Source organism: Micromonospora sp. DT233 (assembly GCF_049841815.1).
In the GTDB taxonomy this organism is placed as follows: domain Bacteria; phylum Actinomycetota; class Actinomycetes; order Mycobacteriales; family Micromonosporaceae; genus Micromonospora.
The window spans coordinates 378479-435554 of sequence record NZ_JBNCLB010000003.1 but is presented as its reverse complement, the minus strand read 5'-3'; the positions used below and the strand labels follow the sequence as shown (position 1 = coordinate 435554).

Below are 57076 nucleotides of genomic sequence, written 5' to 3'. Positions count from 1 at the left end.
TCGTCATCATCGCGTCCGGTGCCTGCCTCTTCGCGCTGAGTTGGTGGATCACCCAGACCCCCGGTGGGGGCGCCAACCTTGGTTTGATCATCGGCCTGTCCAGCGTCTTCTCGCTGTCGACCGTGGTGGCGTTCTCCGGGGCCATCGACCGGGCGGACCGGGCAAAGACGATCACGAAGCTCCTCCTGGTGCTGCTCCTTCCGATCGGCGCGCTCGTCGCGGTCCTCGGCTCTCGTACGGATCTCCTCTTCGTCGTGGCGGCGGGCCTGTGCTACACGGTGATCAGCACGAGCGAGTCGCTCTATCTGGCGGCCAACGAGACGGCCTGCGTGGATCTGGCGCCGACCACCTGGGCGTCCACCCGCACCGCGCTGCTCACCCAGATGCACTCCCAGGTGGAGCGGGTCGCGGCCCCGATGCTGACCGCCACGCTCCTGACGAGTGGCCGGGTGCAACTCGTGCCGGCCGCCGCGCTGGTGATCGTCGTCGCCATGCTGCTCACGATCCGGTTCCGTCGGCGGGACCTGGACGCGGTGACGGCCCGGGCAGTCGACCCGAGCGAGGCTGCGGCACCACCGGCCGGCGGCGCGCTGCGCGCGCTGGTGCGCGACGGCAGGGCGGCCGTACGGCTGGTCCGGGACCGCCGCGACCTGGTCTTCCTCGTGCAACTCGGCATTCTCGGCAACCTGGTGGTGTTCCCGTTCTACGCCGTCCTTCCGGCCTACCTCACGGAGTACACGGACACTCCGCAGAGCCTCGCGCTGTGGTACGGACGAGCCGCCACGGCGTACGGCGTCGGCATGCTGGTCGCCACCCTGCTCCTGCTCAGGTACCGCAGGTCGGCCGAGGGACGCCAACCGCTACTGATGGCAACCGGCTCGCTCGGGCTCATCTGCCTGCTGCTGCTGACCGCGACGACGACCGGTCATCCGCTGGCCGTGGTGGCTGCCATGTTCCTCACCGGCGCGTTGTTCGCGGTCCTCGTCGCGGTGGGCGGCGCGGTCTGGCTCAACCGCACCCCGGCGGCGCTGCGCGTCCGAGTGTTCAGCCTGCGGCGGCTGACCGTCTTCTCCAGCATTCCGATCGGCACGATGCTCATGGGCATCGGTGGCTCGCAGTTCGGCTACCGCAGCTTCCTACGGCTGCTACTCGTGTTCGTCCTGGTCGCGCTGGTCGTCATCTGGTTCCGCTACCTGCGGCCCGGTGCGGACCGCACCGAACCGTCCGCCGGTGCTCCGGCAACGCTCTGAAGCACAGCCTGTCCGTCCGCCTTCTCGTCACGAGGTGCTCCGGTGAAGAAGATCCTGTTCGTACATGCCAAGGGCGGCGTGCCGCTGGAACACGCCATCCCCCGCCTTGGTGCCTGCGGTGAGCTGCACGTCCTCGCGCTGGTGCCGCTGCCGAACGACGCCGAGGTCGGTTGGCGTGCACACTGCCGCGACGTCGTCGACTGCGAGGGCCGGCGGATCCGGGGGGAGGAACTGGTCGAACTGATCGTCGCGCGGGCCAAGGCCATCGGCGCGGACGCGGTCGTCGGCTTCTCCGAGTACGTGCTGCTCGCCGTCGCCCATGCCTGCGAGCGGCTGGGGCTCCCGGGGCCGGGCCGCAACGCCGTGCTGTCGCGGGACAAGCGGCTCATGCGGGAGCGGTGGGCCGAGCGGGGCGTCCCCGTCCCGGCCTTCCGCAGGGTGGGCTCCGAGGCCGACCTGCTCGACGCGTACCGTGCGCTCACCCCGCCGCTGCTGCTCAAGCCCGCCTGGGGCGCCGGTTCCGTCGGCCAGGCCGTGATCGAACACGAGGACGACGTGGCCCCCGCCTGGGCGGCCGTGCGCGGCGCGCTGCAGCAGCTCGACGGCTACGGGCTGGGCGAGTGCTACGAGACGGAAGCCCCCCGGCAGTTGCTCGCCGAGGAGATCATCAAGGGCACGGTCGACGGCTGGTACGACCGACCGGGCTACGGGGACTACCTGAGCGTCGAAGGCCTCGTCGTCCGGGGCACCTTCCACCCGGTCGCCATCACCGGCCGGATTCCCACCATCCCGCCGTTCACCGAGCTGAGCAGCCACGCGCCGTGTGCACTGAGCGAGCCGTTGCAGCGGCGCGTCGAGGACGTGGCCCGCCGGGCGGTGGACGCCCTCTCCCTGGACACGTGCGGGACGCACACCGAGATCAAGCTGTGCGCCGACGGAGAGCTGGTCGTCATCGAGTCCGCCGCCAGATTCGGTGGCTCGGCCATCACCGAGGTGGTGGAGACCGTCTTCGGGGTCGACATGGTGACGATGCTGATCCGCGAGCTGCTCGGCGAGGCCGCGGATCCGCCCTCGGCCATGCTCGTGGAGGGCACCGGAGCGGCTGCGGAGATGTCCCTGATCGGCACGGACACGGCCGGTCGGCCGTGGCGCACGTCCCCGGTGTGGGACTCCCGGACGGCGGAGCTGAACCGGCTGGTGTCTCCGGGCTCGCACGTCCGGCACGTGCCCGGCCTGACCGTCGCCGACGGCACGGCCATCCCGGCCTACGAGCCGGCGCGCGGCATCACGAACTGCGCCGGCATGCTCTTCCTCACCGCGCCGACCGTCGACCAACTGGTCACCGACACCTACGCGATCCTCGACGGGCTGGAGGCCCGGCTGGTCGCGGCCGCCTCGGTGGACGCTCGACCGGACGGCGGGGTCGGTCCGGCCGACGCCCAGGAGCGATCATGTTGACGGTCTCCTCCGAGCAGACATCGCCGCCGGTGCTGACGGAGGCGCACCGGATCCGGGACGTCGACCAAGCCGCCTGGGACGGGCTGGCTCGGGGGGCCTCCGTCTACTCCAGTCACGCCTGGTTGTCGTACACGGAGCAGTACGGCGACTGCGAGCCCCGCTACCTGCTGATCCATGCGCGGGGGCGGCTGGTCGCCGCGCTGCCGACGTTCACCTTCGCCGCCGAGGTGCCCCGCTACTACGACCCCGCCTTCCTGTTCCCGCCCGGCGAGGGCGACCCGGCGGGCACCACCCGCCCGCTCCTGCTCGGCGGCACGCGGCAGGGCTACACCAGCGAACTCCTGATGGCTCCCGGCCTGCCCGCCGACCTCGCCGAGACGTCCGCCCGGATGCTGATCGAGGCGCTACGGGAGCGTCCGGGGGTGGGCATGCGCGCCCTGCTCTACCTGACGGACGCGGCGCTGCGGCATGTCCTGCCGGTGACGACCGACGACGACGCCGTGGTCCTGCTGGACGCCCGGGCGCGGCTCACGATCGACCCTGACGGCCTCGCCGGTTTTCGACGCCGCGTCAGCGACAACACCGCGGCCCGGATGCGCAAGGAGATGCGCAACTTCCGCGACGCCGGGTGCCAGGTGGAGGTCAGCCGCGTCTCGGAGTGCCACCAGCACCTCGGGCGGCTCTCCGCACAGGTCCTGCAGCGCTACGGCCACCCCAACACCGCCGAGGAGGAGTCCGAACGCTTCGCCCGCCAGGCCGAGCAGCTCGACGACCTCGGCGTCGTCCTGCTCGCGCGGCACGAGGGCAGCATCGTCGGATTCACCCAGTTCTTCGTCTGGGGCGACGTCATGTACGGCCGGGTGCATGGGGTGGACGACCGGATCGCCCGACAGGCGGCGCTCTACTACAACCTGACCTACTACCACGCCATCGAGTACGCCGCCGAGCACGGCCTCACGCTGCTCGACCTCGGGTGCGACTCGTACGAGGCGAAGGTGCGGCGGGCCGCACGCCTCGAGCCGCTCTGGGGAGTCGTGCTCGGGGCGAACTGGTCGGCGCAGTTGCGCGACCGATTCCACCAGCAGCAGCGAAAGCGGCTCGACGAGTTCGCCGAATGGGATCCCACCATCCGCGACGAGCTGGTCCGCGAGCTCGTCGACCGTTGACGCCCCAGACCAGGCCGGAGGCCACCATGCAACCGATCACCATAAGTTCGGAGCGACCCGCGTTCGACGGGGACGGCAGTGGTTCGGCGTACCCACGCGCCACCGAGTCCGGCACCGTGCGTCGACTCGTCGAGCGCACGAGGGCCCTTTCGTCGCTGCGGGCGAAGTACGCCGACCTCCCCACGGACCTGGACGGGATCGAGCTCGGCGACCTGCCCATCCTGTCCAAGGACGACTTCCGACTGGCGATCCACGACGTGCTGGGCCAGGCCCGTCAGGCACCGGGTGGCGCGCTCGTCTTCGGCAGTGGCGGCACGACCGCGGCACCGAAGCTGAGCCTCATCCCGAGTGCGATGTACGTCTCCGACATCCTGCGCTTCTGGAATCCGCTGACCAGCTCCGACGTCCTGGTCAACCTCAACAACGCGGGCGAACTGGGCTCGATGTACCCGTTCTACAACATGCTGGGACACGAGTCGGGGGCGGTGGTCGTCCCGCTGGGCGCACTCGACGGCGAGCAGTTCGGGGTCTGGCTGGACTTCATGGACCGGCACGGGACGACGGCCGCCGGGGCGACGCCGAGCCAGCTCGTCCGGCTGCTGGAGTACTGCGAGGCGGCAGGCCGGCCCGCACCGGCGCTGCGCAAGGTGGTCTGGACGGGCGAGGCGTTCCCCGAGCGCGCCGCGGCGCTCACCCGCCGCATGCTGCCCGACGCCCAACTCTCCGGCGTGTACGGCTCGACCGAGACCTGGGTGATCGGCCACAACGGCCCCGCCTGCTCGCTGGATGCCTTCCATGTGCTGCCCTACCAGCACATCGAGCTCGTCGACGGCGCCGTCGTGGTGACCAACACCCACCCGGACACCATCAACCCGATCCTGCGCTACCGGATCGGAGATCGCGGCCAGTTCGTGTCCTGCCGGTGCGGCCGGCCGGATCCGGTCTTGCGGATCCTCGGCCGGGTCGACCAGCAGGTGAAGTTCCGGACCATCCTCGTGGTGCCCGAGGAGATCATCGACGTCGCCGTCGCCCACCCGGACGTACGCGCCGCGCAGCTGGTGTTGCTGCGCCACGGTGATCCCACCGAACAACTCGAACTGCGGTTGGCGTTGGCACCCGGAACGGACCCCGCCGAGGCCGAGGGTCGGGTGCGGCGGGATGTCCTGGCGCAGCTCTACCGCATCGGCTTCGAACTCGGTGGCATGTCGGACGCGTTCGTCGTCCGAGCGGTCGACCTGCTGACCGTCAATCCCCGCACCAACAAGACGCCGCTACTGGTGCACGAGCCGGGCTGACCGACGCCGGCCGGTCCCAGGGGCGACCAGGACCGCCTTGCAGCACCCAACGGAACCACGAAATGAGGAATTCATGGATCGCGTCGTAGTAGTCAGTGGCGGTGGGACCGGCATCGGTCGCGCCACCGCGGAAGCCTTCGCCCGGCAGGGTGAGGAGGTCGTCCTCGTGGGCCGCCGCGCCGAGGTCCTGGCCAAGACCGCCGCCGAGATCGGTGGTGCCGGCGGGCGGGTGGTGGCCCTGCCCGCGGACGTGGCCGACCCGGCGCAGGTGCGGCAACTGACCGACGAGATCGTCGGTCGCTGGCAGCGCGTCGACGTGCTGGTGAACGCCGCCGGCGGGAACGCCCTGTTCGGCCCGGAGCCGGAGCCGCCGCTGGAAGGGCTCGCCGACACCGCATGGCACTGGACGGAGAACTTCCGGCTCAACACGCTGACGGCGGTACTGCTCACGGAGGCACTGAAGCCGCACCTGTCGTCACCCGGTGGCCGGGTGCTGCTGCTCAGCTCGATCGCGGCCTATCGCGGGTCGGGATCGGGCTCGTACGCCGGCTCGAAGGCCGCGCTGCATCCCTACGCCTACGACCTGGCCGGCGAGCTGGGCCGGCGGCAGATCACGGTGAACGTCGTCGCGCCCGGCTATGTCCGGGCCACGGAGTTCTTCGCCGGTCAACTGTCCGACGAGCGGGAGCGGATGTTGATCGGCCAGGCGCTGAACGAACGCGCGGGCACCCCCGAGGACGTGGCCGAGACGGTGCGCTGGCTGGCATCGCCTGAGGCGGGGCACGTCACCGCCCAGATCATCCAGGTCAACGGCGGCGCCGAGCGAGGACGGTGAGATCGCCGCGTCCATGAGCGCGGTGCGGACGTGTCCGACCCCTATCGACAAGGACGTGTCATGTGGCTTGCTGATGCCGCAACGATGAAGGCTTTCGACGAAGCACACCAGGAACGTCTCGAACTCGCGGCGGCCGGTTTCGCCGCCGATCTGGTCCGCGAGCGGCAGCGGGAGAAGCTCGACCGGTTGTGGGACCGGCTGGCCGACGTGCCCTACTACCGGCACCGGTCCTGGGCTCAGGAACGCAGCCTGGACGGGGCACCCGTCACGCCGAAGGCCGCGCTCAAGAACGCCCCCGAGGAGTTCCTCCGATCGGGCGTCGGGCCTTACTACCGTTACTACGAGACCTCGGGTTCCACCGGCGTACCCACGCCCACTCCCCGCCTGGCGATGGACATGGTGTGGAACACCGCGTCGGTCTCGGCCCTGTGGGCGCTGTCGATGCGGCCCGGTGACCGGGTGGCTTCGCTGCTGCCCTCCGACGTGGTTCCGGTCGGCGACCTGGTCGCCACGGCGAGCGAGTACCTGGGCTGCACGCTCCTGCGCTGCTATCCGTTCAGCCAGGGCATCACCGACTGGGACCGGTTGGAGGCGTTGTTCGACAGGTTCCGTCCGGAGCACGTCTTCGCGGCACCCGGGGTGCTGCTGCAGTGGACCCGGATCCTCAAGAAGCGTGGCCGCCTCGACGACGTACGTAGCAGCGTCCGGTCGCTGATGCTACTCGGCGAGGTGAGTACGTCCGCGCTCCGCGCCCGGCTGGCAGAGCAATGGCAGGCCGAGGCGTTGGACGTCTCCTACGGCAGCACCGAGACCGGCACCATCGCCGCCAGTTGCCCCCTCGACCGGCTGCACCTGCTGGCGCACGGCTTCGCGGCGGAGATCCTGGAGGACGGCCGGTTGTGGGCGGCCGAGCCGGGGCGAAGCGGTGAGCTCGTCGTCACCACCCTGAACAACTACGCCCGCCCGCTGGTGCGGTACTCCACGGGAGACCTGGTCTCGGTCGGCGACTGCCCGTGCGGCCTCGGCCTGCCGGTGCTCACCGTGCACGGCCGGGCGGCGGACCAGATCGTCGTCGCGGGCGTCGAGATCAGTGCCGGCCAGGTGGAGGACGTCGTCTACGGCACGGCCGGCGTCACCGGCTACCTCGTGCAGTTGAAGCGCAGCGATCCGACGGCCGCGCGGCTGGTGCTGGAGCGCGACGTCGACTTCAGCCAGAGCACCGATGCCGTGTGCGCGTCGGTCAGCGAGCGGTTCGCGGCGGGGCTGGGGGTGCAGCTCACCCAGGTGGTGATGGTCGATCAGCTTCCGCAGACGACCAAGGCCGGGGGAAGTCAGAAGAACTGGAAGCGGACCAACGTGCAGTGGGTGGACTGATGGCTGACCTTGCCGGCATACCGACCTCCGACGGTGGATCGCGCCAGGGTCCGGCCGACCTCTGGTGCACCTATGCGGCCGTACGAACGCTGACCTGGCTCGGGCTCCGTCCCCAGGACCCGCAGTCCACGATCGACGTCCTGCTGCGGTGTCAGAACGCCGACGGCGGCTTCGCGTGGCAACGGGGCCTCACCTCGGACGTGTGGGCGACCTACTACTGCACCCAGGCGATGCATGACCTGGGCGCCACGCCTCCGCTGACCGCCCAGTTGACCGACTGGTTGCGGCAGACCCAGGAACGCAGCGGCGGCTTCGCCATGACACCGGGCCAGAGTCCCGACGTCTGGGCGACCTACTACGCCGCGCGCACCTGGCGCGAGGTGATCCGGGAACCGGTGCCGGCCGTCGACGCGGTGCGCGACTGGCTCGCCGCGCTGCAGGGCCCCGACGGGGGCCTCGGTTGGTACCCGGGCGCCACCGAGGCGGACGTGCGCGCCTGCTACTACGCGGCCGTCGCCTGGCGCGCCGTCTTCGGGGACGAACCAGCTCCCTGGCGGCGGGACGCGTTGATCGACTGGTTGTGCGCCCGGCAGGGCGAGGACGGCGGATTCGCCTTCGCGGAAGGGCAGGCTCCCTGTCTGTGGGCGACCTTCCGGGCGGTGCGTGCTCTCGACGCGCTGGGCGCGCGGCCGGCCCGCGCGGACGACTGCGTGCGGTGGATCGTCGAGCGCCAGGCGCCCGACGGGGCGTTCACCCGCTGGACGGACTATGCGTCCCCCGACGTGTGGGCCTGCTTCAGCGCGGTCGGCGCGCTGACCACTCTCGGTGCCGAAGTGCCCGACGTCCCTGGTGTGGCGCGGTTCCTCCACTCCTGCGCGCTGCCGTCCGGTGGCTTCACCTACCGCGATCCCGCGCTGGCCGGCGACAGCCTGGCGACGGCCTCGCTGCTGCTTCGCGCCTCGGCCGACGAGCAACTGCACGGTGACGTCATCGCGACCACCGCCGGCTGGCTTTCCGCCGCTCACCTGCCCTACGAGGGTGGCGTGATGTATATGCCGGGTCGGGGCGCGGAGATGCGGTGCACCCTGTGGGCCGTCTCCGCGCTGCGGGCTGCCGGCCAGCCTCAGCTCGACGCCGACCGACTGGTCGGGTGGTTGCGGCATCTGCAGAACAGCGACGGCGGCTTCGGCTACTGGCACGGCAGGGCCTCCGACATGGTCTCCACCGTGTCGGCGGTCGACATCCTCGACCAACTCGGCCGCCCGGTCGACGAGATCGACACGGTCGGGCTCGCGAAGTTCCTCGAATCGTGCGGATCGGTGGACGGGTACCGCCCGGTTCCGGGAGCGGCGCCGAGTTGCGCCGCCACCGCGCAGGCGGCGCGGGCCTGGCACGCACTGGGTGCGACGAATCAGGCCAGCCGGGATGTGAGCACGGTGGAGACGTACGCGTCCCGGCTGGGCGGATACGCCAGCGGCCAACGCGGCGTACCTGACCTGCTCAGCACCTACCAGGCGGTGCTGACCCGCCGCCGGATGGACCTACCGGTCGATCACGCGAGCCTGCGCCGGTTCGTCGACAAGATCCGCCTGGCCGACGGCGAGTACGCCTGGAGCCCGCTGAGTCGCACCGGCGGTGGTCCGCTCGCTGCGGCGCTGGGCAACCTCCTCGATCGCGGGGTGCTCCCTCCGCTCAACCTCTGAAGGGCAGGTCATGCCGACGATAACCGTGGAGAGCACCGTGGCGGACGTGCGGACCCAACGGGCATTCGCCCGCGCCGTCAGCACCTCTCTACGCCGTGAGGGCATCGACATCAACCACGTCATCACGAAGTTCCTGCTGGCCGACGGCCAACGCGTCTTCAGCGGGCCGTTCCCGCTCGGCGGCGTCGACGGCACCTCATCCGGATTCGCGTTCGTCACCTGCGTCGTCGGGCAGCATCGCGATTCCCAGTTCCGCTCCCGGTTGGCCGCCACCATCGTGGCGGCGCTGGACCCGGCGGTTCCGCCCGACCGGATCTTTATCCGATTCGATCTGACGGACCCCGCACTGCACCTCATCGGCACTGACGTCAAGGAGACCACCAATGTCAGTTGACCCCATCGCATCGCTCCGGGCCGAGGTCCGTTCGGTCCTGGGCGGCCTGCTCGACAGCGACCTGGACCCGACGCACGACGAGTTGACGCTGAGCGACCTGAACCCCCGTTACGACAGCCTGATGGTGCTCGACGCGGTGGGCACGATCGAGCAGACGTTCGACGTGTCGATCGACCTGGTCGAGGACGACCTGCGCAACACCTTCGCGAGTGTCGCCGGCATCGCGGCCCTCGTGGCCGGCAAGCGGGCGGACGCGTCCGTCTTGGCGGGCGACTTCTGATGGTCGCGCCGGTGATGCCTGCGGCGGCGCTCGGCCGACCGACCACACCGTTCATCGGGGCGGACGCCCGGGCGCTCGGCCGGCTGACGGACTGGTCGGTCCTTCCGGCCGGCGATCCGCAGGGGCTCCGCGCAGCGCTGCCGCCGCTGACCAGGTTCACCACGTCGGGCACGACCGGTCGTCCGGTCGGCTGGTGGCGGACCCGCGAGCAGCTGGTTGCCGAGGCGACCTACCTCTGCGAGTTGCTCGACGTCGACCAGGTCGACATGATCATTACTCAGGCGCCCGTTCACCATCTCTACGGGTTCCTGACCGGTTGCCTGGTGCCGGCGCTCGGGGGCCTGCCCGTCACCCATTGGCGGACCGGCGAGCCGTTTCCCGTCACCGCCGGCAGCCCACTCGTGGTAACCGTTCCCGCCTCGTGGTGGGCGATGTCTCGCTGCCTGCCGGCGCTCGCCGGCCTGGACCGGCTGACCATGGTGCACAGCACCGCGTACCTGCCGCCGGCGGCGGCGCAGGTGTGCCAGGCATTGCCCGAGGCGACCCTGACCGAACTGCACGGGTCGACGGAGGCCGGCCTGGTCGGCGTGCGGCGCGCCCGTGGCGCCCGGGCAACGGATCCGCAGGTGCCGTTCGCTCTCGCCCCCGACGTGTCGTTCGCGCCCGGGATGCCGCGCGACAGGCAGGCTCCACTGGCGGTGGCGAGCCCACGGCTGGCGGCCGACGAGTCCGGCGCGGCACCCGCCCACCACGTGCTGGACGACCTCGTCGAGGTGACCGGGTCCCGCTCGTACCGGATGACCGGCCGCCGGACCCGGCTCGTCAAGGTCAACGGACGGCGGGTCGATCTCGACGCGGTGGAGTCCGCGCTGCGCGCGGCCGTGCCGGGAACCGCGCTGACGTGCGTCGTGGTCCGGGAGGACGTCCGAGGCGAGTGGTACGACGTCGTCGTGGCGGACGAGGCGCAACGCCGACGGGTCGCGATGGCCGTCGGCCGGGTGCTGACCGCCGCGGACGCCCCGCGCCGGGTCCGCGTCGACGTCACCCGCGAGCCGGCCGGGCACCGCGACGTGCCGCTGGACGGAGGGACGGCGTGACCACCCGGTACGAGGACACCAGGACCGAGCGGGACCGTCCCCCGACCGACCGGCCGGCCGACCGATGGGCCAGCATGGCGGAGCTCGTCGGCACGGCACTGGCCGGCGAGGAGCTGGACCTCACCGGAGCAGACGTCGGGCGCATGGAAGACGCGGTCGAGCAGTTGTCCCGGCACCGGTCGGCCGGCGGCCAGGTGTACGGGTTGACCCGCGGCTTCGGGCCCCTCGTCCGGTATCCGGCCGGCGACGACGAGAACGTCCAGGGCATCGGCCTGGTCCACCATCTCTGCACCGGCCAGGGCGTGCCCGTCAGCGCCTCAGCCAGCGCGCTGTCGGTCTGGCTGCGCCTGCAGAGCATGCGGCTGGGCTACTCCGCCGTGCCCGTGCCCCTCTGGCGGCAGATCGCCGAACTGCACCGACGCGGCTTCGTCCCGGTCATGCCGAGCGAGGGCAGCCTCAGCGCCAGTGGCGACCTCGTTCCTCTCGCGCACGCGGCGCTGGCCCTCGGCGGAGCCGGGCACGCCTGGCACGAGGGTGCCGTCGTCGCCGCGGGGCAACGGCTGGCGGGGCTCGCCGCGGCCCCGGTGCACTGGCCCGCCCGCACGGCGCTGGCGTTCGTCAACGGCAGCAGCGTCTCGCTGGCCGTCGCCGCGCTGAACCACCTGGAGATCGACGCGCAGGCCCGCGCGCTCTGCGCGATCACCGGCCGGTTGGCGGCGCTGCTGGGCTGCAATCCGCAGGCGTACGCCGATGGGCTCCAGCGGGCCCGCGGGCATCCCGGTGCTCGACGTGCCGCCGGCTGGATCCGGCAGGAGATGCCGGACGGCGGCGCACCCTCGACGGACCGGCCCCTGCAGGAGCCGTACTCGCTGCGCTGCGTGCCCCAGGTGGTCGGCGCCGTGGTGGACCAGCTCGCCGCGCAGGAGAGGATCCTGCTGGTCGAGGCTGCCGGATGCACAGACAACCCGGTGGTCGTCGACGGCGACGTCCTGCACGGCGGCAACTTCCACGCGCTGCCTGTCGCCTTCGCCGCGGATCAGCACACCGTCCTTGCACATCAGCTCGCCTACCTCGCGGAGCGGCAACTGGCCCTACTCGTCGACCCGGCCACCAACGGAGGCAGGCCGCCCTTCCTGTGCCCGCTGCCCGGCCAGTTCAGCGGGCTGGCCGGAGTGCAGATCGCCGCCTCGTCGATGGTCGCCAAGTGCCGCCAGCACGCGCTTCCCGCCACGGTGACCGCCATCCCGTCGAACCTCAACAACCAGGACCACGTGCCGATGGCGCTCAACGCCGCCACGGCGGCGGCGGAGGCCGTCCGCCTCACCTGGCTGGTCATCGGGTCCCTCATGGTCGCGGTGGCGCAGTTGCACTGGCTGGCAGGGACGGAGTTGCCCCGACGGCCAGGTTGGCAGGGCCTGGCGACCCGGTTCACGCCCCTGCGCGAGGATCGCCCGCTGGCGAACGAGGTGCGTGCGGCGGCCACTGCCGCCCGCGCGGGCTGGGGCACGCCCCTGCTCGGATCGTCCATGACCGGTTTGCCACGGGGGGAATTCTGGTGACCGCACTGAACACCGCCAACACCGGTGACAATCCCGAGACGACGAAGGCCATCGACGCCATCGACGACCAGATCATCCTGCTCGTACGCGCGCGTCACGACCTCGCGCTGGCCCAACGTCGGGCCCGGATGGAGCGTGGCGCCCCCACCCTCCAACTCGCTCAGGAGGTGAGCGTCGCGCAGCGTTACTCGGCTGGCCTGGGGCGGACGGGCACCACCCTCGCCGCCCTGCTGCTACAGGCCTGCCGGCACGAGGACGCCCTGCCGCCGGCCACCCTCACCGCCGTCGAACCGCTGCTGCCGCGCGGCAACCCGGGCGGGAAGCTCGCCCGGTCGGGGCCGCGCCAGCTGGCCTCCTGAGCGCCACCCGACCGAGGAGCACCGGAGTGCTCGCGGCCGGCAACTCAGCTCGTCCGCGTCGTCGAGGCGCCGGGCCGGCTCCCATCCCCGCCGGGGGCGGGTACCGGCCCGCCTCGGTGCCTACCGGCCGCCGTGGCCCGCCTGTCGCCCCCGCCCCGCCGTCAGCCGGCCGTCGCCTGCGCCGACAGCCCACGGCCAGGACGAGATCGTACGGCCGAGGTGCGAGATCGTGATGCGTAACCGGACTCCGGGCGGGGAAATGCCTGGCGGTGGGAGACCGATGGCAGCAGACCAGGCGCATCACCCGAGCCGCGTTCCGGCCGATACGCAGCCGGGACCTGTCGCTGCACGCCGCCGCCATCACCTTCTACGGGGCGATCGCCGTGGTCCCGGTGGCGCTGCTGGCGATCTGGCTGACCGGGCTGCTGGCCGGCGGGGACCGGGTCCGCCGGCTCACCTCGTACGCCGTCGAGACCCTGCCGACCGAGATCGGGGCGCACCGGGCGATGGCCGCGCTGATCGAGGCGGGCCTCGGCCTGACCCCGGTGCTGGCGCTGGCCTCGCTGCTGCCGGCGTCGCTCTACGGCGAAGGGCTGCGCCGGGCGTTCGTCTCGGTCGCCGCCCCGCACGAGGAGGGCGGGTCACTGGTCGGCTGGCGGGGTCGGCTGCTGCTGCTGCCCCTGTTGGCCCCGGCCCCGGCGCTGCTGTTGTCGATCCTGCTGGCGCTGCCCTACACCACCCGCCTGGTCCGCGAGGGAGGGTGGTCCGGCGTGTTCGGGGTGGTGCTGTCGTTCCTCGGCGTGTGGCTGGTGCTCACTCCGGTGCTGTTCTGGGTGTTCCGGGTCGTCGGTCCGGCCGCCCCGGACTGGCTGTCGGCGCTGGGCATAGGTTCGTTCACGGCGGCGAACCTGTCGGGGTTCCTGCACGGCTTCCTGCTGTTCGCCTCACTCCCGCTCGACCTGGGCGTCCCCTTCGGCGGGTTCGACGCCATCGGCGGCGGCGTCGCCGTGCTGCTCTGGCTCTACCTGTTCCACGTGATCGTGCTGGCCGGCTACTCGGCCACCCTCGCCCTGTCCCGCTGGCGGGCCCAACGCGCCTAGCGCGCCCCGGGCAGCCCAGCGCGGTGCGCTCGGCGTGCCCCGGCGGGATAGGGGCTCGCCGATCGACCGTTGGCCGGCGGGCCGGCGGGCGCTAGGCTCCCCCGGCATGGGTGACGAGCTGCCGACCCGGGCCGACGTGGTGATCGTCGGGGCCGGGCACAACGGTCTGGTGTCCGCGATCCTGCTCGCCCGCGCCGGGCTCGACGTGCTGGTGCTGGAGGCCGCCGACGTCATCGGCGGGGCGGCCCGCACCGAGAACCCGTTCCCCCGGGTGCCGGGGCTGCGGCACTCCACCGGGTCGTACCTGCTCGGGCTGATGCCGCCGGAGCTGCTCGCCGCGCTCGACGTGCGGATTCCGGTGCTGCGCCGCGACCCGCACTACTTCCTGCCCACCCCGGGCGGCCCCGGCTCGCCGTACCTGCTGATGGGCAGCGACCACGCGGCGACCCGGCGGCAGCTCGCGGAGTTCTTCTCCCCCGCCGACGTGGCCGCCGACGACGCCATGCAGGCCGAGCTGGCGGCCCTGCGCGACGACCTGGCCCCGGCCTGGCTGGCCGAGCCGCTGCCGGTGGAGGAGACCGCGCAGCGCCACGTGCGGCCCGCGCTGCGGCAGGTCTTCGTCGACCTGGTACGCGGCTCCGTCGCCGATTACCTGGCCCGCTTCGACTTCCGCTCCGAGCTGCTGGTCAGCATGTACGCGGTCACCGACGGGCTCTCCGGGCTCAACGCCGGCCCCGACGACCCCGGCACGGGCCACAACTTCCTCGTGCACAACATGTGCCGGCTGCCCGGCTCCGACGGCACCTGGATGATCGCCGAGGGTGGAATGGGCACCGTCTCGCGCACCTTCGCCGAGGCCGCCCGCGCCGCCGGGGCGGGCATCCTGACCGGTACGCCGATCACCGCGATCACGCTCGACGGCGGTGCGGCCAGCGGGGTGCTCCTCGCCGACGGGCGGGAGGTCGCCGCCCGGGTGGTGCTGGGGGCGTGCGACCCGTACCGGCTGATCGACCTGCTCCCCGACGGCGCGCTGCCCGACCCGCTGACGCAGCGGATGGCGGCGGTGCGCCGCCCCGGCACCACGCTGAAGGTCAACCTGGCGCTGACCGGGCTGCCCCGCTTCTCCTGCCTGCCGCCCGGCGCCCCGAGCCCGTTCGGCTCCACCATCCACCTGCTGCCCGGCTCATCGTCCCTGGTCTCGTCATCCTTGCCCGGCTCGTCATCCTTGCCCGGCTCGTCGTCCCTGGTCGGCTCTGCGCCGCTGGGCGGGGGTCGGGGCGGTGCGGGCGGCGAGTCGCCGATGGCGGCGCTGCGGGGCATGTGGGCCGACGTCCAGGCCGGTCGGCTGCCCGACGAGCCGACGATCGAGTGGTACCTGCACACCACCGTCGACCCGTCGCTGTCCGACGCCGCCGGGCACCACTCCTCGGCGCTCTTCGTCCAGTCGGTGCCGTACTCCCCGGCCGGCACCACCTGGGACGCCGCCCTGCCCGGGTACGTCGCGCGCCTGGTCGAGATCTGCGAGCGGTACGCCCCGGGCACCGGGGACCTGATCGCCGACGCCGTCGCGCTGCCCCCGCCGGGCATCGAGGCCCACTTCGGCATCACCGGCGGGCACATCCACCACGTCGACAACACGGTCTCGTTCACCGACCGCATGCCGTACGCCACGGGCATCGACGGCATCTACGCCGGCAGCGCCGGCTGCCACCCGGCGGGCAGCGTGATCGGCGCAGCGGGCCACAACGCGGCCCACCGCATCCTCAAGGACCTGACCCCCTAACCCACCCCCCACCCCCTCCCACCCCCTAAGCGCGTTGATCAAGAGGTTTGCGTCAAATATCGCCGGCTTTTTGACGCAAACCTCTTGATCAACGGAGCGGGGGTGGGGGTGGGGTGGGGTGGGAGCGGGGTGGGGTGGGGTGGGAGCGGGGTGGGGTGGGAGTGGGGGTGGGTGGGGTTAGGGGGTGGGGGTTTCGGGGGTGGCGCGGTGGGCGCGGACCTTGTGGCCGACGCTGGTGAGGCAGCGGCCGCTGGGCAGGTCGAAGCGCCAGCCGTGCAACTGGCAGGTGAGCTGGTCGCCCTCGACGATGCCGAAGCGGGTCAGGTCGGCCTTCAGGTGCGGGCAGCGCCGCTGCAACACCCAGTCGCCCAGGGTGATGTCCTCGGCGTCGGTGGAGCGCTCGTGCTCGTCGTACCAGCCCTCGGCGTACTGGAGGCGCTCGGTGGAGAGGCACTTGAAGAAGGCGTAGACGAACTCGTTGTACTGGCCGATCCGGGCGGCGGAGAAGCGGCACGACAGGAAGAGCGAGTTGACCCAGTCCACCTCGCCGATGTGCAGCAGGTGCTCGATCAGCGCCCGCTCGGTGCGGAACCGGTACCGGACCTTCTCCTCCGCGTACGGGCGCACCTGCTTGCCCGGGAAGTCCACCACGATCGACTCGACGGTCTCCCCGTCGTAGCCCACCAGGTCGAAGCGGACCGGGCCGCCGACGCCCTTGGCCAGGTAGACCGACTCCTCCAGCAGCGGCTCGATGCGGCGCTTCATGCCGGCCAGCACGTCGATCTCGGGATGCCGCCAGGACGCCTTCTCCGCCTCGATGACCGGGGCCTTGCGCTCCCGCATCTCCTCCAGGTGGGCGACCTTGTTCGCGAAGAACTCCTCGATCGGCTGCGGGTGGGTGGTGCTCGCCCCGGAGGTGGTGACCTCGGCGACGCTGCCCGGCAGCAGCACGATCCCGTTGGTGCCGCCGACCTTCGCGTATTCGGCGAGGAAGACCGACTGGTCGGGGAAGATGTTGCCCTCGTCGCCGTGGATGTCGTTGAACTGCCACAGCGCGTCATCGAGGAAGCACGGCGGCCCGGCGATCGGGAAGACGTGGTCGGCCTTCAGGTCGTCGATGTAGCGCCACGTGCGGTCGAACTGCCGGTCCCGCTTCTGCTTGCCGAACGCGGTCTTCGCCGCCTGCGGCAGCTCGTAGACCATCGGGTACCAGATCGCGCCGGAGAACTGGAGCATGTGCGCGTGCACGTGGCCCAGCTCGGCGAAGACGCTCAGGTCGGTCGGGCGGGCGTCGTTCTGGTTGAGCAGCCGCACCCCGTCGTACTCGACCCAGAGCGACGAGTCGCCGATCGGGCCGTCGGTCGGGCTGGTCAGCGCCTGGATCATGATCTTCAGGCCGCCGTCGAGCTCCACGACCCGCTCGTTGGGCGCCTTCAGGAACTTCGTGAAGCCCAGCGCCCGCAGCTCGTCCTCCATCTCCGAGGTCGGAAACTCGGGGAGCAGGACGGTGGCGTCCTTGGAGACGAAGTCGCGCAGGTGCGCCGCGTCGAAGTGGTCCCGGTGCAGGTGCGACACGTACAGGTAGTCGACCTGGCCCAGGGTTTCCCAGTCGAGCAGCGAATTGTCGGGAAATGGGAACCAGGAGGCGAAGTAGGCCGGATTGACCCACGGGTCGCACAGGATGCTGCCCGCGGCCGTGTCGATCCGCATGCTGGCATGCCCCGTACCGGTCACTCGCACCGCAGTCCCCCTCAAAAAGGCAATCAAGGTGTACGTCAGAAACGCTACCGGAGGCAGTCTGACCGCCGACCCGCGACGCCGGTAGTGCCCTGCGGCCCGGGTCCTCCGCCCCTGGCCCGGGGGTGCCCCTGCCCTACGGCGTGGCCGCCCTGCTCCACCACGGCCGGCCTCCCGGCCCGGCACCGGCGCTCGCGCTCGCGGCCCCGGGGGGCGAGAAACACCCAGCGGGCGAGGCCAGGCGCGCGGCGTGCCAGACTAACCGGAGATCCGATCGCGAGGGAAGGACCGACAGTGGCAGGAAGCGAGCCGGTGACGTCGCCAGATCAGCACAAGCCCGGGCACCGGAAGGCGGGGCGGATCGGCGCGGTGCTCTCCGCGCTGGCCTTGCTCGCGATGCTCTGCGGCAACCACGAGGGCAGGGTCGAGGACATCTGGCTGGTCGGCCTGGCCGTGCTGCTGCTGGGCGTCGTCATCGCCGACGCGGTGCTGCGGCGCAACGGCCTGCGTTCCTGACCGGAGACCGGCGGCCCCCGCCGGCCCAGCACGCACCGAGGGCCCGTCCCCCTGCTGAGCAGGGGACGGGCCCTCGTCGTACGCGCGGGCCGCGGCAGCGGGCCCGGTGGGCCCGTCGCAGGCGCGTCAGCGGCGGAAGAGGATGTCCTGGACGTCCTTGAGCGCGGCGTCGACCTCCGCCTCGAAGTAGCCCCCGGGCACCAACCCGAATCGCAGGGTGTCCAACTCCTGCGGGTTCACCGGCATCGGGCCGCGACCGGTCATGCCGCTGAGAATGCCGTCGAAGAGCTGATCGACCTGGTCCGGGTCGTACCCGCTGCCGAACCGGCGCACCTGGAAGCTGCGGCGGATCTGGTCCACCCGGTGCAGGTCACTGCCGGGCGGGCCGGCCATCGGCGGCCCGGCCATCGGCGGCGGGCCGCCCACCGGCGGGCCACCAATCGGGGGGCCACCCACTGGCGGCGGGCCACCCATCGGGGGGCCGGCGACCGGCGGCGGGCCACCCATCGGCGGACCACTGTGCGGCTGCTGCGGCAGGGCCGGCGGTCCGCCGGGGCCGCGACCGCGTAGCTCGCGCAGGTCCCGCTCCGGCATCCGGATCTCGGCGGTCATGTCGGCTCGGCCGTGCCGCCCGGCCTCGAACGCGTCGAACCGGTCGTCCGGGCCGAAGCCTCCCGGCCCGGCGGGCAGCCCACGCGGCGCAGGGCCGCCGGGCCGACCGCCGACACCCGGACCCACCCCGGGGCCGGGCCCCGTCCCGGGGCCGCCGCCCGGACCCATGCCAGGACCGGCACCGGGGGCGCGGCCCATGCCCGGACCGGGGCCACCCGGACCCATCGGGCCGCCGGGTCCACGCGGGCCGTCGTGCCCGCCACGCGGGCCGTCGTAGCCGCCGACGGGGAAGGCGCCACTCGGCTCGTCGTAGCGGCCGAAGCGCTCGCCGGGCGGACCTGCCTGCGCGGGCAGCGCGCGCGGTCCCAGCGGGGCGGGCCCTCGTTCGTCCCGCATCGGGGCAGGACCACGATCGTCACGAACGGGCGGACCCATCCGGTCGGGCGGACCCATCCGGTCCGGCGGGCCCATGCGGTCCGGCGGACCCAGGCGATCGGGCGGGCCCATCCGGTCGGGCGGGCCCATGCGATCCGACGGGCCAGGTCGCTCGGCCGCGCCCATCCGATTCATCGGACCCATGCGGTCGGGCGGGCCCGATCGGTCGGGCGGGCCCATCCGGTCCGGCGGGCCCATCCGGTCGGGCGGGCCCATCCGATCCGGCGGACCCATCCGGACCGGCGGGGTTATCCGGGTCGGCGCGCCGAGTCGGTCCGACATCCCGGAGTCGCTGCCGCGGCTGACGACGCCGCCGCGCTCCTCCAGCTCGGCCAACTGCCGCTCGACGCGGTCGAGGTGCAGGTCGACCTGCCACTCGTCGTAGCCGTTGAAGCGGACCCGGAAGACGACGTCGTGGACCTCCTGGGAGGCCACGGGCGCGCCGACCGGCTGGCCGTCGAGCGTCGCCTCGACCCGGTCCAGGAAGGCGTCCACCTCGTCGACCTTGTAGCCCCGGCGGAGCGCCTTACGCCGGAAACGCTGACCCTGACTCGCCACTATGTCTCCTGGTCTCGTTCGCCACGCCCGGTCACGCCGTCGCCTCCTGCGGCGCGTCGGTGTCCCTGTCCTCGGAGGCGGCGAGCTGCCCGCAGGCGCCGTCGATCTCGCGCCCCCGGGTGTCCCGCACCGTCGTGGACACCCCGGCCTCGCGCAGGCGGCGGACGAACTCCCGCTCGACCGGCTTGGAGCTCGCGTCCCACCGGCTGCCCGGGGTCGGGTTGAGCGGGATGAGGTTGACGTGGGCCAGCTTGCCCGCCAGCAGCCGGCCGAGGAGGTCGGCCCGCCACGGCTGGTCGTTCACGTCCTTGATCATTGCGTATTCGATGGAGACCCGGCGGCCGGTGCGGGCCACGTAGTCCCACGCCGCGTCCAGCACCTCGGCCACCTTCCAACGCTGGTTGACCGGCACGAGTTCGTCGCGCAGCTCATCATCGGGCGCGTGCAGGGACAACGCAAGGGTCACCGAGAGGTCTTCGTCGGCCAACCGGCGGATCGCCGGGACCAGCCCGACCGTCGAGACGGTGATGTGCCGCTGGGAGAGGCCGAGCCCCTCGGGGGCGGGGGCGACCAGCCGGCGGATCGCCGCGATCACCCGCGAGTAGTTGGCCAGCGGCTCGCCCATCCCCATGAACACGACGTGGGACAGCCGGGGCGGGGAGCCGGCGACCGCGCCGGAGGCGGCCACCCCGGCCAGGTAGACCGCCTGGTCGACGATCTCGGCCGTGGAGAGGTTGCGGGTCAGCCCGGCCTGGCCGGTCGCGCAGAACGGGCACGCCATGCCGCAGCCGGCCTGGCTGGAGATGCAGACGGTGACCCGGTCCGGGTAGCCCATCAGCACGCTCTCCACGAGCGAACCGTCGTGCAGCCGCCAGAGCGCCTTGCGGGTGGCGCCGTCGTCGCAGGCCAGCTCGCGGACCGGGGTGAGCAGGGTCGGCAGCAGCTGCCCCGCCAGCTTCTCCCGGCTCGCGGCGGGCAGGTCGGTCATGGCGGCGGGGTCGCGGACCAGCCGGCCGAAGTAGTGGGTGGAGATCTGCTTCGCGCGGAACGCGGGCTCACCCAGCTCGGTGACCAGGGCCTGCCGGCCGGGCAGGTCGAGGTCGGCGAGGTGGCGGGGCGGCATCGCCGCCCGGCGTGGGGCGGGGGCGTCCGGGGCGGCGGGGATCAGCGGAAGACTCGTCATGACGTACCCAGTCTCCCACGCCGAACGGGCGACGCGCCTGGCCGGAGGTGCCGAATCCCCCCCAACCGGGCGGCCGGCGCGGGATGATCGGCATGATTCATGCCTCAGCCCACCACCGGGACGAAGACCGCCAGCAGCAGGTACGCGGTGGGCACGGCGAAGAGGATCGAGTCGAGGCGGTCCATCAGGCCGCCGTGGCCGGGCAGGAGGTTGCTCATGTCCTTCACGCCCAGGTCGCGCTTGATCAGGGACTCGGCCAGGTCACCCAGGACCGCCGTGCAGGCGATGGCCACCCCGAACAGCGCGCCCCACCAGGGGGCCACGTCGAACAGCGTCCAGATCAGCACGGCGCTGCCGAGAGCCGACGCGGCCACCGAGCCGGCGAAGCCCTCCCAGGACTTCTTCGGGCTGATCGAGGGGGCCATCGGGCGCTTGCCGAAGTTGGCGCCCGCCGCGTACCCGCCGGTGTCGGAGAGCACGACCGCGACCAGCGTGACCAGCACCCGCAGGTGCCCGTCGCCCGGTGCCGCGGCCAGCAGCGCCGCGAAGCCGGCGAGGAAGGGCACGTACACGGCGATCAGGGTGGCCGCCGTCAGGTCGCGCCGGTAGTCGCCCGGCCCGTCGCCCAGTCGCCAGACCGCCATGCCCGCCACGGTGACCAGCAGGCCGAGGGTGAGCGCGTCCGGCCCCGCGTACCAGGCCAACCCGATCGTGAGCACGCCGCCGGCGATCAGCGGCACCAGCGGCGGGTGGGCCCCGCTGCGGCGCACCGCACGGGCCATCTCCCAGCTGCCGATGGCCACCGCGGCGGCGAGCACGAAGAGGAAGGCTGGCAGGTAAAAGAAGAGCGGCACCAGGACGGTCGCGCCGAGGACGGCGCCGACGCCGATCGCGGCGGGCAGGTTGCGCCCGGCGCGGCTGGGCTTGACCTCCTGGCTGGGGAGGCGGTCCCCGCCGGCCCGCCGCCGCCCGGGCCGCCGCCGGCCCCGGGGCGGCTCCGGCTCCGCGGCTCCGTCGCTCACCGCCGCCGCCGGCCCCTCAAGCCGGTACGGCTCGGCGGTGCCGGGCAGCGGGCGGGTGCCGTACGGGTCGGTGCCGTCCGGGTCGAACGAGTCCGGCCGCTGTCCCGGCCGGAGCGGCCCGGTCCGGGAGTCGGGGGCGGGCGCGTACGTGTCGGGTGGGGCGCTGTGGGCCGACTGCCCCGGCTCGAGGTCACGCTCGGGCCAGGGAAGCCCGACCGGGGCCTCGGGGGCGTCCCAGCCTCGGGGCTCCGCGCTGCGGTAGGGGTCGAGGTGAGACATCACGCACCGAGCGGACGCGGTACGGGGCTCACCACATGACGTACGACCAAGACCATCCCCTACGACAACTGTTCCGTCCGGTTGACCGACCCGACCCGCCGGGCGGCTGATTCCGCCCGATCACCGCGTGACGGCCGGAATCGTGCCGAGCCTACTGCACCGGCCGCCCCGGCAGGGCGGACGAGGGTCCTGCGGTGCCCGCCGGCGGCGGTGCCTGCGCCGAACCGCCTGCCGCCGCCCGCGAACGACAACGGCACCGGCGGTCCGCCGCCATCCGGCGAAGACGCACCGGTGCCGTGGCCGATCGCCAGTCCGGCCCGGATCCGGGGAGCGGCTCAGACCTCCAGGAGCTCGCTCTCCTTGTGCTTGATCATCTCGTCGACGCCCGCGACGAACTTCTGGGTCAGGTCGTCGAGGTCCTTCTCGGCGCGGCGGCCGTCGTCCTCGCCGACCTCGCCGTCCTTGACGAGCCGGTCCAGCTCTTCCTTGCCCTTACGGCGGATGTTGCGGATGGCCACCTTGGCCTCCTCACCCTTGTGCCGCGCCACCTTGATCATCTCGCGGCGGCGTTCCTCGGTCATCTGCGGCAGCAGGATGCGCAGCTGGGTGCCCTCGTTGTTCGGGTTGACCCCGAGGTCGGAGTCGCGGATCGCCCGCTCCATGGCACCGATCTGCGAGTTGTCGTACGGCTTGATGATCACCATGCGTGGCTCGGGCACCCCGATGGACGCCATCTGGGGCAGCGGCGTCGGGGTGCCGTAGTAGTCGATGATGACCTTGGAGAACATGGTGGCGTTGGCGCGACCGGTGCGGATGGCGCCGAACTCCTCCTTGGCGTGCTCGATCGCACGTTCCATCTTGTCCTCGGCCTCGAGGAGGGTGTCGTCGATCACCGGTCTCCTCGCCTCCTTCTTGTGCTCGTCGTGGGCTCTGCTGTCGTGTCGGAGGATCGTCGCTGGTCGGCCGGCGGCCGCTCAGGCGGTGATCAAGGTGCCGATCTTGTCGCCACCCACCGCACGGATGATCGTGTCTTCACCCTGCGCGCCGAAGACCAGCATCGGCAGGCCGTTCTCCATGCAGAGGCTGAACGCGGCGGCGTCGGCCACCCGCAGATTGCGGCGCAGCACCTCGGAGAAGGTGATCGAGTCGAACTTGCTGGCGGTCGGGTCGATCCGGGGGTCGGCGGAGTAGACGCCGTCCACGCCGTTCTTGCTCATCAGCACCACGTCGGCGCGGATCTCCAGGGCCCGCTGGGCGGCCACGGTGTCGGTGGAGAAGTACGGCATCCCCGCGCCGGCGCCGAAGATGACCACCCGCCCCTTCTCCAGGTGCCGGATGGCGCGCAGCGGGATGTAGGGCTCGGCGACCTGGGCCATCGTGATGGCGCTCTGCACCCGGGTCTCGATGCCCTCCTTCTCCAGGAAGTCCTGCAGGGCGAGGCAGTTCATCACGGTGCCCAGCATGCCCATGTAGTCGGCGCGGGCCCGGTCCATGCCCCGCTTCTGCAACTCGGCGCCGCGGAAGAAGTTGCCGCCGCCGACCACCACCGAGACCTGGACGCCGCGCCGGACCACGGTGGCGATCTGCCGGGCGATGGCCTGCACGACGTCCGGGTCGACACCGATCGCCCCGCCGCCGAAGACCTCACCGGAGAGCTTCAGCACCACCCGGCGCGCCCGGCCCGGTGGTGGGGCGGTCGGGTCCTCCGCCGCCAGGCTCCGGTCGCTCACAACCTGCGTCATCCGCCCCGTCCCTCCCAGGCGCACCCCAGATGCGCCGTTACCGCTTACCTGCCGTCGCTGACCCTATGCGACGAGGAGGCCGCGGTGCCTGTCACGTACACCAGCGGCCTCCTCGTCGATGTTCCTGCCCATCGGGCGCGCGCCGCGCGCCCGTCCGGCGGCTCAGGCCTGGCCGACCTCGAACCGCAGGAAGCGGGTGACCTCGATGCCGGCGGCGGCCAGCACCTGCTTGACGGTCTTCTTGTTGTCGGCGACCGACGCCTGCTCGACCAGGACGAAGTCCTTGAAGAAGGCGTTGACCCGGCCATCGACGATCTTCGGCAGGGCCGCCTCGGGCTTGTTCTCCTCGCGGGCGGTCTGCTCGGCGATACGCCGCTCGGACTCGACGACCTCGGCCGGCACCTCGTCACGGGTGAGGTACTTCGGGCGCATCGCGGCGATCTGCATGGCCACGGCGCGGGCGTCGGCGTCGGCGGCCTCGTCGCTCTTGCCGGCGTACTCCACCAGCACGCCCACGGCCGGCGGCAGGTCCTGGCTCTTGCGGTGCAGGTAGACCGCGACCGTGCCGTCAAGCTTGGCGAAGCGGTTGAGCACCAGCTTCTCGCCGATCTTGGCGGACTGCTCCTGGATCAGGTCGGCGACCGGCTTGCCGTCGATGCTGCTGGCCAGCAGCTCCTCGGCGGAGCCCACACCGCTGGCCTCGCCGTGCTCGACGAGCTGCTGGGCCAGCGCGATGAAGGCGTCGTTCTTCGCGACGAAGTCGGTCTCGCAGTTGAGCTCCAGCAGCGCCTTGCCCGAGTGCGCGACCAGGCCGTTGGCGGCCGTGCGGCCGGCGCGCTTGCCGACGTCCTTGGCGCCCTTGACGCGCAGGATCTCGATGGCCTTGTCGAAGTCGCCCTCGGCCTCGGTCAGCGCCTTCTTGGAGTCCATCATGCCGGCGCCGGTGAGGTCGCGGAGCTTCTTGACGTCCGCGGCGGTGAAGTTGGACATGACTCTCTCTTCGGTGTTGAGACTCGGTGGGATGTTCTGGGTGCCGGTTACCCGGATCCGGGCCGCGATGCGCCCGGCGTGCCCGCCGCGTCCGCCGCCCGGATCACCGGGCGGCGGACGGCGGCGATGCGGTCACTCAGCGGCGACGGCCGTCGGCTGCGCGGCGGGCTGCTCAGCGGGCTGCTCGGTCGGCTGGGCCGCCTGCACCGGCTGCTCGTCGGCCTTCTTGGGCTGCTCGTCGGCCTTCTTCGTCGGGTCCTCGAGCAGCTCACGCTCCCACTCGGCCAGCGGCTCGTCGGCGCCCACCTGGCCCGGCTCCGGCTTGTCGTCGCTACCCCGGCGACGACCGGAACGGGCGATCAGGCCGTCGGCGACGGCGGCGGCCACGACCCGGGTCAGCAGCTCGGCCGAGCGGATGGCGTCGTCGTTGCCCGGGATCGGGAAGTCGACCTCGTCCGGGTCGCAGTTGGTGTCGAGCACCGCGATCACCGGGATGCCCAGCTTGCGGGCCTCGTCGACGGCGATGTGCTCCTTCTTGGTGTCGACCACCCAGATCGCGGCCGGGAGCTTGGACATGTCCCGCAGACCACCGAGGGTCTTGGTGAGCTTGGTCTTCTCGCGGAACAGCTGAAGGGTCTCCTTCTTGGTGTAACCGGCGGCGGTGCCGCTCAGGTCACCCAGGGCCTCCAGCTCCTTCATCCGCTGCAGGCGCTTGTACACCGTCTGGAAGTTGGTCAGCATGCCACCGAGCCAGCGGTGGTTGACGTACGGCTGACCGACCCGGGTCGCCTGCTCGGCGATGGCCTCCTGGGCCTGCTTCTTGGTGCCGACGAAGAGGATGCTGCCGCCCTCGGCGACGGTGTTGCGGACGAACTCGAACGCCTTCTCGATGTAGTCGAGGGTCTGGCGCAGGTCGATGATGTAGATGCCGTTGCGCTCGGTGAAGATGAAACGCTTCATCTTCGGGTTCCAGCGCCGGGTCTGGTGCCCGAAGTGGACACCGCTCTCCAGCAGCTGACGCATGGTCACGACCGCCATGGGTGGGTACTCCTTGTGATCCCTGGTTGTGTCGCCCGGCCGGCGGCCGGGCGTCCTGGCGCCCGGTCGCCGGCCATGGCGGACCCGACCAAGATCGGGACCAGGGAGGCCGCCGCCCCACGACGAGGTGAGGAGGGCGCGCGAGGTCGACCGCGGGTAGGCGGTCGCCAAGTGGCCAGTGTACGCCCCTGCCCCGCCCGCCGGTCAGCGGGCGGCGAGACCCGCCGCGAGCCCGCCCGGTCAGCGGGCGGCAAGAGCCGCCGCGACGAAGAGCACCAGCCCGACGGTCAGGTACGCCGTCGGCGGGCGCAGCCACCCCCGACCGCCCTCGGCGAGCGCGAGCCCGCCGGTGCGCAGCCCGTAGAGCCCGACGCCGAAGATCGGCAGGCCGCCGACCAGGAAGATGCCCACCAGGACGTCGGACGTCGACAGCGGGTCACCGAGCGCCCCGTGCCGCAGCACCCGCAGCGCCGGGACCTCGAAGAGCAGCACCAGCAGCGCGATCAGCACGGCCAACGCCGGGCGGCGGGTGCGGTAGACGCCGTCCGAGGGCGGCGGGCCCGGCCGCCGCAGCCCCTCCTGGGCGTACGCCGGGTCGAAGCCGGGCGAGGACTGCTCCGGGCGGACGGCCATCGCGGGCATCGGCCCGGTCGGCAGGTCCAGTGGGTGCGGCCCGGCAGTCGCCCCCGGGTCGGCACCTCGCCTCGCGTCGGCGCCCGGGTCCGGCTCGCCCGGTCGACCGCGGTCCTCAGCACGCCTGGGGTCACCCACACCGCTGAGGTCGTGGTGGCCGCTGCGGTCGTGGTGGCCGCCGAGGCTCGGATCCCTGAGGTCCCGCAGGTCGTCGAAGCCACCCGCGTCGCTCGGGTCCTTCGGGGCGCTCAGCCGACTCGGGTCGGTGAAGCCGCTGGGGTCGTCGAGGCGGTGGGGATCGTTGGGGCGATCGGGGTCGCGGCGGTGGGGGTCGGCCGGGCCGTGGGGATCGGCCGGGCGGTTCGGCTCGATGATCGGGTACCCGCCGAGCGGCGCGGGGCGGGCCGGCTCGGCCCGCAGGCCGGCCGCGTCGACACCGAGCGGGTCGCCCCCGAACGGAGCGGCATCGCGCGCCACCTCTCGGGCAGGCGCGTCCGGGCCGGCGGCGGCGCGCGGCGCGGGGCGTTGGCCCACGGCCAGCGGGAACGTGACGGAACGCTGGCTCACCGGCGGCGGGTCGATCTCCCGCTGTCCGGCGGCCAGGCCGGCTTCGGCGGCCCGCGCCGCTCGACGCGACTCCCGCTCCGCGGCGATGTCGTCGGCCGAGACCCCGAAGGAGCCCGTCTCGCCCCGCCGGGACCGCGACCGGTAACTGTCGGTATCGGTGTCCGTGCGGCCGAAGGCGTCATCGGCACCGTGTCGCCCGCTCTCGCCGTACCGGCCCACCGGTGGGTCGGTCAGCTCGTCGTAGCGCCGCTCACCGGTGTCCCCGCGCTGGTCCGGGGCGCGGAGCTCATCACCTCGGTAGCGGTCGTCGCCCGGCGAGCGCCAGTCCGAATCGCCGTACCCGCCCTCGCCGGGGTACCAGCGCGGCTCCTGATCATCGGGAAAGCTCCGTCGTGCGTTCACGACGGGCACCGTATGTGACAGTGGCACCCGCGCGCCATCCGGACGGCTCGCTTCCCCGGTATCCGAGACCGGCGCCATGCCGTCCCCGGCCGGCAGCGGCGCTTCGCCGCGGCGACCTCGATCGACGTCCATGACGACTCTCCGCTCCCGGGTCGACCACCCGTCGCAGGCGGGCCAGGGCGTCGCCGGCTCGGCCTGATAGGTGATGATCACCTGATCCTCGGCGCCGACGATGGAGAGCGCCTGCCGCCGCAGGCTGAGCGGCCCCACCGACGGACGGGCGAAGCGCTTCATCTCGTTGCGCGACGGGCACACGTCGTGCTGGGCCCAGGGATTCCTGAAACCGCGCCTCGCCGAACAGGCGGCGCCGGACCCGCACGAGAACGGCTGAGCCGACGCGTCTTCCCCATAGCACACGGCAGGCATGATCGTCCGGTTGTCCACAGTGGCCTTGGTTGTCCACAGGCGGCCCCGGGCGGGACGCCCGAGCGGGCAGTGTGCGGCGCATGACGAAGCGGAACCAGGCGGTCGGCGCGTACGGGGAACGGTGCGCCGTCCGGCATCTCATCGGGGCGGGGCTGCGCCCGATCGCCCGCAACTGGCGCTGCCCCGCCGGCGAGATCGACATCATCGCCTGGGACGGCGAGGTGCTCGCCTTCTGCGAGGTGAAGACGAGGCGCACCGCCACCTTCGGCGCGCCGGCGGAGGCGGTCGTCGCCACCAAGGCCCGGCGGCTGCGGGGGTTGGCCGCGCGGTGGCTCGACGAGACCGGCACCACCGCCGACGAGGTGCGCTTCGACGTGCTCTCGGTCGAGCTGCCCGACGCCGGGGCGGCCCGGGTCGAGCACCTCAAGGGTGCGTTCTGAGATGGGCGGTCGGGCGTGAGCTACGCGAAGGTGCTCTGCGTCGGCCTGGTCGGGCTGGCCGGTCACGTGGTGGAGGTGGAGGCGGACCTCGCCCCCGGGCTGCCGGCCGTGGTGATCTCCGGGTTGCCGGACACGGCCCTGCACGAGGCGCGGGACCGGGTCCGCGCCGCCGTGGTCAACTCCGGTCAACGATGGCCCAACCGACGGATCACCCTGAACCTGCTGCCGGCCACCATGCCGAAGTTCGGCTCCGCCTTCGACCTGGCGATCGCGGTGGCGTTGCTCGGCGGCTCCGGGGAGCTGCCGCTGCTGCCGCTGGAGCGGGTGGTGGTCCTCGGCGAGCTGGGCCTCGACGGCACCGTCCGGCCGGTGCGCGGGGTGCTGCCGATGGTGGCCGCGGCGGCGCGGGCCGGCGTGCGGCGGGTGGTCGTCCCGGTCGACAACGCCGCCGAGGCGGCGGTGGTGCCGGGCGTGCTGGTCCGCGCCGTGGACACCCTGCACCGGCTGGTCGAGTTCGTCCGCGACGGCACCCCGCTGATCGAACCGCCGGCCCCGCCGCCGTCGGCCGGCCCGGACGGGCCGGACCTGGCCGAGGTGGCCGGGCAGCCGCTGGGCCGACGGGCCCTGGAGGTGGCCGCCGCCGGCGGGCACCACCTGGCGTTCTTCGGGCCGCCCGGTGCCGGCAAGACCATGCTCGCCGAACGCCTGCCGTCGATCCTGCCCGAGCTGGACGACGACGCGGCGCTGGAGGTCACCGCGCTGCACTCGATCGCCGGCCTGCTCCCGGCGGGCGGGCGGTTGCTGCGCCGGCCGCCGTTCCAGGCACCGCACCACACCGCCACGGTGGCCTCGCTGGTCGGCGGCGGATCGGGGCTGGCCCGGCCGGGTGCGGTGTCGCTGGCCCACCGCGGAGTGCTCTTTCTCGACGAGGCACCGGAGTTCGGCCGGGGTGCGCTGGAGGCGTTGCGCCAACCGCTGGAGCACGGCCGGGTGCAGCTCGCCCGCAGCCGGGGCGGCACGGAGTACCCGGCCCGGACGCAACTGGTGCTCGCCGCCAACCCGTGCCCCTGTGCGCGACCGGCCGGCGACGTCTACTGCGAGTGCTCCCCGCTGGCCCGCCGGCGTTACCTGGGCCGGCTCTCCGGCCCGCTGCTGGACCGGATCGACGTGCAGGTCGCCCTGCCGCCGCTGCGGGCGGCGGAGCTGATGGAGGCCACGGCCACCGGCGAGCCCTCGGCCACGGTGGCGACCCGGGTCGCGGCGGCCCGCCAGGCCGCCGCCGACCGCTGGGCCGACGCCGGATGGCGGCTCAACGCCGAGGTCCCCGGCCCCTGGCTGCGCCGCCCGCCCTGGCGGCTGCCCGAGCGGGACACCCGGGAGCTGCGCGGCCGGCTCGACAGCGGCGCACTGTCTGCGCGCGGCTTCGACCGGGTCACCCGGATGGCCTGGACCATCGCCGACCTCGACGGGCGGGACCGGCCGCACGCCGACGACGTCCGGGAGGCCATCGCGCTCAGAATGGGATACGCGGCGTGAGCGACGACGACGACCGGCTGGCCCGGGTCGCGTTGACCTGGCTCGCCGAGCCCGGCACCCGGTCGGTGCACGCGCTGGTCGACCAGCTCGGCCCGGTGGCGGCCTTGGAGCTGCTGCTCGACGGCGGCGCTCCGGAGCAGTGGCTCCGCTCCGCGGTGGCGGCCCGGTGCCGCGAGGGGGACCCCCGCGCTGTGGCGGCCGAGGCGCTGGCCTGCCGGGAGCGACTGGGCGTCCGGCTGGTCACCCCCGACGACGAGGCGGAGTGGCCGCCCCAGCTCGACGGCCTGCGCCGGATGGTGCTGCGGGGGGCCACCCGCCGGGTGGACATCGAGACCGCGCCCCCGCTCTGCTTCTGGGTGCGGGGGGCGTGGCCGCTGCGGGAGGCGCTAACCCGGGCGGTCGCGGTGGTCGGTGCCCGCGCGGCCACCGCGTACGGCGTGCACGTCGCCACCGAACTCGGGTACGGGCTGGCCGACCGGGGCTGGACGGTGGTCTCCGGGGGTGCCTTCGGCATCGACGCCGCAGCGCACCGGGGCGCACTCAACGCCGGCGGGCTGACGGTGGCGGTGCTCGCCTGCGGAATCGACCGCCCCTACCCGATGGGCAACGCCGGCCTCTTCGACCGGATCGCCGAGACCGGGCTGCTGGTCAGCGAGTGGCTGCCGGGCGCAGAGCCGTTCCGCCCCCGGTTCCTCATCCGCAACCGGGTCATCGCGGCGGCGACCGAGGGCACGGTGCTGGTGGAGGCGTCGGCCCGCAGCGGCGCCACCCAGACGTTCAACCGGGCCGTTGCCCTCCACCGACGCCCGATGGTGGTGCCCGGTCCGGTCACCTCCGCCATGTCGGTGGGCGCACACGAGCTGCTCCGCGAGCAGCCGTCGGCCCGGCTGGTCACCGGCGTGCCCCACGTACTGGAGGAGGTGGGCCGCATCGGCGTGGACCTGGCGTCACCGGCCCGCGCCCCGCAACGCCCCCGGGACACCCTCGACGACGAGGCGGCGCTGGTGCTGGAGGCGATGCCCCGGCGCGGGGTGATCGACGTGGACCGGCTGGCCGCCCGAGCCGGCGTGACCGTCCGGACCGCCATGCGCAAACTCTCCCTGCTAGAGGAGTTGAGCCTGGTCCACCGACGCGACGAGGGGTACGCGCTGACCACCCCGGCCCGCGCCCCGACACCACCACGTGCCGAGGTCATGGGCCCGCTCCACGACGATCCTGGCCGTCCCGCCAACGGCAGGTGATCGGGCTGCTCCAGGACGATCCTGGCCGTCCCGCCACCGGCAGGCGATCGGGCTGCTCGCCCGGCCGATGTCCCACCCCGGGTCCGCCCGCCGTCGTGCCCCGAGCGGGGTGCGCTCGTAGGCTGAGCCGATGCGAGGCGACGGGCGGGCGCGACCCGCGTGCCCTGCGGCGGCGGGCACCCCGGTCGACGGCGGTGCCCGGTGAGCCGCGCCGGGCACGACACGAGGCGGGCGCATGCAGCCCTTCCGGCGGCGATGCGCGAGGCGGTGGACGACTTCGCCGACCACCTGGCCCGGGTGCGCAACCGCTCGGCGCACACCGTCCGGGCGTACGTGGGCGACCTGGTCTCCCTGCTCGACCACGCGACCCGGATGGGCTGTGCCGGGGTGGCCGACCTCGACCTGGGCGTGCTGCGCAGCTGGCTGGCCAGGCAGCGGACGACCGGGGCCGCCCGGACGACGATGGCCCGGCGGGCCGCGGCGGCGCGCACCTTCAGCGCGTGGGCCCACCGCGCCGGCCTGATCCCCGCCGACGTGGCCGCGCCACTGGCCAGCCCCCGCGCCCACCGGCCGCTGCCGACCGTGCTCCGCCCCGACCAGGCCGCCGCCCTCCTCGACTCGCCCCGAGCGCCCGGAGATCTTGGAAGCGAACGGCCCCCGGAGGGGCCGGAATCTGCCAAGATCGCGCCACCGGAGCCGGGCGAGGGGGACATCCGGGGGGTGGGGGTGCGGGTGCGGGATCGGGTTCTGCTCGAGCTGCTCTACGCGACCGGGGCGCGGATCAGTGAGGTGTGCGGCCTGGACACCGCCGACGTTGACTCCGCCCGCCGGGTCGTGCGGGTGCTCGGCAAGGGGTCGCGGGAGCGCGCCGTGCCGTACGGGGTGCCGGCGCAGCGGGCGCTCGACGAGTGGCTGCGCATCGGGCGGCCGGTGCTCGCCGGCCCGAACTCCGGGGACGCGCTGCTGCTCGGGGCGCGGGGCGGACGCCTGCACCCGACGACGGCCCGCCGCGTCGTCGCCGGGTACGCCGAGTACGCGGGGCTGCCCCGGACCACCCCGCACGGCCTGCGCCACTCGGCCGCGACCCACCTGCTCGAGGGCGGCGCGGACCTGCGGGCGGTGCAGGAGTTGCTCGGCCACTCCTCGCTGGCGAGCACGCAGATCTACACCCACGTCTCGGTCGAACGGCTCCGCGCGGCGTACCGGCAGGCCCACCCGCGCGCCTGACCGGGAAGATCGGCGGCCACCCCCATCCGGCGGCTGCGGCACCGAGATCAGCAGGTTGTCGACGGTCGTCTTCGATCCCTACCGGGCTACGATCATGCGATGAGCGCGCCGCAGCCGCCCGAGCCGATTCCCGGTGCCCGGCTGCTCTTCTCCCTCGATCCCTCGGTGAGCTACCTCAACCACGGCGCGTTCGGCGCGGTGCCGATCGGGGTGCAGCGTGTCCAGCAGCGGCTGCGCGACGAGATGGAGTCCAATCCGCAGCGCTTCCTCGGGATGAGCCTGGTGGAGCGGATCGCCCATACCCGCCGGCACCTGGCGACCTTCCTCGGCGCCGACCCGGAGGGCACCGCGCTGGTCGGCAACGCCACCGCCGGCGTCGCGGTGGTGCTCCAGTCGCTCGGCCTGCGCCCCGGCGAGGAGATCGTCACCACCGACCACGGCTACGGGGCGGTCGCCTTCTCCGTCGACCGGGAGTGCCGCCGCACCGGGGCGACCCACCGCACCCTGCCGGTGCCGTTGACCGCGACGGACGAGCAGGTCGTCGAGATCGTCCGCGCGGGGCTGCGGCCCGGCCGGACGAGGCTGCTCGTCGTCGACCAGGTCGCCTCGGCCACCGCCCGCCTCTTCCCGGTCGCCGCGATCGCCGCGGTCGCCCACGAGCACGACGTGTCGGTCCTCGTCGACGCCGCCCACGCGCCGGGCATGTTGCCAACCCCGGTGGCGAGCATCGGCGCGGACTTCTGGGTGGGCAACCTGCACAAGTGGGCGTACGCCCCGCGTGGCACCGCCGCGCTGGTGGTCGCCCCGCCGTGGCGGGACCGGATGGAGCCGCTGGTGGTCTCCTGGGAACAGTTGGCCGGCTTCCCGGTCAACGTCGAGTGGCAGGCGACGCTGGACTACACCTCGTGGCTGGCCGCGCCCGCTGGCCTCTGGACGCTGCGCAGCCTCGGCGTCGACCGGGTACGCACGCACAATGCCGCCCTGGCCGCGTACGGTCAGCGGGTGGTGGGCGACGCGCTGTCAGTGGCCCCGGCCGACCTGCCGGAGCCCGGCGGGCCGGCGGCCGCCATGCGACTCGTTCCGCTGCCGGTCGGGCTCGCCACCACGGTCGACGCCGCCCATGCCCTGCGCGGTGCGATCGCCGACCGGTTGGCCGCCGAGGTGTCGGTGGCATCCTGGAACGGCCGAGGCTGGCTGCGGCTGTGCGGGCAGGTCTACAACTCGCCGGACGAGTACGAGCGGCTCGCCCGGCGGTTGCCGGCGCTGCTCGCCCAGCGCTGACGGGGCGCCGGTCAGGTCGGCAGGAGCCGGACGGGGCCGAGCCCGAGCAGCGCCAACGGGTCCAGGTACTCGTCGGCTCGGCGCAGCCCCCAGTGCAGGCAGGCCGCCTCGGGACAGCCCGCGTGCCCAGTCGCCAACCGACCCACCGCCGCCCCGGCGGCCACCCGGTCGCCGGCGCGGACGCCCGGCGCCACCGGTTCGTAGGTGGTCCGCAACCCCGCGCCGTGCCCGACGGTGACCACGGGACGGCCCGCGACGGGGCCGGCGAAGAGGACCACCCCTGCCCCGGCGGCCCGGACCACGGCCCCCGGCGGGGCCACCAGGTCGACGCCCCGGTGACCGGGCAGCCACGGCTGCGGGGGCGGTTCGAAGCGGCGCGCCGGACGCGGAGCCCCGTCGAGCGGCCACCGGAAGCGCCCAGGCGAGGCAGCCGGCCAGCCAGACGGGGCAGGCGAGGCAGCCGGCCAGCCGGACGGGGCAGGCGAGGTCACCGGCCGACGCCACCCGGCAGCCGGGCCGGGCGGCGGTGGCACAGGTGGTCCGGGCCGCCCGGACACTGCCATCGCGCGGGGCTGCGGCGGTGCAACCGAGCCGGCCGCAACGCCGGGCGCGAGCGTGACCACGCAGAGCGCCGCGGTGGTGAGCGCCGCAGGGGTCCGCCGTGGCGGCCTCGGCGGCCGACCGGCTGCCCCGGCCCAGGCCCACCACCCACCTCCGGCGCGGCCAGGCCGAGAGCATCCGCGCCAGCCAGGCCGGCCCTGAACACGCCGGCCAACGGCCCGCCCACCCTGAGCACGCCGGTCAACGGCCCGCCTGCCCTGGGCACGCGCGGTCACGGCACGCGCGGTCACGGCACGCCCGTTGCGGACACCCCCGTCCAGGACCGGAACGTCGCCGACCACGCGCCCGGCACTGCCGCATCTCGGTCCGGGGCCAGGGGCCCCGTTCTGCGTCCGCATGGCCCGCAGTGTGCCGGAATCGGCGAGACGCCGCCCGCGTCGGCCGCTCACCTGTGGACGGCCGGGCGGCCTGTGGACAGGCCCCGTCCGGCCAGTTGATCTGCTATGGCCTCGCACACTGTGGACGGCCCGGCAGGAGGGGACGCCAGGAGGCGGGGAGACGTCAGGAGGCAGGAGGGGACGCCAGGAGGCGGGGAGACGTCAGGAGGCAGGAGGGGACGCCAGGAGGCGGGGAGACGTCAGGAGGCAGGAGGGGACGCCAGGAGGCGGGACGGGCCCGGACCGGGCGCACCCGGGTCGCCTCGGCGGAGCCGGCCCCCGACGGCGGCACGTGCCACCGCCAGGGCGCGGCGGATCGAGACGGTGCTCGTGCCTAGCACAGTGTGGCGTCGACGCCGGATCGACGCGGGGACCCGGGGCGGGTCAGCGGGAGAAGGGCGTCAGCCGCCGAAGCCGGAGTCGGCGGGCAGGGAGATGTCGGGCTTCTCCAGCTCCTCGACGTTGACGTCCTTGAACGTCATCACCCGGACGTTCTTGACGAACCGGGCGGGACGGTACATGTCCCACACCCAGGCGTCGTGCATCTCGACCTCGAAGTAGACCTCGCCGTCGGAGTTGCGCACGTGCAGGTCGACCTGGTTGGCCAGGTAGAAGCGGCGCTCGGTCTCCACCACGTAGGAGAACTGACGGACAATGTCGCGGTACTCCCGGTAGAGCTGGAGCTCCATCTCGGTCTCGTACTTCTCGAGATCTTCCGCGCTCATCGCACTCCGCCTTCCATGACCACATCTTCCCCCACCGGCGCGGGAGGTCGGGGCTGCTCGCCCAACGCCACGCCGACGGTACCCCCTGACGCACTGAATCGCTCCATCGGCTCAACCGGCTCCGAACCCGCTGGGCGCCGGGATCGAGGCGGCCGCCCGTCCAGGCCGGACGCGGCGGCGACATTGACGTACGAGAAGCGGTGCTCACGGCACGGGCCGCGCTCCCGCAGGGCTGCGGTGTGCTCCGCCGTGACGTAGCCCTTGTGCTCGGCGAACCCGTAACCGGGGAACGACGCGTCCAACTCGACCATGATCCGGTCCCGGGTGACCTTGGCCAGCACGCTGGCCGCCGCCACGCAGGCCGCCACCCGGTCGCCCTTCCACACCGCCAGCCCCGGCACGTCCAGCCCGTCGACGCCGAAGCCGTCGGTCAGCACGTAGTCGGGGCGGGTGGCCAGCGACGCCAGGGCCCGGCGCATCGCGGCGAGGTTGCACACGTGCAGGCCACGGGAGTCGACCTCGTCGGCCGGGATCACCACCACCGCGTACGCCAGGGCGCGGTCGACGACCTGGGCGTAGACCCGTTCCCGGGTGGCCGGGGTGAGCAGCTTGGAGTCGGCCAGCCCGTCGATCTCCCCACGCCGCCCCTCGGGCAGGATCGCCGCCGCCGCGACCAGCGGGCCGGCGCAGGCGCCCCGGCCGGCCTCGTCCGCGCCGGCCACGTGCCGGAAGCCCCGCCGTTGCAGGGCGCGCTCCAGCGCGTACAGGCCGGCCTCGCGGCGGACGACGGTGCGCGGCGGGGTCAGCACGGCGTACCCCCCGCCTCGGGGCCGACCCCGGCCGACCCGCGCACGGCGGGCGGCGCGGCCCTTCCGGGTACGGCGGACGGCGCGGTCAGGACCTGGCGCAGCAGGGCCGGCAGGTCGGCCGGGTAGTACCGCTCGGTCGTGGCGGCCAGCTCGTCGGCCGACCACCACCGGTGCCCGGTGACGCTGGCCCGCTCGACGGCGTTGAAGCCGGCCGTGTCCACCTCCCAGGACGACACCCGGGCCAGGAAGAAATCCTGTTCCTGCTGGTACCGCACGCCGGCGAAGGGGAACCGGATGGTCTCCCGCCGCACCGGCTCGCCCAGCTCGGCCGGGGCGAGCCGCAGGCCGGTCTCCTCGGCCAACTCCCGGGCGGCCCCGGCCGCCGGGGACTCCCCCGGCTCCAGCCCGCCGCCGGGGGTGAGCCAGTACCGGTGCTCGGGCCGCGCCGGGTCGAAGCAGGCGAAGAGCAGCACCCGATCGGCGGCGTCGAGGAGGAGCACGCGCGCGGCGCGGCGCGGGGTGTGGACCGTCACCGTCCCAGCCTGCCAGACCCGGCCCGGATCGCCCACGCCCACCCGGGGCCGCCGACCGCCGCGCTCAGGCGTTCGGCACGGCTTCGAACGGCTTCGGCACGGTGAGCCAGGTGGCCCGGCCGACGGGCCAGAAGACGGTGAACGCCCGGCCGACCACCCGGTCCTCGGGGATGGTGGCGCTGTCGATGCTCTGGCCGGACTGCTGCCAGTGCTCCAGGGAGTCGCCGGAGGCGGAGCGGTGGTCGCCCATCACCCACAGCCGCCCCTTCGGCACGGTGACGTCGAACTCCTGGTCGGCGGGCTTGTCGCGCTGGCCGTTGGCCGAGTAGATGTAGGGCTCGTCGAGCGAGGTGCCGTTGACCACCAGCCGGTCCTGCGCGTCGCAGCAGACCACGTGGTCGCCGCCGACGCCGATCACCCGCTTGATGAAGTCCTCGCCGTCGGGGTTGCCGCTCCACTCGGTGGGGGCCTTGAACACGATCACCTCGCCGCGGTGCGGCGAGCGGAAGTCGTATACCAGCTTGTTGACCAGCACCCGATCGTCGATTTGAAGGGTGTTCTCCATGGAGGGCGACGGGATGTAGAAGGTCTGCAGCACGAAGGCCCGCACCAGCACCGCGACCAGGATCGCCACACCCAGGAGGATGGGCAGCTCTTTCCAGAAGGAGCCGCTCTTCTTGTCGGTCTGCTCGTCGATCACGGGTGGAGCCTACGTCGCCGGGAGCGGACGGGGGTTCCGGAACGCGCGAAAGCGGCTGCCGCGGCCGAGAGCGGGACGAGCAGCAGCACCCCGCCCGAGCCGGTGGGGCGCACCGGGGCCGGGGTGTCCCCGGCGGCCGTGGCGGGCCCGGTGACCGCGTCGAAGGTCTCCGGGGCCGACAGCGTCGCCCACCGGGAGGAGGGCCAGACCACGGCGAAGGCCCGGCCGACCACGCTGTCGATCGGCACCGGACCCTGGCAGCGGGCGTCCTGCGAGACGAGCCGGTGGTCGCCCATCACGAAGAGCTGACCGGCGGGGACCACCACCTCGTCGAAGCGGCGCGAACGGCACTCGCGCGGGTTCGGCGGCGGCTCCAGCGGGGAGTTGCGCACCACGTACGGCTCGTCGAGCGGGACGTCGTTGACGGTGACCCGGCCCTGGGCGTCGCAGCACTTCACCCGGTCGCCGGGCAGACCGATCACCCGCTTGATGAAGTCCTTCTCGCCGGGACGGCTCAACCCGACCAGGTCACCGACGGTGCGGCCGAACCTGCCGACGACGCCGGGGTCGGGCTCCTGGATCTGCTGGGGCGCCCACCTGGCGGTGCCCCGGAAGACCACCACCTCGCCGCGCCGCGGGTCCCGTACGTCGTAGACGACCTTGTTGACCAGCACCCGGTCGCCGATGAGCAGGGTGTCCTCCATCGACCCGGAGGGGATGAAGAACGCCTGGAGCAGGAAGCTGCGGATCAACACCGCCAGGCAGAAGGCGAGGATGAGCAGCAGCGGAAGCTCCTGCCACAGCGGCATCGGCCGGCGGGACCGCCGGGGTCGTCGCCGCCACGAACTCGTCGCGCTGTCCTCGTCGAGCGTCCGCACCATGGCACTCCCCGGTCCGCAGAAACGACACTACCGCCCGGGAGCCTCGTCGAGGCCCCGCGGGCGGTAGTGGGACGATCCGGCGTCGCGGCTACCGCCGCCACGCATCGATGCCCGCCTGCGCCCGTGCGACCAGCGTAACCGGGGTTGGCTCGGACGGCATCCACGCAGCTCAGGCGGCCAGGCGAGCGAAGAGTCAGCTCGACTGCTTCTCGCGACGCTCCTTGATCTTGGCCTTCTTGCCCCGCAGCTCGCGCAGGTAGTAAAGCTTGGCGCGGCGCACGGCGCCCCGGGTCACGATCTCGATGCGGTCGATCGCCGGGCTGTTCAGCGGGTAGGTCCGCTCGACACCCACGCCGAAGCTGATCTTGCGGACCGAGAAGGTCTCGCGCAGGCCGTCACCCTGGCGACGGATGACCACGCCCTGGAAGATCTGGACCCGGGACCGGTTGCCCTCGACGACCCGCGCGTGCACCTTGACGGTGTCACCGGCGCGGAACTCGGGAAGGTCGACCCGCTTCGACTGGGCGTCAAGGGCGTCCAGGATGTTCATCGCTGCGTCCTCGTGATACTCACGGCGCACCGTCACTCGGTGCGCGGATGGGTGGTTCTGATCCTCGGGTCGGTGGCCGCCGGACGGCCCCCGGTCGGGGATCCTCGCAACGGCCCACGGCGCAGGCTGATGCGGCAACCCCCCTACTTTGCCACATCTCCCGGCGGCGGCGGAAATCCGGCCCCGGCCAGGCCCGCCCCGTCCCGTTCGGCCGGCCTCGCCCGGTCCAGCTCCGCAAGAAGCGCCCTGTCCCGCTTGTCCAGATCGGCCCGGTCGAGCGCGGCCAGCATGTCGGGCCGGCGGGCGGCGGTGCGGGACAGCGCCTCGTCGCGCCGCCAGCGGGCGATCCGGCCGTGGTCGCCGGAGCGGAGCACCTCCGGCACCTCGTGCCCCCGCCAGGAGGCCGGTTTGGTGTACATCGGGGCCTCCAGCAGCCCGTGGGCGTGCGACTCCTCCTCCAGCGACCCGGCGTTGCCGAGCACCCCGGGCAGCAGCCGGGTGACCGCCTCCAGGATCACCAGCACCGCCACCTCGCCGCCGAAGAGCACGTAGTCGCCGAGGGAGACCTCGGTCACCCGCATCCGGCCGGCGGCGTGGTCGAGCACCCGCTGGTCGATGCCCTCGTACCGGCCGCAGGCGAAGAGCAGGTGCGACTCGCCGGCCAGCTCGTGCGCCATGGCCTGCGTGAACGGCTCCCCCGCCGGGGAGGGCACCAGCAGCCGGGGCAGGGTCATCCCGTCGGGAGCCAGCTCCGCCGGGGCGAGGGCGTCGAGGGCCTCGCCCCACGGCTCGGGCCGCATCACCATGCCGGGCCCGCCGCCGTACGGGGTGTCGTCGACCGTGCGGTGCACGTCGTGGGTCCAGTCCCGCAGGTCGTGCACGGCCACCCGCAGCACGCCGTTGGCCTGGGCCCGGCCGATCAGGGAGAGCTCCAACGGGGCGAGGTACTCGGGGAAGATCGACACGACGTCGACGCGCATGCGGGGAGGCTCCAGCGAAACTAGCGGGCCTGGCCCACCCGGGTGCGACGGGCGCTCCCGGGTGGGCCGGGGGCCCTAGAGGTCGAGCAGGCCGGCCGGCGGGTCGGCGACGACGCGCCCACCGGCGAGGTCGACCTCGACGACGATCGCCTTGACGAACGGGATCAACGCCGTCCGCCCCTCGGGGCGGCGCAGCACCAGCAGGTCGGAGGCGGGGGCGTGGTCGATCGCGGCCACCTCGCCGAGCCGCTCGCCGGCCGGGGTGACCACGGCGAGGCCGACCAGGTCGTGGTCGTGGAACTCGTCCGGGTCCTCCGGCGGGGAGATGTCGGCGCTGTCCACCCCGAGCAGGGTGCCGCGCAGCGCCTCGGCGACGTCGCGTTCGACGATCCCCTCGAACACGACCAGCATCCGCCCCTGGTGCCAGCGGGCCGACTCCACGGTCAGCTCGGACGGCACCTGGAACGGCACGCCCGGGCCGGGGGCCGGGTTGGCCGGAGGCCGCGCTCCCGGCTCGGTACTCAGTACCGAGCCGGGAGCGAAGCGGTCCTCTGGCTCGTCGGTGCGCACCTCCACGGTGACCTCACCGCGCAGGCCGTGCGGCTTGCCGATCCTGCCGACGATGAGCAGCATCAGTACGAGTCGACGATGTCGACGCGGACGCCGCGCCCGCCGATGGAACCGATCACCTGGCGCAGCGCCTTGGCGGTCCGGCCGGACCGCCCGATCACCGTGCCGAGGTCCTCCGGGTGCACGCGGACTTCCAGCCGCTTGCCCCGACGGGAGTCGACCATGCGGACCCGGACGTCGTCCGGGTGATCGACGATGCCCTTGACCAGGTGCTCGAGCGCCGGACGCAGTGCCATGTCAGGCCTGCTCGCCGGCGTTCGCGGCGGGCTGCTCCTCGGCCTTCGGCGCCTCGGCCTCGGCCGGGGTCTCGGCCTTGGCCGGGGCCTCGGTCTTCGCCGGGGCCTCGGTCTTCGCCGGGGCCTCGGTCTTCGCCGGGGCCTCGGTCTTCGCCGGGGCCTCGGTCTTGGCGGCCTTCTTGGCCGGCTTCGCCGGGGTCTCGGTCAGGCCGGCGGCGGCCTTCGCCTCGGCCTCGTACGCCGCCTTGCGGTCGGCCCGCTCGGGGGCGACCAGGAGCGGCGGCGGGGCCGGCAGGCCCTTGAACTTCTGCCAGTCACCGGTCAGCTCCAGCAGGCGCTGCACGGCCTCGCTCGGCTGCGCGCCGACCGACAGCCAGTACTGGACCCGCTCCGACTTGACCTCGATCACCGAAGGGTCTTCCTTCGGCTGGTAGATGCCCACGAACTCGATCGCCCGGCCGTCACGCTTGGTGCGCGAGTCGGCGATGACGATGCGGTACTGCGGGTTGCGGATCTTGCCCATCCGCAGGAGCCGGATCTTTACGGCCACGGTTGTTTCGCTCCTGTTGCAATCTCACCGGCCCGGGACGGGCGGTGCACGGGTGAGTGTCGACCGGCACAGTGGGGTTGGGCCGGAGACTGCTCGGGTGGACTGGCGACGCGCCCGGGTTAGAGGGCGCCGAACGCGCGCCGGATACCAGCGCCCCATTCTGCCAGACCGCACCGGGGTTCTTCACATCGGCTGGTCGCCCCGCCGCAACCACCGGGCAGAACGGTGCGCTTTCGCGCCAACTGTCCGATCCTTCGCCACATGCCGTGCCCGGTCGACGCGCACCGTGCCCGGTCAGCGGGCCGGCGGCCGGTCCCAGCCGTCGGGCAGCTGCTCCGGCATCGTCCACTCGGGCGGCGGGGCGAAGTCGCACCAGGTGCCGTCGAAGGGGAACTCGCCGGCCTCGGCCCGGGCGATCACCCGACGTCCCTCTGCGCGCACCGCCGCCTCGTCGGCGACCCAGTAGTGCTCGGGGAAGGCCAACCGCTCGGCGAACTCCTCCTCGTCCTTCCAGTGCCAACTGAGGTCGGGGCGGACCACCACGTCGAGGTCCTGGTCGACCATGTCCACCCCGGCCAGGTCGCCGTCGTCCCAGCGGACGGCCGGCTCCTCCAGGTTGACGTACCAGTTGGTGAAGCGGCCGTGCGCGTCGGAGAACCACCAGACCGAATGCGCCTCGCCCACGGGCAGGAACTTCAACACCGGCGGCCCGTCCCACCGCCCGTGCGCCAGCCGGTACGACGGCGACGTGATCCACTCGGCGAACGGCACCGCCCGCATCCCGAGCCCGGCCTCGGTGACCTCGTGGGCCACCGGCGCGTCCCGGGGCACGAGGATCAGCAGCCCGCGCTCGTCGTCGCTGACCACCCGGCCGGCCCGCACCCAGCCGATCCGGCCGTGCCGGACGTTGCGGTGCACGATCAACCGGCCCGGAGCGAAGGTCATGGCCATCGCCGGCGTCAGTAGGCGCGGGCCAGGACGGCGACCAGCTCCGGCTCGTCCTCCGAGTCGGGCACCGAGCCGTCGGCGCGCAGCAGGCAGCGCACGGTGACGCCCCGGCCGTTCGCCTCGGCCTCGCCGGCCACCCCGACCGCCGACCACGGCACCCGGGCCCAGCCGGTGGCCGCCGCCTCGATCGCCTCGGCGAGGGTGGCGACCTCGACGGTGCGGGACTCCCGGTGGGCCAGGGCCTCGTCGTGCAGCGCCCGCTGATCCGCCTCGAGGGCCGCCAGCACCGCGCCGACCACGTCGGCCACCGGGGTCGGCGACTTCGACCCGTTCGTACGCCGGACCACGACCGCGTTGCCGGCGGCCAGGTCGCGGGGGCCGACCTCGACGCGTACCGGGTAGCCGCGCAGCTCGGCGTCGACGGCCCGGCGGCCGAACGGGGTGTCGGTGCGGTCGTCGAGCGCGACCCGGACACCGGCGTCGCGCAGCGCGTCGCGGAGCGTCCGCGCCGCCTCGCCGACACCCTCGCCGTCCTTGACCACCATCACGTACGCCTGGACCGGCGCCAGCTTCGGCGGCAGCCGCAGGCCGTTGTCGTCGCCGTGCGCCATGATCAGGCCGCCGAGCATCCGGGTCGAGGTGCCCCAGGAGGTCGTCCAGGCGAGCTCCCGGCCCCCCTCGGCGGAGGAGTAGCCGATGTCGAACGCCTTGGCGAAGTTCTGCCCCAGCTCGTGGCTGGTGCCGAGCTGCAGGGCCTTGCCGTCGCCCATCATGCCCTCGCAGGTGAACGTGGCGGTGGCCCCGGCGAAGCGCTCACGCGTGGTCTTCAGGCCCACCACCACGGGGATGCCGAGCACGTTGACCATCATGTCCTCGTACGCCTCATGCAGGATCCGCCGCGCGTACGCCTGGGCGTCGGCGCGGGTGGCGTGCGCGGTGTGCCCCTCCTGCCAGAGGAACTCGCTGGTGCGCAGGAAGATCCGGGGGCGCAGCTCCCAGCGGACCACGTTCGCCCACTGGTTGAGCAGCAGCGGCAGGTCCCGGTACGAGTCGATCCACTTGGCCATGAACTCGCCGATCACCGTCTCGCTGGTGGGGCGCACCACCACCGGCTCGGCGAGCTGCTTGCCGCCACCGTGGGTGACCACCGCCAGCTCCGGCGAGAAGCCCTCGACGTGCTGCGCCTCGCGCTTGAGGTAGCTCTCGGGGATGAAGAGCGGGAAGTACGCGTTCTCCGCTCCGGTCGCCTTGATCCGGGCGTCCATCTCGGCCTGCATCCGCTCCCAGATGGCGTAGCCGGCCGGTCGGATCACCATCGTCCCCCGGACCGGGCCGTTGTCGGCCAGCTTCGCCTTGGCGATCAGGTCCTGGTACCAGCGGGGGAAGTCCTCCGCGCGGGGAGTGAGCACGCGTGCCATGACCGCAGATCCTAGGCGGCACCCGCCGCCGCCCCACCGCCGCCCCGCCGCTCCGTCACCACCGCCGCGCCGTCCTCGCCGCTCCGTCACCACCGCCGCGCCGTCCCCGGCGTCGGGACGGCCGGGGCGGGGCCGGCCGTAGACTTCGACCACCATGGGTGAGCTCAGCGACGCCCGGCAGCGGTTACGGGCCAGCATCGTCGATGCCGCGCGGGCGCAGACGGTCGCGGGCGGCTGGGACGGCGTACGGATGGGTGAGGTGGCCGCGACCGCCGGGGTGAGCCGGCAGACCGTCTACAACGAGTTCGGCAGCAAGGCAGGGCTGGCCGAGGCGCTGGCCCGGCGCGAGGTGGACCGGTTCGTCACCGACGTGCGGGCGAACCTCGACGCGCACGGCGACGACGTGCGGGCCGGCGCCTACGCGGCGATCTCGCACACCCTCGCCGCGGCGGCGGACAACCCCCTGATCAAGGCGATCCTGACCAGTGCCCAGGGCGGCTCGGACGAGCTGCTGCCGTTCCTGACGACGCGCGCGGAACTGGTGCTCACCGAGTCGACGGGGGCCCTGCTGGACTGGGCCACCGCCCGCCTACCGGCCGCCGACCCGGCCACCCTGGCCTTCGCCGCCGACGCCATAGTCCGCCTGGTGGTCAGCCACATAGTCCTCCCAAGGTCCCCGACAGACCAGACCGCCCGCTCCCTGACCTCCCTGGCCCTGACCCTCTTCCTCCCACCCCTCCCACCCCCCCCACCCCTCCCACCCCCCGCCTCGCAGAGTTGATCAAGAGGTTTGCGTCAGATTTTGCCGCGCGGCTGACGCAAACCTCTTGATCACCGGGGAGGTGGGGGTGGGGTGGGGTGGGGGTGGGGGTGGGGTCAGGGCAGGATGCGGCCGCGGAGGATGGTGCGGGTGGGGGTGCGGACTACCGAGAGGTCTTGGCGGGGGTCCTTTGGGTAGACCGTCAGGTCGGCCAGGCCGCCCTCCACCAGGCCGGGGAAGCCCAGCCATTCGCGGGCCTTCCAGCTTGCGGCGGCGAGGACGTCCAGCGCCGACATGCCGGCCCGCTCGTGCAGCAGCAGCATCTCCTCGGCAGCCAGCCCGTGATCGATGCCGCCGCCCGCGTCGGTGCCGACGTAGATCGGCACCCCCGCCTCGTACGCCGCCCGGACCACCTCGGGGAAGCGGTCGCGCAGGGCGAGCATGTGGTCGGCGTACCGGGGGAACTTCGCCTGCGCCCGCTCGGCGATCCCGCCGAAGGTCGCAATGTTGATCATCGTGGGGACCAGGGCGGTGCCCTGCCGGGCCATCAGGTCGATCAGGTCGAGGCTCAGCCCGGTGCCGTGCTCCACCGAGTCCACCCCGGCGCGCACCATGATCTCCACGGCGGACTCGGAGAACGTGTGCACCGCCGCCCGCGCCCCGGCGGCGTGCGCGGCGGCCACGGCGGCGGTCATCGTGTCGGCGTCCCAGGCGGGGGCGAGGTCGCCGACGCCCCGGTCGATCCAGTCGCCGACCAGCTTGACCCAGCCGTTGCCGGCGGCGGCCTGGGCGGCGACGGTGGCGGCCACCTCCGACGCGTCGACTTCCAGGCCGATGTCGCGCAGGTAGCGCTGCGGCGGGGCGACATGCCGGCCCGCGCGGGCCAGTCGCGGCAGCTCCGGGGAGTCGTCGAGTTCGGGATACGGGTACGGCGAGCCGGCGTCGCGGATCGCCAGCACCCCGGCGTCACGGTCGACGCGGGCCGCCGCGCGGGCCTGGTCCAGGGAGGTGATCGGGGCGCCGCCCCGGGCGATGCCGAGGTGGCAGTGGGCGTCGGTCAGGCCGGGGAGGATGAAGCCGCCGTCGACCACCGTCTCCGCCCCGGGCACCGGGTCGAAGGTGACCCGGTCGCCGACCAGCCAGAGATCCCGGACCTCGTCGTCGGGCAGGAGCACGCCGCGCACATGCAGAGCCATGCGCACAGTCCTACCCGATCACTCCTCGTCGGTGGCGAGCAGGCCGTCGCGGCGGGCGGTCAACGCCGGCAGGTTCACGGAGACCTTCCACGGCTGCTCGGTGACGAAGAGGTCCGCGGTGTGGGTGACCTGCTCGTACTCCCGGCCGGCGCCGAGCGCGTACTCGGTCAGCGTGACCTGCTCCTGGAGCGGGTCCACCACCCAGTACGACCGCACCCCGGCGTGCGCGTAGACCTTCGCCTTGTCGTACATGTCGCGGAAGGTGGAGGTCGGGGAGACGACCTCCACGGCGAGCAGCGCGTCCTCGACGGGGACCGGCGAGCGGTCCGCGTGCCTGCGGTGGATTACCACCACGTCCGGGCGCGGCTCGTTGCGGCGGTCGACCCGCATCGACAGGTCGAAGCTCACGAGGTGTCCGGGCGGGCAGTTGATTCGAAGCGCGAGCAGCAGCTCCACGCAGAGCTCTTGGTGTATGGCAGTCGGTGACGGCACGATCAACCTTCCGTTGATCAGTTCGTACGGAAGGTCCTTCGGCAGGTCGCCGAGGTCGTCGACCGTCCACTCGTGCCGTTCGGGCAGGATGGGCGCTGCGGTCATGACATCTCCTTCCAGGGGGCGACGACCACTTTAAGCACCTAACCAGTCGCCCACCGTAACCGACACGCGTCAGCGGGGGCGGTTGTCGCCGCCCTTGCCGAGCTTGTTGAAGTCGATCTTCGGGAGCTTGAAGCCCGGCGGCAGGCCCTGGCCGGCGGCCAGGTCGTTCGGGTCCAGGCCCGGCGGGAGCTGCGGCATGCCGCCCGGGAAGCCGCCCGGCATCCCGGCGCCCGCGCCGGTGCGTGGCCGGTTGCCGCCCTTGGTGCCCTTGCGCTTGTTCTTCGGCGACTTGGTCGCCTTGCGCCGGCCGCCGCCGGGCAGGCCCATCATGCCGCCCATCTGCTTCATCATCTTCTGCGCGTCGGTGAAGCGGTTGAGCAGCTGGTTGACGTCCATCACGGTGACGCCCGAGCCGTTGGCGATGCGGGCCCGGCGGGAGCCGTTGATGATCTTCGGGTTGGTGCGCTCGGCCGGGGTCATCGAGCGGATGATCGCGGTGACCCGGTCGAAGTGCTTGTCGTCGAGCTCGGAGAGCTGGTCCTTCATCTGCCCCATGCCGGGCATCATGGCCAGCACGTTGGCGATCGGGCCCATCCGCCGGACCGCGATGAGCTGGTCGAGGAAGTCCTCCAGGGTGAACTGCTCACCGCCCATCAGCTTGGCGGTCATCTTGTCCTTCTGATCGGCGTCGAAGGCCTGCTCGGCCTGCTCGATCAGAGTGAGGACGTCGCCCATGCCGAGGATCCGGCTGGCCATCCGGTCGGGGTGGAAGACGTCGAAGTCCTCCAGCTTCTCGCCGGTGGAGGCGAAGAGGATCGGCTGCCCGGTCACCTCGCGGACCGAGAGCGCGGCGCCGCCGCGGGCGTCGCCGTCGAGCTTGGACAGCACCACGCCGGTGATGCCCACGCCGTCGCGGAACGCCTCGGCGGTGCGCACCGCGTCCTGGCCGACCATCGCGTCGATGACGAAGATGACCTCGTCGGGCTGGACCGCGTCGCGGATGTCGGCGGCCTGGCGCATCATCTCGGCGTCGATGCCGAGGCGGCCGGCGGTGTCGACGATGACGATGTCCCGGGCGGCCCGCCGGGCGTGCTCGATCGAGGCGCGGGCGACCTGCACCGGGTCGCCGGTGCCGTTGCCGGGCTCCGGGGCGTACACCTCGACGCCGGCGCGGCCACCGAGCACCTGGAGCTGCCCGACGGCGTTGGGGCGCTGGAGGTCGGCGGCGACCAGCAGCGGCTGGTGGCCCTGGGTCTTGAGCCAGCGGGCCAGCTTGCCGGCCAGGGTGGTCTTGCCGGAGCCCTGGAGGCCGGCGAGCATGATCACCGTCGGCGGCTGCTTGGCGAACTGGAGCCGCCGCCCCTCGCCGCCGAGGACGTTGACCAGCTCCTCGTTGACGATCTTGATGATCATCTGCGCCGGGTTGAGCGCCTGGGAGACCTCCGCGCCGCGCGCCCGGGTCTTGACGTTCGCGATGAAGCCCTTGACCACCGGCAGGGCGACGTCGGCCTCCAGCAGCGCCATGCGGATCTCGCGCGCGGTGGCGTCGATGTCGGCGTCGGTGAGCCGACCCTTGCCGCGGAGCTTGGTGAAGATCCCGGAGAGGCGGTCACTCAAGGTGTCAAACACGCGAACATCCCGTTTGTCAGTGTTCCGGCGGGCACAACGTGACCGGGCGCAGGTGTCCGGCCATGGCTAGGGTAGCCCGCCGCCGACAGCCGCGCTCCGGCCCGGCCCAGCAGCGCCCGTCGGCCCCGGCCACGAGAGCGTGCCGACCGCCGGGGCCCCTCCGTGGCCGGCGGCGTCATCGGGCGGCCCGGCCCTACACCGCGGCCAGGACGGCGGTCTCCAGGCGGGCCCGCTCGTCGTCCGACGGCCAGCCGCCGACCAGGTAGAAGGCGTCCACGACGTCGCCGCCGAGGGTGCTGATCCGGGCCGCCCGGACCTGCGCGCCGGCCTCGTCGAGGGCGCGGGTCACCCGGTAGAGCAGCCCGGCCGCGTCGGCGGCCCGCAGCTCCAGCAGCACCGCGTCGGTGGCCGCCTCCCGGTGCCACACGACCCGGGGGGCCGCCCCGGAGCCGCGCGCCGCCAGGGCCCGGCCGCGCAGCCGCTGGTTGACCGAGACGTCCCCGGCGACCGCCCGACGCAGGTCGCCGCCGAGCGCGATCGGGTCGGGGGCCAGCCCGTAGCGGGGCTGCACCCGGCACTCGACCAGGGCCCGGCCGTCGACCGTGGAGGCGTCGGCGGAGAGCACCTCCATCCGGTGCAGCGCCAGGCAGCCGGCCACCGTCGCCAACAGCCCCCGCCGGTCCGCCGCGGCCACCGCCACCAGGTCCCCACCCAGGTGTACGGCCGGCAGCGGCCCGGCGACCAGCGCCGGGTCCGGTGCGGGCGGGGCGGGCAGCGCACCGCTGTCCAGCGCGGTGTGCACCCGGGCGACCAGTTCGGCCACGAGCCGGCCCTTCCAGTCCGACCAGGCCGCCGGGCCGGTGGCCGCCGCGTCGGCGCGGACCAGGGCGTGCAGCAGGTCCAGGGTGGCCGGGTCGCCGACGGCCTCGGCCACCCGGGAGATGGTCACCGGGTCGGAGAGGTCGCGGCGGGTCGCCACGTCGGGCAGGAGAAGATGCAGCCGGACCAGCGTGCCGATCAGCGCCACCTCGGGGCCGGGCAGCCCGATCCGGGCGGCCACCGCCTCGGCCAGCGGCGCGCCCACCGTGCTGTGGTCCCCCGGCAGCCCCTTGCCGATGTCGTGCAGGAACGCGCCGAGCAGCAGCAGGTCGGGGCGGTCCACCTCGCGGGTGTGCCGGCCGGCCTCGCAGGCGGCCTGCACGAGGTGCCGGTCGAGGGTGTACCGGTGCACCGGGTTGTGCTGGGGCAGGCTGCGCAGCCGGGGCCACTCGGGCAGCCAGCGGTCGACCAGCCCGTACCGGTCGCAGGTCTCCCAGGCGGGCACCAGGCCGGCGCCGGCGCCCAGGAGGGTGATCAGGGCGGCGCGGGCGGGCTCGGGCCAGGGCGACGGCAGCGGCGGGCAGTACGCGGCCAGCCACTCGCAGGTGGCGCGGGCGATCGGCAGCCGGGTGGTGGCCGCCGCGGCGGCCACCCGCAGCGACAGGCTCGCGTCGGGGCGGGCGCCGATGGCGGTGCGGGCCAGCACCAGCTCCCCGTCGTGCTCGACGACGTCCCGGGCGACCGGGCGGCGCACCGGCCGGGGCTCGCCGACGCGGCGGCGGCCGGAGCGCAGCCGGTCGGCGGCCCGCCAGGCGTCGTCGAGGGCGTGGCTGATGGTGCGGGCGTCCCCGGCGACCCGGCGCAGCAGCGCGTCGCCGTCGCCGCCGGCCGGCTCCCCCGCCGCGTCGGCCGGGCCGGGCTGCCGGGCCACGATGCCCGGGTCGCCGCCGGGGTGGGGTTGGCGCAGGCCGAGGCGGGCGGCCACCCCGTCGCGTTCCTGGGCGACCAGCCGGTCCACCCGCCGGCCGGCCTGCTCGTGCAGGGCGTCGCGGGTGTCCAGCAGGCGCAGGTGGGCGGCGCGCACGGCGGGGCGCAGCGCGTCGGTGATCCCGGCGGTGGCGATGGCCCGCAGGATGCCCACGTCGCGCAGCCCGCCGGCGGCCTCCTTGAGGTCGCCCTCCAGCAGGAAGGCCAGCTCCCCGTGGGCCGCCCAGCGGGCGGTGGTGATCTCCCGCAGGGCGGGGAGCTGGCGCACGGCGGTGCGCCGCCAGTGGTCGGCGGCGGTGCGCGCCAGCGTGTCGGCCAACTCACGGTCCCCGGCGACGAAGCGGGCGTCGAGCAGGCCGAGGGCGACCTTGACGTCGTCCTGAGCGACCGAGAGCGCCTCGGCGAGGGTCCGCACCGAGTGGTCCAGCCGCAGGCCGGCGTCCCAGATCGGATACCACAGCTTCGGGGCCAGCTCGTCCATCCCGGGGACCCCGGCGTGCAGCAGCACCAGGTCGAGGTCGCCGTGGGGGGCGCACTGCCGCCGCCCGAGCCCGCCCACGGCCAGCAACGCCACCCCGGCGCGCGGTGGCAGCAGGGTGGCCAGCCAGCGGTCGTACGCCTCGGCGCGGGCGGCCCGCGCGGGCCCGCCGATCCCGCCGGGAACGCCGACGACCTCGTTGACCAGGAGGTGTGCGCCACCGTCGCCGGTATCGTCCGACGCGTTCCTCTTGGTCAACGAGGTCATCTGCTGCCTTCCGGCCTAGAGGGCGTCCAGGCCGCGTTCGCCGGTGCGGACCCGGACGACCTCGTCGACGCCGGTCACCCACACCTTGCCGTCACCGATCTTGCCCGTCCGGGCGGCCGAGACGATCGCGTCGACGATCTTGTCGAGGTCGATCTCGTCGGTGAGCACCTCCACCCGGATCTTGGGCAGGAACTCGACGGTGTACTCGGCACCCCGGTAGACCTCGGTGTGCCCCTTCTGTCGACCGTAACCCTGGACCTCGCTGACGGTCAGCCCGGCCACCCCGAGGGCGTGCAGGGCCTCCTTCACCGCGTCCAGCTGGTACGGCTTGATGACCGCGGTCACCAGCTTCATGTCCAACCCCTCCATCCCAGGAACGTTAACCGGCGACCTTCTCGTCGACCGGCTCGGCGGGCTCCGCCGAGGCCGGCTTGGCGCCGGCGGTCCCGCCCGGCGTCCCGATCCCGGCGAGCGCGAACGCGCTGCCGCCACCACTGCCACCGGCCGGGGAGAGGTCGTAGCCGCTCTCGGCGTGCTCGGCGATGTCGATGCCCTCGACCTCGGCCTCGGGCTTGACCCGGAAGCCGATGGTCTTCTCGATCACGAAGGCGAGCACCCAGGCGACCGCGAACGACCAGACGGTCACGATCAGGCCGGCGACCGCCTGGCGGCCGAGCTGGGTCAGCCCGCCGCCGTAGAAGAGGCCGTCGGAGGCGCCGACCACGTCGCTGATCGCGGCGTTGACCGAGTTGGTGGCGAAGAGGCCGAGCCAGAGCGACCCGATCCAGCCGCCGACGAAGTGCACGCCGACCACGTCGAGGGAGTCGTCGTAGCCGAGCTTGTACTTCAGCGCGATGGCCAGCGCGCAGACCACGCCGGCCACGAGGCCGAGCAGCACCGCCGCCCAGGGGGCGACGAAGCCGCAGGCCGGGGTGATCGCGACCAGGCCGGCGACGGCGCCGGAGGACGCACCGACCATCGTCGGCCGCTTGTCCTTGATCCACTCCACCGCCAGCCAGCCGAGCACCGCCGCGGCGGTGGCGAGCTGGGTGTTGATGAACGCCAGACCGGCGACCGAGTCGACCGTCAGCTCCGAGCCGGCGTTGAACCCGAACCAGCCGAACCAGAGCAGACCGGCGCCGAGCGCCACCAGCGGGATGTTGTGCGGCTTCATGCCCTCGCGGGGCCAGCCGAGCCGCTTGCCCAGCACCAGCGCCACGGCCAGGGCCGCCGCACCGGCGTTGATGTGCACGGCGGTGCCGCCGGCGAAGTCCAGCGCGTGGATGTCGCCGCCGATGATGCCGCCGCCCCAGACCCAGTGCGCGACCGGGAAGTAGACCAGCGTGGCCCAGCCGAACGCGAAGAGCAGCCAGCCGCCGAACTTGGCCCGGTCGGAGATCGCGCCGCTGATCAGCGCGACGGTGATCACCGCGAAGACCATCTGGAACGCCATGAACACGTACAGCGGGACCCCGATGCCGCTGGGGTTCTCCGTGGTGGCGCCCCAGAGGTCGGTCTCGGCCAGGAAGGTCTTGGTGCCGAGATAGGCCCCCGGGTCGCCCCAGAATCCGTTCACGTCGGCCCCGAAGGCGACGCTGAAACCGTAGAACCACCACAGAACAGAGATGAGCCCGATGGCGGAGAAGCTCATCATCATCATGTTGAGCACGCCCTTGGCCCGGTTCAGCCCGCCGTAGAACAGCGCGAGCCCGGGTGTCATGAGCAGCACGAGCGCGGTCGAAACGAGCAGCCAAACGGTGTTGGCGCCGTCGATCGTCGGTGCTTCAGGCACGCTGGCCTCCTAAAGGTGAAGTTCCCTCCTCACGGCTTCCGGGGCAGCGTCGCCCGTACGCCGGATGGGCGGAAGCTTCGTCGCCTCCTGTTTCCCGCACCGTGCCTCGGTGGTTTCCAGCCGGTGACGCTCTGTTTCGTACGTGTGAAGAAAACCTCACCGTCGGCGGGACCGCAGGGGGAGCGGGGTGGGCTCAGCGCAGCGCGTACTCCAGGGCGGGGCGCTCGTAGTCGAGCAGGCGCAGATCGCGCATGGGCCGGCGAAGGTGGCCCTTGTGCACGATCCGGACGAACGCCGGCTCCCCGGCGGCGGCCATCCGCCGGATGCCCTCGACGTGGTCCACGATCCGCTTGCGGATGGTCCGCACCAGTCGGTGCCGGTCGCGCGGGATCAGCCCGTACGCGTCGGCGAAGAGCCGCAGCCGGCGCGGCCGGTCGGGGCTGTGCCAGCCGAGGGTGATCGAGTCCCGGTCGGCGAAGACCGGCACCCAGGTCCAGGCCGCGTACGCCACGTCGTAGATGCGGGCGCCGGGCGAGGCGAGGTCGAAGTCGATCAGCCCGAGGGTGCCGTCGGGCCGCCAGATCACGTTGTGCGGGGCCGCGTCGTGGTGGCAGATGACCTCGGTGTCCGGCGGCGGCGGGCCGAACGAGCGCCACACCGCGCCGGGCGGCGGGACGAAGCCGTACTGGGCGTCGTGGAACATCCGCAGCATGGTGGCGACGGTCACCAGCGCCTCGTCGGTGACCCAGTGCGGGGCCAGGGGGTACTCGCCGCACTCCCCGTCCAGGTACGACAGGACCTCGCGGTTGCGCTCGTCCATTCCCAGCGCCCGGGGCGCGCCGGTGAACCCGACGTACTCCAGGTGGCGCAGCAGGGCGTGCACCGACGGGGTCCACGGGCCGGCGTTGCGCCGGACGGTGTCACCCACCCGGACCACGGTGCTCACGTTCCCGCCGTGCAGCGGGATCTCCTGCGAAGTCACGTGCGGTCTCCCCAGGGCCGGCGCCGGGTGGCGGTCGTCGCGCCACCCGGCTCGGGCGCGATCGTCGGTGGTCACTGCGAGGCTACGCGTCGCGGGCGAGCGGCTCGGTGCCGAGCAGCGCGTCGACGAACTGCGCCGGGTCGAACGGGGCGAGGTCGTCCTTGCCCTCGCCGAGGCCGACCAGCTTGACCGGGATGCCGAGCTTGCGCTGCACGGCGATGACGATGCCGCCCTTGGCGGTGCCGTCGAGCTTGGTGAGCACCACGCCGGTGACGTTGACCACCTCGGTGAAGACGCGGGCCTGTTCCAGGCCGTTCTGGCCGGTGGTGGCGTCGAGGATCAGCAGGGTCTCGTCGATCGGGCCGTGCTTCTCCACCACCCGCTTGACCTTGCCCAGCTCGTCCATCAGGCCGACCTTGTTCTGCAGCCGGCCGGCGGTGTCGATCAGCACGGTGTCCACGCCGGTGTCGATGCCCCGGCGAACGGCGTCGAAGGCGACGCTGGCCGGGTCGGCGGCCTCCGGGCCGCGCACGGTCTCCGCGCCGACCCGACCGCCCCAGGTCTCCAACTGGTCGGCGGCGGCGGCGCGGAAGGTGTCGGCCGCGCCGAGCAGCACGGTACGGCCGTCGGCGACCAGCACCCGGGCGATCTTGCCGCAGGTGGTGGTCTTGCCGGCCCCGTTGACGCCGACGACCAGCACGACCGCCGGCACGCCGTCCTTCGGGGCGGTGCGCAGCGACCGGTCCAGGGTCGGGTCCAGGGCGTTGACCAGCTCGGCGGCGAGCAGGGCGCGCAGCTCGGCGGCGGAGCGGGTGCCGAGCACCCGGGTCCGCTCCCGCAGCCGGTCGACGATGTCGCGGGTGGCGTCGATGCCGACGTCGGCGGTGATCAGGCTGTCCTCGATCTCCTCCCAGGCGTCCTCGTCCAGGTGGTCGCGGGCCAGCAGGCCGAGCAGGCCCTTGCCGAGGGAGTTCTGCGAGCGCGACAGCCGGTCGCGCAGCCGGACCAGCCGGCCGGCGGTCGGCTCGGGGACCTCGACGGTCGGCGCGGGCGGCGCCGGCGGGGGCTCGACCAGGACCCCGGTGGAGAGCTCGGACTCGGGCGCCTCGACGGGCGGCCCGGCGAGGTCCTCCTCGGCCCGGGTCTGCACCTCCGTTTCCGGCAGCGGCGGTTCGGGGCGCCGGCGCAGCCGTGGCGCCACCAGCCCGAGGCCGCCGAGGATCAGCACGCCGAGCAGGGCGAGCGCGATGAGGAGGTATTCCGTCATGCCGAAATCCTGTCAGATGCCGGCGGCGGCGTCCCAGCCACCGCACCCGGCCACCGCTCGAGCTGCGGGTACGCTCGCCGGGCCGTGGCTGGCGGAAGGGCCGACCGGGTAGAAATGATGAGCTCGTCTCACCCCCTGGAGGTTCTGCATGCCGGCGTCCCGCCTGCTCATCGGCCCACTGCTGCGCCGGGTCGTCGACACGCGGGCGACGGTCTGGGTGGAGACCAGCGAGCCGGCGACGGTCCGGGTCCGCACGGCCGACGGGGCCGAGGGCAGCGCGGCCACCTTCTCGGCGTACGACCACCACTACGCGCTGGTCGTGGTGACCGGGCTCACCCCGGACAGCGCGACGACGTACGAGGTGCTGGTCGACGACGAGCTGGCCTGGCCGTTGACCACGGGCGGCTTCCCGCCGAGCGTGATCCGGACCCGGGCGGTCGACGACGCCGACCAGCCGGTGCGCCTGGTCTTCGGCTCCTGCCGGGAAACCACCCAGCACGCCACGGCGCGCAAGCTCCCCCCGGACGCCCTCGACGCGTACGCGCGGCGGCTGATGGCCGACGCGGACGCCGACCGGCCGGACCTGCTGGTGCTCCTCGGCGACCAGGTCTACGCCGACGAGACCTCGCCCACGGTGCGGCGGCTGCTCAAGCGGCGTCGGCGGCGGCCGAAGAACGCCCCGGAGACCCAGGTGGTCAGCTTCGACGAGTACACCAAGCTCTACCTGGAGTCGTGGCGGGACCCGGAGATCCGCTGGCTCTTCTCCACCGTGCCCAGCGTGATGATCTTCGACGACCACGAGATCATCGACGACTGGAACACCTCGGCGGCCTGGCGGGCGGACATGCGCGCCGAGCCCTGGTGGGCCGAGCGGATCGGCAGCGGGCTGGCCTCCTACTGGGTCTACCAGCACCTGGGCAACCTCGCCCCGGAGGAGATCGACGCCGACCCGCTCTACGCGAAGGTGATCGCCGCCGGTAGCGACGCCACCGAGGTGCTGCGCGAGTTCGGCACGCGGGTCGACACCGAGGCCGACCTGGCCCACGACACCGAGCGCTGGCGGGCCGTGCAGTACCAGTGGAGCTACGCGCTGGACCTGGGGCGGACCCGGCTGGTGATGCTGGACAACCGGTGCAGCCGGGTGCTGGAGCGGGGCAACCGGGCGATGCTGCCGCCGGGCGAGTGGTCCTGGTTCCTGGACCGGGCGCACGGCGTCTACGACCACCTGGTGGTCGGCGCGTCGCTGCCCTGGCTGCTGCCGCCGGGCATCCACCACGTCGAGGCGTGGAACGAGCGGCTGGCCGACTCCCGCAGCCGCTGGGTGTCGGGGCTGGCCGAGCGGCTGCGCCGGGACCTGGACCTGGAGCACTGGGCGGCGTTCCGCCGTTCCTTCGACGCCCTCGGGGCGCTCTTCGCCCGCCTCGGCAGCGGCGCGCCGGGCAGGCCCGGCGACCGGGTCGGGGCCGGGCCGGCGTACCCGCCACCGGCGTCGATCAGCGTGCTCTCCGGCGACGTGCACCACTCCTACGTGGCGCGGGCCCGCTTCGACGACCCGGCGGTACGCACCCCCGTGCACCAGCTCACCTGCTCGCCGATCCACAACCAGGTGCCGGCGCCGATGCGTCCGCTGATGAAGCTGGGCTGGTCGCCGGGGCCGTCCGGGGCCACCCGGGCGCTGGCCCGCTCGGCCGGGGTGCGCCGCCCGCCGCTGCGGTGGAAGCGGCTCGCCGGGCCGTACTTCGGCAATGCGATCGCCACGCTGGTGCACGGGGGGCGCGCGGCCGAGGTGACCATCGAGGGCACCACCAGCGACGGTCACCTGCGCGAGGTGATGCGGCAGCGCCTGACGCCCGACGGCTGAGCGCCACCCGGCGTACACGACCGATACCAGAACGAGACATTCACCAGTGATGATCTCCTGTGTCGTGTCCGAACACGCCGTCGTCCGCGCCGGGCGCGGGCGTGCTCACCCGCCGGGTGGAAGGAAGATCGCATGGGGATTCCCTGGCTTGCCGACGTGCTGCGCGCGGCCGGCGTGGCGGTGGTCGAGGAGGGCAACTGGCGGGCCCGGGGGGTCAGCGGCTCCTTCGCCCCGATCGGGGTGCTCTGGCACCACACCGCCGCCACGTCCAGCCCGAGCCGGCCGGCACCGGCCCTGGGTGTCTGCATCAACGGCCGCTCCGACCTGCCCGGCCCGCTGTGTCACGCGCTGGTGGACTACCACGGGGTGTTCCACCTGATCTCCGCCAACCGCGCCAACCACGCCGGCAACAGCCGGGGCAGCGGCCCCATCCCGGCCGGCAACGGCAACACCATGCTGATCGGCTGGGAGATCGACTACAACGGCGTCGACCAGTCGATGACCCCCGCCCAGTACGCCGCCTCCGTGGCCGCCACCGCCGCCGTGCTCCGCACGCTGGGCCGCGACGCCAGCTACGCGCGCGGCCACCGGGAGACCAGCACCACCGGGAAGATCGACCCTTCCTTCATCGACCTCGACGCGATGCGCCGCGACGTCGCGGCCGCCATGGCCGGCGGACCGGGCACCGACCCGAACACCGGCCCGATGTACCACCAGGCGCGCTACCCGAACGGGGCGTGGGCGGGGTTCCAGCCGCTGGCCGGCTACGGCACGACGAGCCCCGGCGACGCCCGCGACATGGCGATCACCGGGATGTCCGACGGCGCGGCCCAGTTGGTCATCGTCGGCGCGGACAGCGGCATCTACCACGAGATCCGCCACGTCGACGGCAGCTGGAGCGGCCTGCAACCACTGGCCGGCGCGGGCACCTCCAGCACCGCCGCCGGCAGCCGCGTCGCCATCGC

At 73.3% G+C, this 57076-nt stretch carries 53 protein-coding genes and 1 pseudogene (1 of these 54 only partly in view); 23 read left to right on the top strand and 31 right to left on the bottom strand.

Translation table 11 applies throughout. The features are described from left to right. The 14 genes from ACLQ2V_RS10065 to ACLQ2V_RS10000 form a co-directional block, all read left to right on the top strand. Positions 1-1250, top strand: the 3' portion of a protein-coding gene (locus ACLQ2V_RS10065; protein WP_425718121.1) for an MFS transporter. 100 nt of this gene lie to the left of the window's left edge; only the last 1250 of its 1350 coding nucleotides appear in the window; its start codon lies beyond the left edge, outside the window; it ends in the stop codon at positions 1248-1250. 42 nt (positions 1251-1292) lie between these two features. Then, complete coding sequence (locus ACLQ2V_RS10060) at positions 1293-2708, top strand: ATP-grasp domain-containing protein (protein ID WP_425718120.1); 1416 nt, start codon at positions 1293-1295, stop codon at positions 2706-2708. Beyond that, positions 2702-3874 carry a GNAT family N-acetyltransferase gene (locus ACLQ2V_RS10055; protein WP_425718119.1) on the top strand — a complete coding sequence of 391 codons (1173 nt, stop codon included), beginning with the start codon at positions 2702-2704 and terminating at the stop codon, positions 3872-3874. The genes ACLQ2V_RS10060 and ACLQ2V_RS10055 overlap by 7 nt, the downstream gene beginning before the upstream one ends. Before the next feature lie 26 nt (positions 3875-3900). Beyond that, the gene (locus tag ACLQ2V_RS10050) at positions 3901-5169 is read left to right on the top strand and encodes a phenylacetate--CoA ligase family protein (RefSeq protein WP_425718118.1); all 1269 of its coding nucleotides are present in this window, start codon (positions 3901-3903) and stop codon (positions 5167-5169) included. Between the two features lie 73 nt (positions 5170-5242). Next, positions 5243-6004 (top strand): SDR family NAD(P)-dependent oxidoreductase, encoded by a 762-nt coding sequence (locus ACLQ2V_RS10045; RefSeq protein WP_425718117.1) that lies wholly within the window; start codon positions 5243-5245, stop codon positions 6002-6004. An 84-nt stretch (positions 6005-6088) separates the two neighbouring features. Further along, positions 6089-7378, top strand: coding sequence for a phenylacetate--CoA ligase family protein (locus ACLQ2V_RS10040; RefSeq protein WP_425718116.1), 1290 nt, complete (start codon positions 6089-6091; stop codon positions 7376-7378). Further along, entirely contained in the window at positions 7378-9081 is a 1704-nt protein-coding gene (locus tag ACLQ2V_RS10035) for a prenyltransferase/squalene oxidase repeat-containing protein (RefSeq protein ID WP_425718115.1), read from the top strand. Before ACLQ2V_RS10040 ends, ACLQ2V_RS10035 begins: the two co-directional genes overlap by 1 nt. Positions 9082-9106: 25 nt before the next feature. Beyond that, a complete protein-coding gene (locus ACLQ2V_RS10030; protein WP_425718114.1) occupies positions 9107-9475 on the top strand; it encodes a hypothetical protein in 369 nt (122 codons plus the stop codon). Continuing rightward, a complete protein-coding gene (locus ACLQ2V_RS10025) occupies positions 9465-9755 on the top strand; it encodes a hypothetical protein (RefSeq protein ID WP_425718113.1) in 291 nt (96 codons plus the stop codon). Before ACLQ2V_RS10030 ends, ACLQ2V_RS10025 begins: the two co-directional genes overlap by 11 nt. Then, the gene (locus tag ACLQ2V_RS10020) at positions 9755-10852 is read left to right on the top strand and encodes an AMP-binding protein (protein WP_425718112.1); all 1098 of its coding nucleotides are present in this window, start codon (positions 9755-9757) and stop codon (positions 10850-10852) included. Before ACLQ2V_RS10025 ends, ACLQ2V_RS10020 begins: the two co-directional genes overlap by 1 nt. Then, positions 10849-12411, top strand: coding sequence for an aromatic amino acid ammonia-lyase (locus ACLQ2V_RS10015; RefSeq protein ID WP_425718111.1), 1563 nt, complete (start codon positions 10849-10851; stop codon positions 12409-12411). The genes ACLQ2V_RS10020 and ACLQ2V_RS10015 overlap by 4 nt, the downstream gene beginning before the upstream one ends. Further along, positions 12408-12770, top strand: a complete 363-nt coding sequence (locus tag ACLQ2V_RS10010; protein ID WP_425718110.1) for a hypothetical protein — start codon at positions 12408-12410, stop codon at positions 12768-12770. The genes ACLQ2V_RS10015 and ACLQ2V_RS10010 overlap by 4 nt, the downstream gene beginning before the upstream one ends. Before the next feature lie 269 nt (positions 12771-13039). Further along, a complete protein-coding gene (locus ACLQ2V_RS10005) occupies positions 13040-13870 on the top strand; it encodes a YhjD/YihY/BrkB family envelope integrity protein (protein WP_425718109.1) in 831 nt (276 codons plus the stop codon). 106 nt (positions 13871-13976) lie between these two features. Beyond that, positions 13977-15653 (top strand): phytoene desaturase family protein, encoded by a 1677-nt coding sequence (locus tag ACLQ2V_RS10000; RefSeq protein WP_425718108.1) that lies wholly within the window; start codon positions 13977-13979, stop codon positions 15651-15653. 177 nt (positions 15654-15830) lie between these two features. Here ACLQ2V_RS10000 and ACLQ2V_RS09995 read toward each other — a convergent pair whose 3' ends face one another. Next, entirely contained in the window at positions 15831-17393 is a 1563-nt protein-coding gene (locus tag ACLQ2V_RS09995) for a Rieske 2Fe-2S domain-containing protein (RefSeq protein WP_425718107.1), read from the bottom strand. A gap of 291 nt (positions 17394-17684) precedes the next feature. Between ACLQ2V_RS09995 and ACLQ2V_RS09990 the strand changes: the two genes are divergently transcribed. Continuing rightward, positions 17685-17906 carry a DUF2631 domain-containing protein gene (locus ACLQ2V_RS09990; RefSeq protein ID WP_425718106.1) on the top strand — a complete coding sequence of 74 codons (222 nt, stop codon included), beginning with the start codon at positions 17685-17687 and terminating at the stop codon, positions 17904-17906. A gap of 126 nt (positions 17907-18032) precedes the next feature. Here the strand turns inward: ACLQ2V_RS09990 and ACLQ2V_RS09985 are convergent, their stop codons facing one another. The 9 genes and pseudogenes from ACLQ2V_RS09985 to ACLQ2V_RS09945 all read right to left on the bottom strand — a co-directional run. Next, positions 18033-19511: a DivIVA domain-containing protein gene (locus ACLQ2V_RS09985; protein ID WP_425718105.1), complete on the bottom strand. Its 1479-nt coding sequence runs from the start codon at positions 19509-19511 to the stop codon at positions 18033-18035. Between the two features lie 31 nt (positions 19512-19542). After that, positions 19543-20694, bottom strand: coding sequence for a 23S rRNA (adenine(2503)-C(2))-methyltransferase RlmN (gene rlmN, locus ACLQ2V_RS09980; RefSeq protein ID WP_425718104.1), 1152 nt, complete (start codon positions 20692-20694; stop codon positions 19543-19545). 104 nt (positions 20695-20798) lie between these two features. Then, positions 20799-21995, bottom strand: coding sequence for a phosphatidate cytidylyltransferase (locus ACLQ2V_RS09975; protein ID WP_425718330.1), 1197 nt, complete (start codon positions 21993-21995; stop codon positions 20799-20801). 335 nt (positions 21996-22330) lie between these two features. Next, positions 22331-22888, bottom strand: a complete 558-nt coding sequence (gene frr, locus ACLQ2V_RS09970) for a ribosome recycling factor (RefSeq protein ID WP_425718103.1) — start codon at positions 22886-22888, stop codon at positions 22331-22333. 81 nt (positions 22889-22969) lie between these two features. Continuing rightward, positions 22970-23737, bottom strand: coding sequence for a UMP kinase (gene pyrH / locus ACLQ2V_RS09965; protein WP_425718102.1), 768 nt, complete (start codon positions 23735-23737; stop codon positions 22970-22972). A 162-nt stretch (positions 23738-23899) separates the two neighbouring features. Continuing rightward, positions 23900-24727 carry a translation elongation factor Ts gene (gene tsf, locus ACLQ2V_RS09960; RefSeq protein WP_425718101.1) on the bottom strand — a complete coding sequence of 276 codons (828 nt, stop codon included), beginning with the start codon at positions 24725-24727 and terminating at the stop codon, positions 23900-23902. Between the two features lie 132 nt (positions 24728-24859). After that, complete coding sequence (gene rpsB, locus ACLQ2V_RS09955; protein WP_425718100.1) at positions 24860-25765, bottom strand: 30S ribosomal protein S2; 906 nt, start codon at positions 25763-25765, stop codon at positions 24860-24862. Between the two features lie 240 nt (positions 25766-26005). Beyond that, positions 26006-27367, bottom strand: a complete 1362-nt coding sequence (locus ACLQ2V_RS09950) for a hypothetical protein (RefSeq protein WP_425718329.1) — start codon at positions 27365-27367, stop codon at positions 26006-26008. A gap of 189 nt (positions 27368-27556) precedes the next feature. Then, positions 27557-27793 (bottom strand): annotated as a pseudogene (locus tag ACLQ2V_RS09945) (hypothetical protein); the annotation flags it as partial. Between the two features lie 80 nt (positions 27794-27873). Here ACLQ2V_RS09945 and ACLQ2V_RS09940 point away from each other — a divergent pair. From ACLQ2V_RS09940 to ACLQ2V_RS09920, 5 genes are all read left to right on the top strand, one after another. Continuing rightward, positions 27874-28233 (top strand): YraN family protein, encoded by a 360-nt coding sequence (locus ACLQ2V_RS09940; protein WP_425718099.1) that lies wholly within the window; start codon positions 27874-27876, stop codon positions 28231-28233. Positions 28234-28248: 15 nt separating this feature from the next. Further along, positions 28249-29769: a YifB family Mg chelatase-like AAA ATPase gene (locus tag ACLQ2V_RS09935; protein ID WP_425718098.1), complete on the top strand. Its 1521-nt coding sequence runs from the start codon at positions 28249-28251 to the stop codon at positions 29767-29769. Next, positions 29766-31010, top strand: a complete 1245-nt coding sequence (locus tag ACLQ2V_RS09930; protein ID WP_425718097.1) for a DNA-processing protein DprA — start codon at positions 29766-29768, stop codon at positions 31008-31010. The genes ACLQ2V_RS09935 and ACLQ2V_RS09930 overlap by 4 nt, the downstream gene beginning before the upstream one ends. Positions 31011-31265: 255 nt before the next feature. Beyond that, on the top strand, positions 31266-32237 hold the full coding sequence (locus ACLQ2V_RS09925) for a tyrosine recombinase XerC (protein ID WP_425718096.1): 972 nt from the start codon (positions 31266-31268) through the stop codon (positions 32235-32237). A 99-nt stretch (positions 32238-32336) separates the two neighbouring features. Next, entirely contained in the window at positions 32337-33518 is a 1182-nt protein-coding gene (locus ACLQ2V_RS09920; RefSeq protein WP_425718095.1) for an aminotransferase class V-fold PLP-dependent enzyme, read from the top strand. An 11-nt stretch (positions 33519-33529) separates the two neighbouring features. On the opposite strand, the gene ACLQ2V_RS09915 is transcribed toward ACLQ2V_RS09920, so the two are convergent. From ACLQ2V_RS09915 to proS, 13 genes are all read right to left on the bottom strand, one after another. Continuing rightward, positions 33530-34081, bottom strand: a complete 552-nt coding sequence (locus ACLQ2V_RS09915) for a murein hydrolase activator EnvC family protein (RefSeq protein ID WP_425718094.1) — start codon at positions 34079-34081, stop codon at positions 33530-33532. A gap of 836 nt (positions 34082-34917) precedes the next feature. Continuing rightward, positions 34918-35241, bottom strand: a complete 324-nt coding sequence (locus ACLQ2V_RS09910; protein ID WP_007075222.1) for a DUF2469 domain-containing protein — start codon at positions 35239-35241, stop codon at positions 34918-34920. Further along, positions 35238-36050 carry a ribonuclease HII gene (locus tag ACLQ2V_RS09905; protein ID WP_425718093.1) on the bottom strand — a complete coding sequence of 271 codons (813 nt, stop codon included), beginning with the start codon at positions 36048-36050 and terminating at the stop codon, positions 35238-35240. Before ACLQ2V_RS09905 ends, ACLQ2V_RS09910 begins: the two co-directional genes overlap by 4 nt. Further along, positions 36044-36583 carry an NUDIX hydrolase gene (locus ACLQ2V_RS09900; RefSeq protein WP_425718092.1) on the bottom strand — a complete coding sequence of 180 codons (540 nt, stop codon included), beginning with the start codon at positions 36581-36583 and terminating at the stop codon, positions 36044-36046. The genes ACLQ2V_RS09905 and ACLQ2V_RS09900 overlap by 7 nt, the downstream gene beginning before the upstream one ends. 64 nt (positions 36584-36647) lie before the next feature. After that, positions 36648-37283, bottom strand: coding sequence for a signal peptidase I (gene lepB / locus ACLQ2V_RS09895; RefSeq protein WP_425718091.1), 636 nt, complete (start codon positions 37281-37283; stop codon positions 36648-36650). Continuing rightward, positions 37280-38164: a signal peptidase I gene (gene lepB, locus ACLQ2V_RS09890; protein ID WP_425718090.1), complete on the bottom strand. Its 885-nt coding sequence runs from the start codon at positions 38162-38164 to the stop codon at positions 37280-37282. Before lepB (ACLQ2V_RS09890) ends, lepB (ACLQ2V_RS09895) begins: the two co-directional genes overlap by 4 nt. 193 nt (positions 38165-38357) lie before the next feature. Continuing rightward, the gene (gene rplS / locus ACLQ2V_RS09885; RefSeq protein ID WP_425718089.1) at positions 38358-38714 is read right to left on the bottom strand and encodes a 50S ribosomal protein L19; all 357 of its coding nucleotides are present in this window, start codon (positions 38712-38714) and stop codon (positions 38358-38360) included. Between the two features lie 143 nt (positions 38715-38857). After that, complete coding sequence (trmD, locus tag ACLQ2V_RS09880; protein ID WP_425718088.1) at positions 38858-39694, bottom strand: tRNA (guanosine(37)-N1)-methyltransferase TrmD; 837 nt, start codon at positions 39692-39694, stop codon at positions 38858-38860. A 75-nt stretch (positions 39695-39769) separates the two neighbouring features. After that, positions 39770-40324 (bottom strand): ribosome maturation factor RimM, encoded by a 555-nt coding sequence (gene rimM, locus ACLQ2V_RS09875; protein WP_425718328.1) that lies wholly within the window; start codon positions 40322-40324, stop codon positions 39770-39772. 2 nt (positions 40325-40326) lie between these two features. Continuing rightward, entirely contained in the window at positions 40327-40560 is a 234-nt protein-coding gene (locus ACLQ2V_RS09870) for an RNA-binding protein (RefSeq protein ID WP_013732101.1), read from the bottom strand. 1 nt (position 40561) lies between these two features. Beyond that, complete coding sequence (gene rpsP / locus ACLQ2V_RS09865; protein ID WP_425718087.1) at positions 40562-41110, bottom strand: 30S ribosomal protein S16; 549 nt, start codon at positions 41108-41110, stop codon at positions 40562-40564. Positions 41111-41404: 294 nt separating this feature from the next. After that, entirely contained in the window at positions 41405-42055 is a 651-nt protein-coding gene (locus ACLQ2V_RS09860; protein ID WP_425718086.1) for a DUF402 domain-containing protein, read from the bottom strand. Positions 42056-42069: 14 nt separating this feature from the next. Continuing rightward, a complete protein-coding gene (gene proS / locus ACLQ2V_RS09855) occupies positions 42070-43476 on the bottom strand; it encodes a proline--tRNA ligase (protein ID WP_425718085.1) in 1407 nt (468 codons plus the stop codon). Between the two features lie 154 nt (positions 43477-43630). On the opposite strand from proS, the gene ACLQ2V_RS09850 reads away from it, so the two are divergent. Then, on the top strand, positions 43631-44257 hold the full coding sequence (locus ACLQ2V_RS09850; protein WP_425718084.1) for a TetR family transcriptional regulator: 627 nt from the start codon (positions 43631-43633) through the stop codon (positions 44255-44257). A 95-nt stretch (positions 44258-44352) separates the two neighbouring features. On the opposite strand, the gene ACLQ2V_RS09845 is transcribed toward ACLQ2V_RS09850, so the two are convergent. The 8 genes from ACLQ2V_RS09845 to ftsY all read right to left on the bottom strand — a co-directional run bounded on the left by ACLQ2V_RS09845 (position 44353) and on the right by ftsY (position 54250). Further along, positions 44353-45432 carry an amidohydrolase family protein gene (locus tag ACLQ2V_RS09845; RefSeq protein ID WP_425718083.1) on the bottom strand — a complete coding sequence of 360 codons (1080 nt, stop codon included), beginning with the start codon at positions 45430-45432 and terminating at the stop codon, positions 44353-44355. Positions 45433-45450: 18 nt separating this feature from the next. Beyond that, complete coding sequence (locus ACLQ2V_RS09840) at positions 45451-46029, bottom strand: Uma2 family endonuclease (RefSeq protein WP_425718082.1); 579 nt, start codon at positions 46027-46029, stop codon at positions 45451-45453. A gap of 69 nt (positions 46030-46098) precedes the next feature. Then, entirely contained in the window at positions 46099-47658 is a 1560-nt protein-coding gene (gene ffh / locus ACLQ2V_RS09835) for a signal recognition particle protein (RefSeq protein WP_425718081.1), read from the bottom strand. A 193-nt stretch (positions 47659-47851) separates the two neighbouring features. Further along, a complete protein-coding gene (locus ACLQ2V_RS09830) occupies positions 47852-50209 on the bottom strand; it encodes a [protein-PII] uridylyltransferase (protein ID WP_425718080.1) in 2358 nt (785 codons plus the stop codon). Positions 50210-50224: 15 nt separating this feature from the next. Then, complete coding sequence (locus tag ACLQ2V_RS09825) at positions 50225-50563, bottom strand: P-II family nitrogen regulator (RefSeq protein ID WP_425718079.1); 339 nt, start codon at positions 50561-50563, stop codon at positions 50225-50227. 25 nt (positions 50564-50588) lie between these two features. Next, positions 50589-52001 (bottom strand): ammonium transporter, encoded by a 1413-nt coding sequence (locus ACLQ2V_RS09820; RefSeq protein WP_425718078.1) that lies wholly within the window; start codon positions 51999-52001, stop codon positions 50589-50591. Between the two features lie 193 nt (positions 52002-52194). Beyond that, the gene (locus tag ACLQ2V_RS09815; protein WP_425718077.1) at positions 52195-53058 is read right to left on the bottom strand and encodes a phosphotransferase; all 864 of its coding nucleotides are present in this window, start codon (positions 53056-53058) and stop codon (positions 52195-52197) included. 7 nt (positions 53059-53065) lie between these two features. Further along, positions 53066-54250 (bottom strand): signal recognition particle-docking protein FtsY, encoded by a 1185-nt coding sequence (gene ftsY, locus ACLQ2V_RS09810; RefSeq protein WP_425718076.1) that lies wholly within the window; start codon positions 54248-54250, stop codon positions 53066-53068. Between the two features lie 148 nt (positions 54251-54398). Between ftsY and ACLQ2V_RS09805 the strand changes: the two genes are divergently transcribed. Next, on the top strand, positions 54399-56111 hold the full coding sequence (locus ACLQ2V_RS09805; protein WP_425718075.1) for an alkaline phosphatase D family protein: 1713 nt from the start codon (positions 54399-54401) through the stop codon (positions 56109-56111). 132 nt (positions 56112-56243) lie between these two features. Further along, positions 56244-57076, top strand: an 833-nt coding sequence (locus ACLQ2V_RS09800) for an N-acetylmuramoyl-L-alanine amidase (RefSeq protein ID WP_425718074.1), incomplete at its 3' end; no start/stop codon positions are given.

Bases quoted from the DNA above. Each gene is read 5' to 3' on its own strand.
- ACLQ2V_RS10055 (WP_425718119.1), top strand. From the start codon at position 2,702: ATGTTGACGGTCTCCTCCGAGCAGACATCGCCGCCGGTGCTGACGGAG.
- ACLQ2V_RS10050 (WP_425718118.1), top strand. From the start codon at position 3,901: ATGCAACCGATCACCATAAGTTCGGAGCGACCCGCGTTCGACGGGGAC.
- ACLQ2V_RS10045 (WP_425718117.1), top strand. From the start codon at position 5,243: ATGGATCGCGTCGTAGTAGTCAGTGGCGGTGGGACCGGCATCGGTCGC.
- ACLQ2V_RS10040 (WP_425718116.1), top strand. From the start codon at position 6,089: ATGAAGGCTTTCGACGAAGCACACCAGGAACGTCTCGAACTCGCGGCG.
- ACLQ2V_RS10035 (WP_425718115.1), top strand. From the start codon at position 7,378: ATGGCTGACCTTGCCGGCATACCGACCTCCGACGGTGGATCGCGCCAG.
- ACLQ2V_RS10025 (WP_425718113.1), top strand. From the start codon at position 9,465: ATGTCAGTTGACCCCATCGCATCGCTCCGGGCCGAGGTCCGTTCGGTC.
- ACLQ2V_RS10020 (WP_425718112.1), top strand. From the start codon at position 9,755: ATGGTCGCGCCGGTGATGCCTGCGGCGGCGCTCGGCCGACCGACCACA.
- ACLQ2V_RS10000 (WP_425718108.1), top strand. From the start codon at position 13,977: ATGGGTGACGAGCTGCCGACCCGGGCCGACGTGGTGATCGTCGGGGCC.
- rlmN (WP_425718104.1), bottom strand. From the start codon at position 20,694: ATGACGAGTCTTCCGCTGATCCCCGCCGCCCCGGACGCCCCCGCCCCA.
- ACLQ2V_RS09975 (WP_425718330.1), bottom strand. From the start codon at position 21,995: ATGTCTCACCTCGACCCCTACCGCAGCGCGGAGCCCCGAGGCTGGGAC.
- pyrH (WP_425718102.1), bottom strand. From the start codon at position 23,737: ATGACGCAGGTTGTGAGCGACCGGAGCCTGGCGGCGGAGGACCCGACC.
- tsf (WP_425718101.1), bottom strand. From the start codon at position 24,727: ATGTCCAACTTCACCGCCGCGGACGTCAAGAAGCTCCGCGACCTCACC.
- rpsB (WP_425718100.1), bottom strand. From the start codon at position 25,765: ATGGCGGTCGTGACCATGCGTCAGCTGCTGGAGAGCGGTGTCCACTTC.
- ACLQ2V_RS09940 (WP_425718099.1), top strand. From the start codon at position 27,874: ATGACGAAGCGGAACCAGGCGGTCGGCGCGTACGGGGAACGGTGCGCC.
- ACLQ2V_RS09925 (WP_425718096.1), top strand. From the start codon at position 31,266: ATGCGCGAGGCGGTGGACGACTTCGCCGACCACCTGGCCCGGGTGCGC.
- ACLQ2V_RS09920 (WP_425718095.1), top strand. From the start codon at position 32,337: ATGAGCGCGCCGCAGCCGCCCGAGCCGATTCCCGGTGCCCGGCTGCTC.
- ACLQ2V_RS09915 (WP_425718094.1), bottom strand. From the start codon at position 34,081: ATGGCAGTGTCCGGGCGGCCCGGACCACCTGTGCCACCGCCGCCCGGC.
- ACLQ2V_RS09910 (WP_007075222.1), bottom strand. From the start codon at position 35,241: ATGAGCGCGGAAGATCTCGAGAAGTACGAGACCGAGATGGAGCTCCAG.
- lepB (WP_425718090.1), bottom strand. From the start codon at position 38,164: ATGGTGCGGACGCTCGACGAGGACAGCGCGACGAGTTCGTGGCGGCGA.
- rplS (WP_425718089.1), bottom strand. From the start codon at position 38,714: ATGAACATCCTGGACGCCCTTGACGCCCAGTCGAAGCGGGTCGACCTT.
- trmD (WP_425718088.1), bottom strand. From the start codon at position 39,694: ATGCGCGTCGACGTCGTGTCGATCTTCCCCGAGTACCTCGCCCCGTTG.
- ACLQ2V_RS09870 (WP_013732101.1), bottom strand. From the start codon at position 40,560: ATGGCACTGCGTCCGGCGCTCGAGCACCTGGTCAAGGGCATCGTCGAT.
- ACLQ2V_RS09860 (WP_425718086.1), bottom strand. From the start codon at position 42,055: ATGACCTTCGCTCCGGGCCGGTTGATCGTGCACCGCAACGTCCGGCAC.
- proS (WP_425718085.1), bottom strand. From the start codon at position 43,476: ATGGCACGCGTGCTCACTCCCCGCGCGGAGGACTTCCCCCGCTGGTAC.
- ACLQ2V_RS09850 (WP_425718084.1), top strand. From the start codon at position 43,631: ATGGGTGAGCTCAGCGACGCCCGGCAGCGGTTACGGGCCAGCATCGTC.
- ACLQ2V_RS09845 (WP_425718083.1), bottom strand. From the start codon at position 45,432: ATGGCTCTGCATGTGCGCGGCGTGCTCCTGCCCGACGACGAGGTCCGG.
- ACLQ2V_RS09840 (WP_425718082.1), bottom strand. From the start codon at position 46,029: ATGACCGCAGCGCCCATCCTGCCCGAACGGCACGAGTGGACGGTCGAC.
- ACLQ2V_RS09830 (WP_425718080.1), bottom strand. From the start codon at position 50,209: ATGACCTCGTTGACCAAGAGGAACGCGTCGGACGATACCGGCGACGGT.
- ACLQ2V_RS09825 (WP_425718079.1), bottom strand. From the start codon at position 50,563: ATGAAGCTGGTGACCGCGGTCATCAAGCCGTACCAGCTGGACGCGGTG.
- ftsY (WP_425718076.1), bottom strand. From the start codon at position 54,250: ATGACGGAATACCTCCTCATCGCGCTCGCCCTGCTCGGCGTGCTGATC.
- ACLQ2V_RS09805 (WP_425718075.1), top strand. From the start codon at position 54,399: ATGCCGGCGTCCCGCCTGCTCATCGGCCCACTGCTGCGCCGGGTCGTC.